This is a genomic window from Achromobacter sp. D7-1, assembly GCF_059760445.1.
The window spans coordinates 1-54,620 of record NZ_JCBAMT010000025.1 but is presented as its reverse complement, the minus strand read 5'-3'; the positions used below and the strand labels follow the sequence as shown (position 1 = coordinate 54,620).

59 protein-coding genes and 1 tRNA gene (1 of these 60 running past the window's edge) are annotated in these 54,620 nt (G+C 66.1%); 36 read left to right on the top strand and 24 right to left on the bottom strand.

The genetic code is table 11. The features are described from left to right. The 3 genes in view from AC6LKD_RS13430 to AC6LKD_RS13420 are tightly spaced (at most 30 nt apart) and all read right to left on the bottom strand, a layout consistent with a single transcriptional unit that may run on beyond the window. A protein-coding gene (locus AC6LKD_RS13430; RefSeq protein ID WP_085947832.1) for a sensor histidine kinase crosses the window boundary here: on the bottom strand, positions 1–508 show its beginning. Its footprint begins 995 nt before the window's first position; 508 of the gene's 1,503 nt are visible here — the first part of the coding sequence; its start codon is at positions 506–508; its stop codon lies off the left edge, out of view. Positions 509–538: 30 nt separating this feature from the next. Then, positions 539–1,225, bottom strand: coding sequence for a response regulator (locus AC6LKD_RS13425; protein ID WP_013391498.1), 687 nt, complete (start codon positions 1,223–1,225; stop codon positions 539–541). Next, positions 1,206–1,778: an RNA pyrophosphohydrolase gene (locus AC6LKD_RS13420; RefSeq protein WP_013391497.1), complete on the bottom strand. Its 573-nt coding sequence runs from the start codon at positions 1,776–1,778 to the stop codon at positions 1,206–1,208. Before AC6LKD_RS13420 ends, AC6LKD_RS13425 begins: the two co-directional genes overlap by 20 nt. Positions 1,779–1,843: 65 nt before the next feature. On the opposite strand from AC6LKD_RS13420, the gene AC6LKD_RS13415 reads away from it, so the two are divergent. From AC6LKD_RS13415 to AC6LKD_RS13370, 10 genes are all read left to right on the top strand, one after another. Then, complete coding sequence (locus AC6LKD_RS13415) at positions 1,844–3,571, top strand: proline--tRNA ligase (protein WP_498116512.1); 1,728 nt, start codon at positions 1,844–1,846, stop codon at positions 3,569–3,571. Between the two features lie 53 nt (positions 3,572–3,624). Beyond that, positions 3,625–4,047 (top strand): tol-pal system-associated acyl-CoA thioesterase, encoded by a 423-nt coding sequence (ybgC, locus tag AC6LKD_RS13410; protein ID WP_013391495.1) that lies wholly within the window; start codon positions 3,625–3,627, stop codon positions 4,045–4,047. Between the two features lie 2 nt (positions 4,048–4,049). Further along, a complete protein-coding gene (gene tolQ, locus AC6LKD_RS13405; protein ID WP_013391494.1) occupies positions 4,050–4,730 on the top strand; it encodes a protein TolQ in 681 nt (226 codons plus the stop codon). Then, complete coding sequence (locus AC6LKD_RS13400) at positions 4,730–5,188, top strand: ExbD/TolR family protein (RefSeq protein ID WP_041652194.1); 459 nt, start codon at positions 4,730–4,732, stop codon at positions 5,186–5,188. Before tolQ ends, AC6LKD_RS13400 begins: the two co-directional genes overlap by 1 nt. Before the next feature lie 39 nt (positions 5,189–5,227). After that, positions 5,228–6,337, top strand: coding sequence for a cell envelope integrity protein TolA (gene tolA / locus AC6LKD_RS13395; RefSeq protein WP_498116511.1), 1,110 nt, complete (start codon positions 5,228–5,230; stop codon positions 6,335–6,337). A 16-nt stretch (positions 6,338–6,353) separates the two neighbouring features. Beyond that, positions 6,354–7,676 carry a Tol-Pal system beta propeller repeat protein TolB gene (gene tolB / locus AC6LKD_RS13390; protein WP_041654868.1) on the top strand — a complete coding sequence of 441 codons (1,323 nt, stop codon included), beginning with the start codon at positions 6,354–6,356 and terminating at the stop codon, positions 7,674–7,676. 31 nt (positions 7,677–7,707) lie between these two features. Further along, positions 7,708–8,208, top strand: coding sequence for a peptidoglycan-associated lipoprotein Pal (pal, locus tag AC6LKD_RS13385; RefSeq protein ID WP_013391490.1), 501 nt, complete (start codon positions 7,708–7,710; stop codon positions 8,206–8,208). Between the two features lie 87 nt (positions 8,209–8,295). After that, complete coding sequence (ybgF, locus tag AC6LKD_RS13380; RefSeq protein ID WP_013391489.1) at positions 8,296–8,985, top strand: tol-pal system protein YbgF; 690 nt, start codon at positions 8,296–8,298, stop codon at positions 8,983–8,985. Then, complete coding sequence (locus AC6LKD_RS13375; RefSeq protein WP_013391488.1) at positions 8,985–10,028, top strand: FecCD family ABC transporter permease; 1,044 nt, start codon at positions 8,985–8,987, stop codon at positions 10,026–10,028. Before ybgF ends, AC6LKD_RS13375 begins: the two co-directional genes overlap by 1 nt. After that, the gene (locus AC6LKD_RS13370; RefSeq protein ID WP_498116510.1) at positions 10,025–10,834 is read left to right on the top strand and encodes an ABC transporter ATP-binding protein; all 810 of its coding nucleotides are present in this window, start codon (positions 10,025–10,027) and stop codon (positions 10,832–10,834) included. Before AC6LKD_RS13375 ends, AC6LKD_RS13370 begins: the two co-directional genes overlap by 4 nt. Before the next feature lie 17 nt (positions 10,835–10,851). Here the strand turns inward: AC6LKD_RS13370 and AC6LKD_RS13365 are convergent, their stop codons facing one another. Further along, entirely contained in the window at positions 10,852–11,349 is a 498-nt protein-coding gene (locus tag AC6LKD_RS13365) for a YbaK/EbsC family protein (RefSeq protein ID WP_013391486.1), read from the bottom strand. A 128-nt stretch (positions 11,350–11,477) separates the two neighbouring features. On the opposite strand from AC6LKD_RS13365, the gene AC6LKD_RS13360 reads away from it, so the two are divergent. Continuing rightward, a complete protein-coding gene (locus tag AC6LKD_RS13360) occupies positions 11,478–12,287 on the top strand; it encodes an alpha/beta fold hydrolase (RefSeq protein WP_013391485.1) in 810 nt (269 codons plus the stop codon). Positions 12,288–12,388: 101 nt separating this feature from the next. Here AC6LKD_RS13360 and AC6LKD_RS13355 read toward each other — a convergent pair whose 3' ends face one another. Then, on the bottom strand, positions 12,389–12,859 hold the full coding sequence (locus tag AC6LKD_RS13355) for an Lrp/AsnC family transcriptional regulator (protein WP_013391484.1): 471 nt from the start codon (positions 12,857–12,859) through the stop codon (positions 12,389–12,391). A 244-nt stretch (positions 12,860–13,103) separates the two neighbouring features. Between AC6LKD_RS13355 and AC6LKD_RS13350 the strand changes: the two genes are divergently transcribed. Continuing rightward, on the top strand, positions 13,104–14,060 hold the full coding sequence (locus tag AC6LKD_RS13350) for a DMT family transporter (protein ID WP_498116509.1): 957 nt from the start codon (positions 13,104–13,106) through the stop codon (positions 14,058–14,060). 18 nt (positions 14,061–14,078) lie between these two features. On the opposite strand, the gene fusA is transcribed toward AC6LKD_RS13350, so the two are convergent. From fusA to AC6LKD_RS13330, 4 genes are all read right to left on the bottom strand, one after another. Beyond that, complete coding sequence (gene fusA / locus AC6LKD_RS13345; RefSeq protein WP_498116508.1) at positions 14,079–16,190, bottom strand: elongation factor G; 2,112 nt, start codon at positions 16,188–16,190, stop codon at positions 14,079–14,081. A 270-nt stretch (positions 16,191–16,460) separates the two neighbouring features. Continuing rightward, on the bottom strand, positions 16,461–16,925 hold the full coding sequence (locus AC6LKD_RS13340; protein ID WP_013391481.1) for a universal stress protein: 465 nt from the start codon (positions 16,923–16,925) through the stop codon (positions 16,461–16,463). A gap of 100 nt (positions 16,926–17,025) precedes the next feature. Continuing rightward, positions 17,026–17,370, bottom strand: coding sequence for a protein tyrosine phosphatase family protein (locus tag AC6LKD_RS13335; protein ID WP_013391480.1), 345 nt, complete (start codon positions 17,368–17,370; stop codon positions 17,026–17,028). 41 nt (positions 17,371–17,411) lie between these two features. Beyond that, complete coding sequence (locus tag AC6LKD_RS13330; protein ID WP_085947831.1) at positions 17,412–18,824, bottom strand: aminotransferase-like domain-containing protein; 1,413 nt, start codon at positions 18,822–18,824, stop codon at positions 17,412–17,414. A gap of 194 nt (positions 18,825–19,018) precedes the next feature. Here AC6LKD_RS13330 and AC6LKD_RS13325 point away from each other — a divergent pair, with 194 nt between their 5' ends. Continuing rightward, on the top strand, positions 19,019–19,942 hold the full coding sequence (locus AC6LKD_RS13325; protein ID WP_498116507.1) for a DMT family transporter: 924 nt from the start codon (positions 19,019–19,021) through the stop codon (positions 19,940–19,942). Continuing rightward, on the top strand, positions 19,939–20,583 hold the full coding sequence (locus AC6LKD_RS13320; RefSeq protein ID WP_498116506.1) for a LysE family translocator: 645 nt from the start codon (positions 19,939–19,941) through the stop codon (positions 20,581–20,583). Before AC6LKD_RS13325 ends, AC6LKD_RS13320 begins: the two co-directional genes overlap by 4 nt. An 8-nt stretch (positions 20,584–20,591) precedes the next feature. Here the strand turns inward: AC6LKD_RS13320 and AC6LKD_RS13315 are convergent, their stop codons facing one another. Together AC6LKD_RS13315 and AC6LKD_RS13310 are read right to left on the bottom strand one after the other, a co-directional pair. Next, a complete protein-coding gene (locus AC6LKD_RS13315) occupies positions 20,592–21,284 on the bottom strand; it encodes an LrgB family protein (RefSeq protein WP_492276966.1) in 693 nt (230 codons plus the stop codon). After that, positions 21,274–21,678: a CidA/LrgA family protein gene (locus AC6LKD_RS13310; protein WP_013391475.1), complete on the bottom strand. Its 405-nt coding sequence runs from the start codon at positions 21,676–21,678 to the stop codon at positions 21,274–21,276. The genes AC6LKD_RS13315 and AC6LKD_RS13310 overlap by 11 nt, the downstream gene beginning before the upstream one ends. A gap of 98 nt (positions 21,679–21,776) precedes the next feature. On the opposite strand from AC6LKD_RS13310, the gene AC6LKD_RS13305 reads away from it, so the two are divergent. The 9 genes from AC6LKD_RS13305 to AC6LKD_RS13265 all read left to right on the top strand — a co-directional run bounded on the left by AC6LKD_RS13305 (position 21,777) and on the right by AC6LKD_RS13265 (position 30,247). Next, complete coding sequence (locus AC6LKD_RS13305) at positions 21,777–22,664, top strand: LysR family transcriptional regulator (protein ID WP_498116505.1); 888 nt, start codon at positions 21,777–21,779, stop codon at positions 22,662–22,664. Between the two features lie 38 nt (positions 22,665–22,702). Then, entirely contained in the window at positions 22,703–23,590 is an 888-nt protein-coding gene (locus tag AC6LKD_RS13300; RefSeq protein ID WP_492276963.1) for an alpha/beta hydrolase, read from the top strand. Between the two features lie 289 nt (positions 23,591–23,879). Continuing rightward, positions 23,880–24,791, top strand: coding sequence for a dihydrodipicolinate synthase family protein (locus AC6LKD_RS13295; RefSeq protein WP_013391472.1), 912 nt, complete (start codon positions 23,880–23,882; stop codon positions 24,789–24,791). A 90-nt stretch (positions 24,792–24,881) separates the two neighbouring features. Next, positions 24,882–25,637, top strand: a complete 756-nt coding sequence (locus tag AC6LKD_RS13290) for an ABC transporter ATP-binding protein (protein ID WP_492276962.1) — start codon at positions 24,882–24,884, stop codon at positions 25,635–25,637. Beyond that, positions 25,630–26,355, top strand: coding sequence for an ABC transporter ATP-binding protein (locus AC6LKD_RS13285; RefSeq protein WP_492276961.1), 726 nt, complete (start codon positions 25,630–25,632; stop codon positions 26,353–26,355). Before AC6LKD_RS13290 ends, AC6LKD_RS13285 begins: the two co-directional genes overlap by 8 nt. A 57-nt stretch (positions 26,356–26,412) precedes the next feature. Next, positions 26,413–27,618, top strand: a complete 1,206-nt coding sequence (locus tag AC6LKD_RS13280) for an ABC transporter substrate-binding protein (RefSeq protein ID WP_013391469.1) — start codon at positions 26,413–26,415, stop codon at positions 27,616–27,618. A gap of 109 nt (positions 27,619–27,727) precedes the next feature. Beyond that, positions 27,728–28,630, top strand: a complete 903-nt coding sequence (locus tag AC6LKD_RS13275) for a branched-chain amino acid ABC transporter permease (protein WP_013391468.1) — start codon at positions 27,728–27,730, stop codon at positions 28,628–28,630. Between the two features lies 1 nt (position 28,631). Continuing rightward, a complete protein-coding gene (locus AC6LKD_RS13270) occupies positions 28,632–29,597 on the top strand; it encodes a branched-chain amino acid ABC transporter permease (RefSeq protein ID WP_013391467.1) in 966 nt (321 codons plus the stop codon). Continuing rightward, complete coding sequence (locus AC6LKD_RS13265) at positions 29,597–30,247, top strand: GntR family transcriptional regulator (RefSeq protein ID WP_498116504.1); 651 nt, start codon at positions 29,597–29,599, stop codon at positions 30,245–30,247. Before AC6LKD_RS13270 ends, AC6LKD_RS13265 begins: the two co-directional genes overlap by 1 nt. Here the strand turns inward: AC6LKD_RS13265 and AC6LKD_RS13260 are convergent. Then, positions 30,222–30,704 carry a multidrug/biocide efflux PACE transporter gene (locus AC6LKD_RS13260; RefSeq protein WP_492276957.1) on the bottom strand — a complete coding sequence of 161 codons (483 nt, stop codon included), beginning with the start codon at positions 30,702–30,704 and terminating at the stop codon, positions 30,222–30,224. The two genes, AC6LKD_RS13265 and AC6LKD_RS13260, sit on opposite strands and share 26 nt — an antisense overlap. Positions 30,705–30,826: 122 nt before the next feature. Here AC6LKD_RS13260 and AC6LKD_RS13255 point away from each other — a divergent pair, with 122 nt between their 5' ends. After that, on the top strand, positions 30,827–31,690 hold the full coding sequence (locus AC6LKD_RS13255; RefSeq protein WP_013391464.1) for a LysR family transcriptional regulator: 864 nt from the start codon (positions 30,827–30,829) through the stop codon (positions 31,688–31,690). 28 nt (positions 31,691–31,718) lie between these two features. On the opposite strand, the gene AC6LKD_RS13250 is transcribed toward AC6LKD_RS13255, so the two are convergent. After that, positions 31,719–32,534 carry a ChbG/HpnK family deacetylase gene (locus tag AC6LKD_RS13250; protein WP_498116503.1) on the bottom strand — a complete coding sequence of 272 codons (816 nt, stop codon included), beginning with the start codon at positions 32,532–32,534 and terminating at the stop codon, positions 31,719–31,721. Between the two features lie 36 nt (positions 32,535–32,570). Here AC6LKD_RS13250 and AC6LKD_RS13245 point away from each other — a divergent pair, with 36 nt between their 5' ends. Further along, complete coding sequence (locus AC6LKD_RS13245) at positions 32,571–32,966, top strand: GtrA family protein (RefSeq protein WP_013391462.1); 396 nt, start codon at positions 32,571–32,573, stop codon at positions 32,964–32,966. On the opposite strand, the gene AC6LKD_RS13240 is transcribed toward AC6LKD_RS13245, so the two are convergent. Together AC6LKD_RS13240 and AC6LKD_RS13235 are read right to left on the bottom strand one after the other, a co-directional pair. Beyond that, a complete protein-coding gene (locus tag AC6LKD_RS13240) occupies positions 32,926–34,503 on the bottom strand; it encodes a glycosyltransferase family 39 protein (RefSeq protein ID WP_498116502.1) in 1,578 nt (525 codons plus the stop codon). The two genes, AC6LKD_RS13245 and AC6LKD_RS13240, sit on opposite strands and share 41 nt — an antisense overlap. Before the next feature lies 1 nt (position 34,504). Further along, positions 34,505–35,557, bottom strand: a complete 1,053-nt coding sequence (locus AC6LKD_RS13235; RefSeq protein WP_498116501.1) for a glycosyltransferase family 2 protein — start codon at positions 35,555–35,557, stop codon at positions 34,505–34,507. Between the two features lie 257 nt (positions 35,558–35,814). On the opposite strand from AC6LKD_RS13235, the gene AC6LKD_RS13230 reads away from it, so the two are divergent. The 5 genes from AC6LKD_RS13230 (at position 35,815) to AC6LKD_RS13210 (ending at position 39,988) form a co-directional block, all read left to right on the top strand. Beyond that, complete coding sequence (locus tag AC6LKD_RS13230) at positions 35,815–36,312, top strand: GNAT family N-acetyltransferase (RefSeq protein ID WP_498116518.1); 498 nt, start codon at positions 35,815–35,817, stop codon at positions 36,310–36,312. Between the two features lie 187 nt (positions 36,313–36,499). After that, positions 36,500–37,708, top strand: a complete 1,209-nt coding sequence (gene gltS, locus AC6LKD_RS13225; RefSeq protein ID WP_013391458.1) for a sodium/glutamate symporter — start codon at positions 36,500–36,502, stop codon at positions 37,706–37,708. Continuing rightward, positions 37,705–39,210 carry a TAXI family TRAP transporter solute-binding subunit gene (locus AC6LKD_RS13220; RefSeq protein WP_498116500.1) on the top strand — a complete coding sequence of 502 codons (1,506 nt, stop codon included), beginning with the start codon at positions 37,705–37,707 and terminating at the stop codon, positions 39,208–39,210. The genes gltS and AC6LKD_RS13220 overlap by 4 nt, the downstream gene beginning before the upstream one ends. 42 nt (positions 39,211–39,252) lie before the next feature. Further along, positions 39,253–39,519: a hypothetical protein gene (locus tag AC6LKD_RS13215; RefSeq protein ID WP_207470912.1), complete on the top strand. Its 267-nt coding sequence runs from the start codon at positions 39,253–39,255 to the stop codon at positions 39,517–39,519. A gap of 4 nt (positions 39,520–39,523) precedes the next feature. Then, positions 39,524–39,988, top strand: a complete 465-nt coding sequence (locus AC6LKD_RS13210; protein ID WP_492276954.1) for a YaiI/YqxD family protein — start codon at positions 39,524–39,526, stop codon at positions 39,986–39,988. 24 nt (positions 39,989–40,012) lie between these two features. On the opposite strand, the gene AC6LKD_RS13205 is transcribed toward AC6LKD_RS13210, so the two are convergent. From AC6LKD_RS13205 to AC6LKD_RS13175, 7 genes are all read right to left on the bottom strand, one after another. Continuing rightward, the gene (locus tag AC6LKD_RS13205) at positions 40,013–40,180 is read right to left on the bottom strand and encodes a hypothetical protein (protein WP_013391454.1); all 168 of its coding nucleotides are present in this window, start codon (positions 40,178–40,180) and stop codon (positions 40,013–40,015) included. Positions 40,181–40,514: 334 nt separating this feature from the next. Then, positions 40,515–40,589 (bottom strand) — tRNA-Val (locus AC6LKD_RS13200). A gap of 59 nt (positions 40,590–40,648) precedes the next feature. Beyond that, entirely contained in the window at positions 40,649–41,371 is a 723-nt protein-coding gene (gene dnaQ, locus AC6LKD_RS13195; RefSeq protein ID WP_498116499.1) for a DNA polymerase III subunit epsilon, read from the bottom strand. A 3-nt stretch (positions 41,372–41,374) separates the two neighbouring features. Then, the gene (locus AC6LKD_RS13190) at positions 41,375–44,491 is read right to left on the bottom strand and encodes an efflux RND transporter permease subunit (protein ID WP_498116498.1); all 3,117 of its coding nucleotides are present in this window, start codon (positions 44,489–44,491) and stop codon (positions 41,375–41,377) included. Between the two features lie 33 nt (positions 44,492–44,524). Continuing rightward, on the bottom strand, positions 44,525–45,613 hold the full coding sequence (locus AC6LKD_RS13185; protein WP_013391451.1) for an efflux RND transporter periplasmic adaptor subunit: 1,089 nt from the start codon (positions 45,611–45,613) through the stop codon (positions 44,525–44,527). A gap of 180 nt (positions 45,614–45,793) precedes the next feature. Continuing rightward, positions 45,794–46,255: a ribonuclease HI gene (gene rnhA, locus AC6LKD_RS13180; protein WP_207470934.1), complete on the bottom strand. Its 462-nt coding sequence runs from the start codon at positions 46,253–46,255 to the stop codon at positions 45,794–45,796. A 58-nt stretch (positions 46,256–46,313) separates the two neighbouring features. Beyond that, positions 46,314–47,087, bottom strand: coding sequence for a class I SAM-dependent methyltransferase (locus AC6LKD_RS13175; RefSeq protein ID WP_492276952.1), 774 nt, complete (start codon positions 47,085–47,087; stop codon positions 46,314–46,316). A gap of 20 nt (positions 47,088–47,107) precedes the next feature. Here AC6LKD_RS13175 and gloB point away from each other — a divergent pair, with 20 nt between their 5' ends. The 4 genes from gloB to AC6LKD_RS13155 all read left to right on the top strand — a co-directional run bounded on the left by gloB (position 47,108) and on the right by AC6LKD_RS13155 (position 50,606). Further along, the gene (gene gloB, locus AC6LKD_RS13170; protein WP_013391448.1) at positions 47,108–47,929 is read left to right on the top strand and encodes a hydroxyacylglutathione hydrolase; all 822 of its coding nucleotides are present in this window, start codon (positions 47,108–47,110) and stop codon (positions 47,927–47,929) included. A 7-nt stretch (positions 47,930–47,936) separates the two neighbouring features. Next, the gene (locus tag AC6LKD_RS13165) at positions 47,937–49,355 is read left to right on the top strand and encodes a transglycosylase SLT domain-containing protein (protein ID WP_207470950.1); all 1,419 of its coding nucleotides are present in this window, start codon (positions 47,937–47,939) and stop codon (positions 49,353–49,355) included. 94 nt (positions 49,356–49,449) lie between these two features. Further along, complete coding sequence (locus AC6LKD_RS13160; RefSeq protein ID WP_492276950.1) at positions 49,450–49,992, top strand: PadR family transcriptional regulator; 543 nt, start codon at positions 49,450–49,452, stop codon at positions 49,990–49,992. Then, positions 49,974–50,606 (top strand): GyrI-like domain-containing protein, encoded by a 633-nt coding sequence (locus AC6LKD_RS13155; RefSeq protein WP_498116497.1) that lies wholly within the window; start codon positions 49,974–49,976, stop codon positions 50,604–50,606. The genes AC6LKD_RS13160 and AC6LKD_RS13155 overlap by 19 nt, the downstream gene beginning before the upstream one ends. A 46-nt stretch (positions 50,607–50,652) precedes the next feature. Here the strand turns inward: AC6LKD_RS13155 and AC6LKD_RS13150 are convergent, their stop codons facing one another. After that, a complete protein-coding gene (locus AC6LKD_RS13150; RefSeq protein ID WP_498116496.1) occupies positions 50,653–51,576 on the bottom strand; it encodes a pyridoxal-phosphate dependent enzyme in 924 nt (307 codons plus the stop codon). Positions 51,577–51,612: 36 nt separating this feature from the next. Then, a complete protein-coding gene (locus tag AC6LKD_RS13145) occupies positions 51,613–52,686 on the bottom strand; it encodes a succinylglutamate desuccinylase/aspartoacylase family protein (RefSeq protein ID WP_498116495.1) in 1,074 nt (357 codons plus the stop codon). Between the two features lie 106 nt (positions 52,687–52,792). On the opposite strand from AC6LKD_RS13145, the gene AC6LKD_RS13140 reads away from it, so the two are divergent. Both AC6LKD_RS13140 and fabI read left to right on the top strand, forming a co-directional pair. Then, entirely contained in the window at positions 52,793–53,689 is an 897-nt protein-coding gene (locus AC6LKD_RS13140) for a LysR family transcriptional regulator (protein ID WP_498116494.1), read from the top strand. A 104-nt stretch (positions 53,690–53,793) separates the two neighbouring features. Then, entirely contained in the window at positions 53,794–54,579 is a 786-nt protein-coding gene (gene fabI, locus AC6LKD_RS13135) for an enoyl-ACP reductase FabI (protein WP_013391441.1), read from the top strand. Positions 54,580–54,620: the final 41 nt, after the last annotated feature.

The window sequence follows — 54,620 nt, the reverse complement described above, 5'->3', positions numbered from 1 at the left end:
CGGCTTCGATGCGCTTGCCGGTGCTTTCGGCCACGACCACCAGTACCTGCCGGTGCTGCCCCTGGTAATACAGATCCCGCACCACCGCGACGACCCGCACGGGATCGTTGCGATAGACGCTGTCGTAGAAAATAGGCTGGCTGTTGGATCGCGGCCAGCTGGGCGGACGCGGCATTTCCGGCATGCCCAGCAGGGTCTTGCCCGGGGCCGTGGGTACCGCCGCGCCGTCGGGCAGGGGCGGGTCGATCTCTTCGATGCGGAAGTACTTGCGCAGGCCCGCGCGGGACTCGAGCATCACCTGCGCGTACAGCGGCGTGGCGACCTGCAGATTGCCGTCAGGCGTGAATTCCAGGCTGCTTTCCAGCACCCGGGCCGGCTCCACCAGGGCGCTGTCGTAGGCTTCGTTGGTGATCTCGGCCAGGGTGCGGTAGTCGTTCACGCTGTCTACCACCAGGAGCATGATCACGCCCGGCAGCAGCAGAATGATCAGCAGCGCGCGGATGCCCACGCGCGGCAGCTCGGATAGCCGCAGCCTCACTCAGGATTCCGCGGACTCGCTGGCGACGCTTTCCAGCATGTAGCCCAGCCCGCGCACGGTGACGATACGCACGTCGCTGCCGGTCAGCTTCTTGCGCAGCCGGTGCAGCACGACCTCGATGGCATCTGGATTGGCTTCGCTGTCATGGGTGAAGACCTTGCCGAACAACTGGGACTTGTCCACCGGATAGCCGCTGCGGGTCAGCAAGGCGGCCAGGGCGGCATGTTCGCGCGGAGTCAGGAACAGCAGCGAGCCGTCCAGGGTGAAGGCGCGGCTTTCGCTGTCGTAGGACAGCGAACCGCATTGCAGCCGCGGATGCTGGCGGCCGCGGCTGCGACGCACCAGCGCCGTGAGGCGCGCTTCCAGTTCCTCGAGCGCGAAGGGTTTGGTCAGGAAGTCGTCCGCGCCCAGGTTCAGGCCGCGCACGCGATCCTGCAGGGCGCCCTGGGCGGTGAGCAGCAGCACGGGGGTGCGGTCGTCGCGGTTGCGCATTTCGCGCAGCACCACCAGCCCATGCTTGTCGGGCAGGCGCAGGTCCATGACGATGGCGTCGTACTCGGTGCCCGCCATGAAGGCTTCGGCGGTACGGGCGTCGGCCGCGTGGTCCGGCACGAATCCGCTCTGGGCGAGTGCGCGCATCAACCAGGACGCCATGTCCCGTTCGTCTTCAACCAACAATATGCGCATGACCGTCCGTTCCTTCGGGCAGATTGTCTGCCGCCCGTTGCCCGTGCACCCGTTGGCGCAGGTAGCGGGTTTCGTGATGGCGCCGGAAGAGGATAGCCGACAACTCGTTCAGCGCCTGGGTGTAGACATCGCGCTTGAACTCGATCACGGCATCCAGGGGCACCCAATACTGGCTCCAGCGCCAGGCATCGAATTCCGGATGCTGCGTCGCGCGCAAGCACACATCGCTGTCACGTCCTACCAGGCGCAACAAGAACCAAATCTGCTTTTGTCCTTTATAGTGGCCGCGCCACTCACGCCGGACGAAGTGATCGGGCACGTTATAACGTAACCAATCGCGTGTACGCCCCAAAATACGGACATGCTCGGGCTTCAAGCCCACCTCTTCATGGAGTTCGCGATACATGGCTTGCACCGGGCTTTCGCCGTACTTGATGCCGCCTTGGGGGAACTGCCAGGCATGTTCCCTGATACGCTTGCCCCAAAAGACCTCGTTTCTACCGTTGACGAGAATGATGCCGACATTGGGGCGGTAGCCTTCGCGGTCAAGCATGGGCCACCCCCACCGAATTCAATACAATTACGGTCGATTATACGTATCTGCTGCCACCTTTAAACATGCGCGCATCCAACTACCACATCAACACCCTCAAAGAAGCCCCTTCCGAAGCCGAAGTCGCCAGCCACCAGCTGATGACCCGGGCCGGGATGATCCGCAAGCTCGCGGGCGGCATCTACACCTACATGCCCCTGGGGCTGAAAGTCATCCGCAAGGTCGAGGCCATCGTCCGCGAAGAAATGAACGCCGCGGGTGCGATCGAGCTGCTGATGCCGGTGGTCCAGCCGGCCGAGCTCTGGCAGGAGTCGGGCCGCTGGGAGCAGTACGGCGCCGAGCTGCTGCGCATCAAGGATCGGCACCAGCGCGATTTCGTGCTGCAGCCCACGTCCGAGGAAGTCATCACCGACATCGCGCGCAACGAAATCCACAGCTATCGCCAGCTGCCGGTGAACTTCTATCACATCCAGACCAAGTTCCGGGACGAGCGCCGTCCGCGCTTCGGCCTGATGCGTGGCCGCGAGTTCACCATGAAGGACGCCTACTCCTTCGACCGTGACGAAGCTGGCGCGCAGGCCAGCTACGACACCATGTACAACGCCTACATGCGCATTTTCGGCCGTCTGGGCCTGGGATTCCGCGCCGTGGCCGCTGACACGGGCTCGATCGGCGGCACCCGCAGCCACGAATTCCAGGTGATCGCCGACACCGGCGAAGACCTGCTGGTCTACAACGCCGACTCCGACTACGCCGCCAACATCGAGTTGGCCGAGGCCGTGGCCCTGTACCCCACCCGCGCCGAACCCGCCCAGGCCATGGCCGACGTGGCCACGCCGGGCGCCGCCAAGTGCGAGGACGTGGCCAAGCTGCTGGGCCTGCCGCTGGAACGCACGATCAAGTCCATCGTGCTGGCCACCGACGGCGAGAAAGGCGCCGACATCTGGCTGCTGCTGCTGCGCGGCGACCATGAACTCAATGAAATCAAGGCCGGCAAGCTGCCCGGCCTGGCCGGCTTCCGCTTCGCCACGGAAACCGAGATCGTCGAGGCCTTCGGCTGCAAGCCCGGCTACCTGGGCCCGGTCAAGACCGTCCGTCCGGTGCACGTCATCGCCGACCGCACCGTGGCCAACATGGCCGATTTCGTCTGCGGCGCGAACAAGGAAGACTTCCACATCCAGGGCGTGAACTGGGGCCGCGACCTGCCCGAGCCCGAACTGGTGGCCGACCTGCGCAACGTGGTCGCGGGCGACCCCTCGCCGGACGGCAAGGGCACCCTGTCGATCCAGCGCGGCATCGAAGTGGGCCACGTCTTCTACCTGGGCAAAAAGTACTCGGAGGCCCTCAAGGCCACCTTCCTGGACGAGACCGGCAAACCCGCCGTCCTGGAAATGGGCTGCTACGGCATCGGCGTGACCCGCATCGTGGGCGCGGCCATCGAGCAGAACCACGATGCCCGCGGCATCATCTGGCCGCGCGCGATCGCCCCCTTCGAAGTGGTAATCTGCCCGGTCGGCTGGGGCAAAAGTGAAACGGTGCGTGACACCGCGCAGAAACTTTATGAATCCCTCCTGGCGCGCGGCGTGGACGTCATCCTGGATGACCGCGATGCCCGCCCGGGCGTGATGTTTGCTGAATGGGAGCTGATCGGCGCGCCGCTGCGTGTAACAGTTGGAGAACGCGGCCTGAACGATGGTGTGGTGGAATTGCAGGCCCGTCGGGAAACCGAAGCGGCCAAGATTCCGGTAGAGTCCGCGCTTGAAGCCGTGCTGACGAAGCTCGACACGCTGTAAACCTTATAGTAACTACGGACTTTTCGCGTCCCGACCGCCCTTTGCCATCCATCGTGACCGATCCGAAGTCCGCCGAATCCGTCCTGCAAGTCCGTGTCTACTACGAAGACACGGATGCAGGCGGAGTGGTTTTCTACGCCAACTACTTGAAATTCCTGGAACGCGCACGCACCGAGTGGCTGCGCAACCTGGGGGTCAACCAGTCCAACCTGGCGGTCAGCGAGCAACGACTGTTCGTTGTCCGCTCCCTGGACATGTCCTACCGCAAGCCGGCCAGGCTGGACGATTTACTTACCATACGCAGCCGAGTCACACGACTGGGCCGCGCTTCGATACACTTCGCGCAACGCGCGGAACGCGACGGGGAACTGCTTGCCGAAGGCAACATCCAAGTCTGCTGCGTCGATGCCATTCACATGCGGCCGGCGGAGTTGCCGGCTGACGTTCGCGCCAAACTGGAATTCATTCAGGAATAACCATGCAAGTCACCAACGACATGTCGTTGCTTTCGCTGATTTCGCACGCCAGCGTGCCGGTCCAGCTGATCATGCTGATGCTGTTGGGCATTTCGATCATGTCCTGGACCTACATCTTCGCCAAGCGGCTGGCGATCAAGCGGGCCCACGCCCAGACCCGCCGTTTCGAAGACGATTTCTGGTCGGGCGGCGACCTCTCCATGCTGCAGCAGGCCGTGGCCTCGCGCCGCGATGAGCAAGGCGCCCTGGCCCGCATCTTCGACGCCGGCATGACCGAATTCCTGAAAGCCCGCCGCGGCAATGCCGCGGGTGACGCCACCGCCGTGCTGGACGGCCCGCGCCGCGCCATGCGCGCCGCCTACCAGCGCGAGATGGATTCGCTGGAGTCGCACCTGAACTTCCTGGCTTCGGCCGGCTCCGTGTCCCCTTATATCGGCCTGCTGGGCACGGTCTGGGGGATCATGCACGCCTTCATCGGCCTGTCGAACATGCAGCAGGCCACGCTGGCCTCGGTGGCCCCCGGCATCGCGGAAGCGCTGATCGCCACCGCCATCGGCCTGTTCGCGGCAATTCCCGCAGTGGTCGCCTACAACCGCTTCACGAACGACATCGATCGCATCTCGATCCGTTTCGACAGCTTCGTCGATGAATTCCTGAACATTCTGCAACGGCAGGTGCGCTAATGCCCTCGGTAAGCTCACGCGGCAGGTCCGGCCGCCGCATGAAGGCCGACATCAACGTGGTGCCGTACATCGACGTGATGCTGGTGCTGCTGGTCATCTTCATGGTGACCGCGCCCCTCATCACGCCCGGCCTGATCCAGCTGCCCTCGGTCGGCGCGGCTTCGGACGTGCCGGTCAAGCCGCTGGAAGTCCAGATTTCGGAAGATGGCAAGATCGCCCTGCGCATGCGCGAACCCGGCGCCACCATGCAGGACATCGCGCGCCCCGAACTGGTGGCGCAAGTGCGTTCGCGCATTACCGCGGAAACCCCGGTGGTCATCGCCGCCGACGGCAAGGTGCCCTATGAGACGGTCGTGAAGGTCATGGATGAACTTCGCACCAACGGCATCACCCGCCTGGGCCTGCTGGTGGACCAGTCCGCCGGCGGCTCCCAGCCCGCACCCGCGAAAAAACGCTAACGCGACGCCTTCCGCCGGCGCCGCCGGCATGCAACGCTCATGACGCCACCCATAATCCGACACCGCAGCGGCCCCCCGGCCACCCCGCCCAACCACGACAACCGGAAGGCATTGATTCTGGCCGTGGCGGTGCACGTGCTGCTGCTGATCGTCTTGATCTTTGGCGTGAACTGGCGCTCCGAGAGCCCCGGCCCCGTACAGGTCCAGCTCTGGGCTGACGGCAACTCGCCCGACTCTCCGCCGCCCACGCCGCAACCCGAACCGCCGAAGCCGCAGCCCAAACCGGAACCCAAGCCGGAGCCTGAAAAGGCGCCCGAGCCGCCTCCTCCGCCGCCGCCTCCTCCCAAGCCCGAGCCCGAAGCTCAGCCCAAGACCGAGGAAGTCGACCCCGAAATCGCGCTGCAGGAAGCCAAGAAGAAGCGCGAGCAGGAAGAAAAGGCACGCCAGGCGGCCGAAGCCGCCAAGGAAAAGGCGCGCCTCGAGGAAGAGCGCAAGCAGGCCGAACTGAAGGAAAAGAGGCGTCTGGAGCAGGAACGCCAGGCCGCCGACAAGGCTGCTGCCGAGAAGGCCGCGGCTGAAAAGGCTGCCGCCGACAAGGCGGCCGCGGAAAAGAAGGCCAAGGACGACGCCGCCAAGAAGGCGGCGGCGGAGAAGGCCGCTGCCGAAAAGGCCGCCGAGGAAAAGGCTGAAAAGGCCGCCGCCGAGAAAGCCGCCGCCGAGAAAAAGGCTGCGGCCGAGAAGAAGGCCAAGGAAGAAGCCGCCAAGAAGGCCGCTGCCGACAAGGCGCTGAAGGATGCCTTCCGCAACGACGCCCTGGGCGCCGCCGGCATCCCCGGCGGCACGGCCGACCGCAACCAGGCGGGCGGCGGACGCGACAGCGGCTATGGCGCCAAGGTCCGCGCCTGCGTGCAACCCGGGGTGGCATATCCGCCCCCGGCCCGCAGCGGATCGGAAAATCCCACGGCACAATACCGGGTACAGTTAGGTTCCGACGGGAAGGTCAATGGCGTCACTTTGACCAGTTCTTCGGGCAATGCCGGCTTCGACCGCGCGGTCGAGACAGGCATCCGCCGTTGCAACCCGTTCCCGAAGCCCTCGACGGGCCGCTACGAACCCATTATTGACGTTGTGTACAGAATGTATGATTGACAGGAGATTGATGAATATGACTCCCGCTTATAGCCGACGAGTACCCCCCCTCGCTCTCTGGCGATCGTATGGACTCGGTCTGCTGATGCTGACCCTGGCCTGCCTGATGGCCATCAAGCCCGCCCATGCGCAGCTGCGCGTCGACATTTCCGGCACCGGCGCCACCCAGTACCCCGTGGCCATCGCCGATTTCGCGGTTGACGACACCCATGGCCGCGCCTTGGCCGAAGTGATCCGCGCCGACCTGACCCGCACGGGCCAGTTCCGCCTGATCAACGCCGCAGGTTCCGGCCTGAATGTGGACTCCCCCATCGCCCACGACGACTGGCGCGGCAAGGGCGCGGATTTCATCGCTTACGGCAGCATCACGCGCGGCGGCGACGGCCGCTACGACGTCCGCTACCGCCTGGCCGACACGGTCAAGAAGAGCCAGCTGGATGGCGTGGCGTTCTCGGGCACCGAGCAGGAACTGCGCCGCGTCGCACACCAGATCGCCGACCGCATTTACGAGAAGATCACCGGCGTTAAGGGCGTCTTCTCGACGCGTATCGCGTACGTGCTGAAGAAGGGCGCCACCTACGAATTGCAGGTGGCCGACGCCGACGGCCAGAATCCCCAGGTGGCGCTGCGTTCGCGCGAGCCCATCATTTCGCCGTCCTGGTCGCCCGATGGCTCCAAGCTCGCCTATGTGAGCTTCGAATCCGGCAAACCTGTCGTCTACGTGCACAATCTGGCAACCAGCGCCCGCTCGCCTGTCGCCAACTTCAAGGGCAACAACAGCGCACCCGGCTGGTCGCCCGACGGCAGCAAGCTGGCCGTGGCCCTGACCCGCGATGGTTTGTCGCAAATTTACATCGTTGGCGCAACGGACGGCTCCAATCCGACGCGAGTTACGCGTTCTCCCGGGATTGACACCGAACCGAGCTTTACGCCAGACGGTGCTTCCATTATCTTTACGAGTGACCGCAGCGGCGGGCCGCAAATCTATCAGACCGGCTCGAGTGGCGGCGAAGCTCGCCGCCTCACGTTTAATGGTGGTTACAACATATCACCCCGAATTTCCCCCGATGGATCGACGCTACTGTACGTTGCAAGACGCGACGGCGCGTTTCGTATCGCATCGCTGAACCTGTCCTCAGGCTCCGAGACCTTGCTGACTGATGGTCGTGACGATCAGTCCCCGAGTTTTGCGCCAAATGGAATGCAAGTCCTCTACGCCGCCATCCAAAATGGACGTAGCGTGCTTGCGGGTGTGTCGAGCGATGGCCGCGTACGGCAGACGCTTTCGGTACTGAATGGGGAAATACGTGAACCGACTTGGGGCCCATTTACCCGATAACACGTGTGACTCTCTTTGCAAAGGAACTATCATGAAGTCGCGCATTGCCAAAAGCCTAACCATCGCCGCTCTGGCTGCCGCCCTGGCAGCTTGCAGCTCCGTCCCTCTCGACGATAAAGCGGGTCAGGGCGGAGGCGCTGGCCAAGGATCCTCGGCCTCTGGCCAGATCCTTGATCCCTTCAACCCCCAAAGCATCCTGGCGCAACAGCGCTCGGTGTACTTTGACTTCGACAGCTACACGGTGTCGGACCAGTACCGCAGCTTGGTCGAAACCCACGCCAAGTACCTGGCCTCGCATCAGCAGCAGACCATCAAGATCGAAGGCAACACCGACGAACGCGGCGGCGCTGAATACAACCTGGCCCTGGGCCAGCGCCGTGCCGACGCCGTGCGCCGCATGATGACCCTGCTGGGCGTCAGCGACAACCAGATCGAAACCATCAGCTTCGGTAAAGAAAAGCCGAAGTCGACTGGCACGTCGGAAGCCGACTTTGCGGAAAACCGCCGCGCCGATATCGTTTATCGCCGCTAAGCTTTTTCGTATAGTCTAGAGCCCTACCACGCGTCGGGACGGTCAACCGGCCGTCCCGACGTTTGTTTTTATACCCCGGGAATTTTCATGCGCGATAACGTTCTGTCCCTGCGTCCTCTGATTGCGGCCACCGGCTTGGTGCTGGCGGCCCTGGCGGCGCCCGCCCACGCTTTTTCCGACGATGAAGCCCGCCGGGCCATCCTGGATTTGCGCCAACAGGTGCAGCAGCAGAACGAACAAAGCCAGCGCGCCAAGCTGCAACTGGCCGACCAGATTCAGGCTCTGCAGCAGGAAGTCGCCCAACTGCGCGACCAGTTGGAGCTGGTGTCGCGCCAGCAGCCTTCGGCCAAGCCGGGCGGTGCTGCTGGCAGCGCCAATCCTCCGGGAGCCTCCGCCGGCGATCCCCAGGAGCAAGCGGCCTATGATGGCGCGATCGACCTGTTCCGCAAGGGCCAATACAAGGAAGCGTCCGAATCGCTGGCCGCCTTCACCGCCCTGTACCCTGCCAGCCAGCTTGCGCCCAGCGCCCAGTTTTACCTGGGCAGCAGCCGCTACGCGCTGAAGGACTTCAAGGGCGCCATCGAACAGTTGAACGCCATGGTGCAGAAGGCCCCGGACAACGCGCGCGCGCCGGACGCCCTGCTGGTCATCGCCGGCAGCCAGATCGAAATGAACAACCGCGCCGGCGCCAAGACCACGTTGCAACGCATCGTCCGCGACTATCCGACCACGCCGGCCGCGAGCACGGCCAAGAGCCGTCTGCAGCTGCTGCAGTAATGCCGCCAACCGCGAACGCGGTTGCCGCCTACCGGCACATTCTGCGCCGCCGGGCAGGGCTTATCGCCCTGCTGTTGGCGGCGCTTTTCATTGCGCTGCTGGCCGACTTCACGGTGGGTCCGTCAGGCCTGCCCTGGGGCGAGCTCTGGCAGACGCTCACCCGCCCCGCCGCCGCCGACCCGACCACCCGCGTGATCGTGTGGGACATCCGTCTGCCGTCCGCGCTGATGGCCGCGCTGGTCGGCATGGCGCTGGGGATGGCGGGCGCCGAAATGCAGACCATCCTGAACAATCCGCTGGCCAGCCCGTTCACCCTTGGCGTGTCTTCAGCCGCCGCTTTCGGGGCCTCGCTGGCCATCGTGCTGCAGCTCGGCGTGCCCGGCATCCCCGCCGGTTGGCTGGTGGCGGGCAATGCCTTCCTGTTCGCCTTGCTGGCGGCCTTGATGCTGGATGCGGTAACCCGCTGGGGCGGCATGAACACGTCGGGCGTGGTGCTGTTCGGCATCGCCATGCTGTTCACCTTCAATGCCCTGGTATCGCTGGTGCAGTTCATGGCCAGCGCCGAAGCGCTGCAGAACCTGGTGTTCTGGACCATGGGCAGCCTGTCGCGCTCCAGCTGGATCACCGTGGCCGTGCTGGCGGCGGCCTTCGCCCTGGCGCTGCCGCTGGCCATGCGCCAATCCTGGAAACTGACGGCGCTGCGCCTGGGCGAGGACCGCGCCGCGAGTTTCGGCGTGGACGTGCGCCGGGTGCGCGTTGCGGCGCTGGCCCGGGTCAGCCTGCTGTCGGCGCTGGCGGTGGCTTTTGTCGGCACCATCGGCTTCATCGGGCTGGTCGCGCCGCACATTGCACGACGGCTGTTCGGCGAGGACCACCGGTTCTTCCTGCCGGGTAGCGCATTGGTGGGCGCCGTGATCCTGTCGCTGGCGTCGATCGCTTCCAAGAATCTCATGCCCGGCGTGATCGTGCCGATCGGCATCGTGACCTCCCTGGTCGGCATACCCTTCTTCGCGTCTGTCGTGCTGCGCCGGCGCATGCCATGACTGCGCTCCAGACTGCCCCCTCGTCTGCCCTGGCCGTGCGCGGCCTGACGGCCGGCTACGGCCGCGCGGACGTACTGCATGAGTTGTCACTGCCCGAACTGGCAGCCGGCCAGGTGACCGCCTTGCTGGGCCCCAACGGCAGCGGCAAATCGACGCTGCTCAAGGCCCTGGCCGGCCTGATACGCGTGCGCGCTGGCGACGTGGCGCTGGATGGACGGGACCTGGTCCGCCAGAGCTTCGGCGAGCGCGCGCGTCATGTGGTCTACCTGCCCCAGGGCCTGCCCGCCGCCGTGCACCTGCGGGTATTCGAGTCCGTGCTGGTGGCGGCCAAGGCCGGCGACGGCCTGGCCACGCCGGTGGACATGCAGGCCATAGACCGCCTGCTGGAACGGCTGGGCATTGCCCATCTGGCCTTGCAGTACCTGGATTCGCTATCCGGCGGACAGAAGCAACTGGTGGGACTGGCGCAGGCGCTGATCCGGCATCCGCGCGTGCTGCTGCTGGACGAACCGCTGTCGGCGCTGGACCTGAACTATCAGTTCCACGTCATGCGGCTGCTGCGGCAGGAGACCCGGGAGCATGGCTTGATCAGCGTCATCGTGCTGCATGACCTGAACGTGGCGCTGCAGCACGCCGACCGCGCGGTCATGATCCATAAAGGCGGGCTGCATGCCGCAGGCTTGCCGGCGGACGTGATCACGCCGGCCTCGCTGGCGGCCGTGTACGGCGTCGAAGGGCGGGTGGAGACCTGCTCGCGCGGCTTGCGGCAAGTGCTGATCGACGGCCTGGACACGCACCCGCACTGATTGTGGCGGGCGCGGACTCAGCCGCGCAGGGCCACATCCACGACCGGTGCGCCAGTCATATCCGCCAGTTGCCGCGGCGTCAGGTTGAACACCGCATGCGGATGTCCCGCCGCGGCCCACAGGCTGTCGTAGTTGAACAGGTCCGCGTCCAGCAGCATCACCGGCTTGACCGCATGGCCGATGGGACATACGCCGCCGATCGCATAGCCGGTCATGTCACGCACGAATTTCGCGTCCGCCTTGGCCAGCGCGCCCACCTGCGCGGCCACCTTGGCCTCGTCCACGCGGTTGGCGCCGCTGGCGATGACCAGCACCGGAGCGTCGTCCGTGGCGCGCCGGAAGATGATGGACTTGGCGATCTGCGCAACCTCGCAGCCTAGCCCCGCCGCCGCTTCCGCCGAGGTCTTGCCGGTTTGCGGCAGGACCACCACGGGTTTGTCATGGCCCAGCTCCAGCAGCAGGCGCGCGACGCGCTGGGCGGATTCGGGCAAGGCGGCAAGCGACTCAGGGGACATCGGGGCGGCTCCGTAGTGGTGCGAAGCCGGCGCGGACAGCGCGCCGGCAGGTCGGAAACGAGTTTATCAGCGCCGCCGGCAGACGCCAGCGGGCTAGAATGCGGACCTGGCTTTCCCATACGACACCCATGCGTTCCGAACCCGTCCTGCCCCTGCAAACCGCGCTGATCGGCGGCTACGCCATGTCCTACACCGAGTACGGCAGCGGCGCGCCCATGGTGCTGGTGCATGGCTCCCTGTCCGACTGCCGCTACTGGAAGTCGCAGATGGCGCCGCTGGGCAAGTCGTTCCGCGTGCTGGCGGTGTGCCTGCGCCGCTACTGGCCCGAAACCTGGGACGGCGAGGGCGAAGGCTTTTCGATCGAGCAACATGCCAATGACGTGCTGGAGTTCATCGATACCGTGGCCGGCGGACCGGCCCATCTGGTGGGCCATTCCCGCGGCGGCCGCGTGGCGCTGGAAGCGGCGCTGCAACAGCCCGGCGCGCTACGCAGCCTGACCCTGGCCGACCCCGGCCTGCCCCTGCCGGGCGACGACGACCAGCGCGGCGGCTTTCGCCAGCGCGCGCTGGCCCTCATCCGCGACGGCGAGATCGAAACTGGCCTGGCGCTGTTCGTCGATACCGTGACCGGACCCGACACCTGGCAGCGCATGGTGCCGTGGTTCAAGGAGATGGTGCGCGATAACGTCGGCACGCTGTTCGGGCAGGCCGAGGAAAAGCCCGAAGCGCTGACGCCGGCGCAGATCGGCACGCTGAAGCTGCCGACTCTGCTGATCGGCGGCGCCCTGAGCCCGGCGCCCTACCCGGCCGTGCTGGACGCCCTGTCGCAGTGGCTGCCGCAGGCGCAGCGCGTGACCATCACGGGATCGTCGCACGGCATGAACCTGGGCAATCCCCGCGCCTTTAACGGCGCCATCGAGACGTTCATCGGCGGCTGAACCGGTGCCCGGCCGAGAGTGCGCCTGGCTGGGCGCGTCCGACAGTGCGCTTTTGGGCGTCGCGTTAGGGCTCGAGCGAGGGTGCACGCTTGGGGGTTGAGCTAGGGCTCGACCGAAGGCGTGTGCTTCAAGCGCCGCAACACAAACGTGGAGCGGCTGTGCCGCACGCCACGCAGCTTGTACAGCCGCTTGCGCAGGAATTCCTCGTAGCCTTCGGTACCCGCCACCGCCACCTTGATCAGATAGTCGTACTCGCCCGTCACGAGAAAGGCCTCGACCACTTCCGGCAGCCGCGTGATTTCTTCGCCGAAACGCGCCAGGGTGTCGTCGTCGTGATGCTCCAGCGTCACCTCGATCATGACGGTGTCCGGCAAACCCAGCGCCTTCTGGTTCAGCAGAGCCGCGTAGCCCTCGATCACGCCCGCCTCTTCCAGCGCCTTGACCCGGTTCCAGCACGGCGTGGGCGACAGCCCCACCTGTTCGGCCAGCTTCAGATTGGTGAGGCGTCCGTCCGCACGCAAGGCGCGCAGGATCTTGCGGTCGGTTTCGTCGATCTTGGGGGGTGTGGGCATGGCGGGCTTGATCTGAAGATAATATCTCTTAAAAAAACAATTCTACAAGACAGATATTTTCCACATTCCGCCAATAAGGCGTGAATCAGGAAACCTATTTTGCTTTCCTGCCCGTAGACTCTCCTGCAAGGCAGCCACCTATCCCGGCCGTCCGATTTCGGCGTCCACGCTGCGGCATAACCCGGCGCAGGCGCCGACAGATTCAACGCAGCACGCCGCGCGCCGATCCGCGCGGCAGGAAACCATGTCTCTCGCAGCAGCAGCACCCGCAAGAAACGGCCTGGGCCTCTCCGGCACCGCCATGCTTTTCGCCGCTCCGGCACTATTCGCCTCCAACATGGTGGCGGCCCGCTGGGCCCACGACGCCAACCTCCCTCCCGTCTTCCTGGCCTTCGGCCGCTGGCTGATCGCCCTGCTGATCCTGTTGCCGCTCGCCGCGCCCGCCCTGCGCGCGCACCGCAAGACGCTGTGGCGCGCTTTGCCATCGCTGGCGCCCCTGGCGGTGCTGGGCATGGGCGTGGCGGTGGCTCCGCAATACATCGGCGCGCAGAGCACCAGCGCGACCAACATCGCCCTGATCTTTTCTTGCAGCCCCATCCTGGTGGCGCTGCTGGAGGCCGTCATCTGGCGCAAGCCGCTGTCCGCCCTGCGCGGCGCGGGACTGGCGCTGGCCCTGGGCGGCGTGCTGGTGGTGCTGGCGCGCGGCGACGCGCAGACATTAGCGCGGCTGGCTTTCGGCCAGGGCGACCTCTGGGTGTTGTTGGCCGCCACCGGCTGGGCCCTCTATACCGTGCTGCAAAAGCGCCTGCGCCTGCCTGCGGTGCCCGACAGCGCGCGGCTCGCGACCTTGATGCTGGGCGGCGTGCTGGCGCTGGCGCCCTTCGCCGCCATCGAGGCCGCGGCTGGCGCCACGCCGCCCTGGGGCGATCCGCGCCTGGCGGCAGTGCTGCTGTTCCTGGCGGTGGGTCCCAGCCTGGGCGCGTACTACGTGTATGGCCGCCTGATCAGCCAGGCCGGCCCGGCCACCGCGGGACTATCGATGTTCCTGGTGCCGGTCTATGCCGCGCTGCTGGCCTGGCCGCTGCTGGGCGAAGCCCCGCAGCTGTTCCATGCCTACGGTTTTGTGATGATCCTGCTGGGCGTGAAACTGGCTTCGTCGCGCATGCGCGCGGCGGCGCCCACGGCCGCCGCCCCCGCCTGACACGCACGACTCTCAGACTCAGCGGCCGGCGCCCTGGGCCGCCATCACTTCCTGCGCCACCTGGCGCGGCGCCTCGGCATAGTGCTTGAACTCCATGCTGTAGGTCGCGCGCCCCTGGGTCAGCGAACGCAGCGACGTCGAATAGCCGAACATCTCGGCCAGCGGCACTTCGGCCCGCACCAGCTTGCCGCTGCCGCCGGCGATGTCCTCCATGCCCTGCACCATGCCGCGCCGCGACGACAGGTCGCCCATGACGTTGCCGGTAAAGTCCTCGGGCGTTTCCACTTCGACGTGCATCATGGGCTCCAGCAGCACCGGATCCGCGCGGCGCATGCCTTCCTTGAAGGCCATCGAGCCCGCCATCTTGAAGGCGTTCTCGTTCGAGTCCACATCGTGATAGGACCCGAAGAACAGCGTCGCCTTCACGTCCACCACCGGGTAACCCGCCAGCACGCCCGCATTCAGCGCTTCGCGTATGCCCTTGTCGACCGCCGGGATGAATTCGCGCGGCACCACGCCGCCCTTGATGGCGTCGACGAATTCGTAGCCCTTGCCGGGTTCCTGCGGCTCCAGCTTGAGCACCACGTGGCCGTATTGGCCGCGCCCGCCCGATTGCTTGACGAACTTGCCTTCGACCTCGTTGCAGGCCTTGCGTATGGTTTCGCGGTACGCGACCTGGGGCTTGCCCACGGTGGCCTCGACGCCGAACTCGCGCTTCATGCGGTCGACCAGGATTTCCAGGTGCAGCTCGCCCATGCCGGAGATGATGGTCTGCCCGGATTCCTCGTCGGTGCGCACGCGGAAGGACGGGTCCTCTTGCGCCAGGCGGCCCAGCGCGATGCCCATTTTTTCCTGGTCGGCCTTGGTCTTGGGCTCCACGGCCTGGGAAATCACGGGCTCCGGAAACACCATGCGTTCCAGGATGATGATGTGGGCCGGATCGGTCAGCGTGTCGCCGGTGGTGACGTCCTTGATGCCCACGGCCGCGGCGATGTCGCCCGCGTAGACTTCGGTGATCTCGCGCCGCTCGTTGGCGTGCATCTGCAGGATGCGGCCTAGCCTCTCCTTCTTTTCCTTGATGGGATTGAAGACGGAGTCACCCGACTTCACCACGCCCGAATAGACACGGAAGAACACCAGCTGGCCGACGAAGGGGTCCGTCATGATCTTGAAGGCCAGGGCCGAGAACGGTTCGTTGTCGGTGGGATGGCGTTCGATTTCGTGGTCGCGCACATCGTGGCCTTTGATCGCGGGCACATCAACGGGCGAAGGCATGTAGTCGATGACCGCGTCCAGCATGGCCTGCACGCCCTTGTTCTTGAACGCGCTGCCACAGAGCATGGGCACGATTTCGTTGGCGACCGTGCGCATGCGCAGGCCCTGCTTGATCTCGTCCTCGGTCAGCGCTTCGCCCGACAGGTATTTTTCCAACAGGGTTTCGTTGGCTTCCGCCGCCTTTTCCACCATCTTGTCGTGCCATTCCTGGGCTTGCGCCTGCATCTCGGCGGGAATGTCGCGATACTCGAAACGCACGCCCTGGCTGTCCTCGTCCCAGATGATGGCCTTCATTTTGACCAGGTCGATCACGCCTTCGAAATGGTCCTCGGCGCCCACCGGCAGTTGGATGGGCACGGCGTCGCCGTTCAGGCGTTCGGCGATCTGGCGCTGCACGCGCAGGAAATCCGCGCCGACCCGGTCCATCTTGTTGACGAAAGCCAGGCGCGGCACCTTGTACTTGTTGGCCTGACGCCAGACGGTTTCGGATTGCGGCTGCACGCCGCCCACGGCGTCATAGACCATGACCGCGCCGTCCAGCACGCGCATGGAACGCTCGACCTCGATGGTGAAGTCGACGTGGCCCGGCGTGTCGATGATGTTGATGCGGTGTTCGGGATAATTGCCCGCCATGCCCTTCCAGAAGGCGGTGGTGGCGGCCGACGTGATGGTGATGCCGCGTTCCTGCTCCTGCTCCATCCAGTCCATCACGGCGGCGCCGTCGTGCACTTCGCCGATTTTATGGGTGATGCCGGTGTAGAAGAGGATGCGCTCGGTGGTGGTCGTTTTGCCCGCGTCGATATGGGCGCTGATGCCGATATTGCGGTATAGCTCGATACGCGTCTTGCGAGTCATGGCCTCTTCCCTTGCAGTGAACTACCGGGCGAAGACGGCAAGCCCGACCGGGCCTTGCCGCGGCGGGCGCCATGCCGCGTAGGGTGCTTGAGAATGGCGAAATCGCGCCCGCACTGATGCGTAAATATTACGCGCGGCGTGCCAAGAAACAAGCCTAGTCCCTGCAAGGGCCAAGGATAAAAAAAGCCCCTCCATCAGGAGGGGCTCGTTCGCCATGCGCCAGCCTGGGGCAACTCCGTAGAGCGTTCCGCGGCGGCTGATGCGGGCCGGCTACTTCTTTTCTTCCTTGACGCGGTACACCAGCACTGCCGTGCTGGCCAGCGACAGGACCTTGGCGGTGACGCTGCCCAGCAGCAGGCGCGACAGGCCGCTGCGGCCGTGGCTGCCGATGAAGATCAGGTCGCAGCCGGCGTCGGCGGCGGCTTGCACGATGCCGTCGGCCACGTTGAAGTTGGACACGGCGCGCGATTCGGACTTCACGCCGGCGGTGTCGGCGCGATCGGTGATCTGCTTGAGGTACTTGTCGGCTTGCTCGGCGGAGGCCTTTTCGTAGTCTTCGTCGGTGATGGCGTAAGCGGCGGCCATGCCGTCGAAACCGATCGTGGCAGCGAAAGGCTGGGTCACGTAGAGGGCGACGACTTCAGCGCCCACGGAGCGCGCGAAGCAAATACCGGCGTTGGCGGCCTGGGCCGAGAGCGGAGAACCGTCGGTGGGAATCAGGATCTTCTTGAACATCTTGCCTGCTCCTGTCTGTGAGGTACCTCCATGCTACCGGAAACGCGCCAGGTTCACATCAACGGAACCCGGCGCGCCTTGACGCGCGTCAAGCGCGCGTTCAGCCCAGTTGCTGAGCAGCGGCGAACAGATTGGTGCAGCGCGTGCCGGTGCGGCAATACGCCAGGACCGGGCCCGGCAGGGTGCGCAGCAGTTCGGCGAAGCGCACCACGTCGGCGGAGGTCATGGCGCTGCCCACCACGGGCTGGTACTCGATCTGCAGGCCGGCGGCCAGCGCGGCCTTGGACACGTCCGCAGCGGTGGGCTGGTCCGGGCCGCCTTCGAAATCGGGACGGTTGATGATGACGCTCTTGTAGCCGGCGGCGGCGACGTCCGCCATGTCGTCCGGGCCGAGCTGCGGCGCGACGGCGAAATTCTGGGTCAGGGGCTTGATGGGTGCGGACATGGCGTTTCCTTCAATGGCGTCAACGAGATAGCTCTCTATTATTAATTGCTGGAGGCGTTTTGCGCGAAGATTTTTTCCAGATCGGTCCAGACGCCGCGATGATCGACGATGGTGACCGAAAAGCGCAGCATGGTCGAAGGCGCCTGTGACGGGGAAAATAGCGTGCCCGGCGCCAGCAACATGCCGTGATCCGCCGCCACGCGCGCCAGCGCCTCGGTATCGCGGCCATAGTCAGCCCAGACGAACATTCCCGCATGCGGCTCGTGCGGCACGGTCAGCCCCAGCTTCAGCAGCCCTTTCAGGCAACGTTGGCGGGCGTCGTCGACCCGCAGGCGCACGCGCTCGATGTGGCGGCGGTATTGCCCTTCCATCAGCACGCGGTGGATGACCCGCTCGCCCAGTTCGGGCGAGGTCAGGCCGGCCAGCATCTTCAGGTCCGCCAGCTTCTGCAGCATCTCGGGATTCGCGGCCAGGTAGCCCACGCGCAGGCTGGCGGCCAGCATCTTGGAATAGCCGCCTACCAGGATCACCCGTTTCAGGCCGTCCAGCGCGGCCAGTTTCATGGCGCCGCCAGGGTGCAGTTCGCCGTAGGTGTCGTCTTCGACCACCAGGAAATCGTGGCGTTCGGCGATGCGCAGGATGTCGTAGGCGACGCCGGCCGACAACCGGTGGCCGGTGGGATTGTGCACCGAGCTGTTGATGATGAAGAGCTTGGGCTTGTGCTGGGCCGCCAACTGTTCGAGCAGCGCCGTGTCGGGGCCGTCGGGGCCGCGCGGCACGCCGATCAGGCGCGCGCCGAAGGCAGCCAGGCGGCCGAAAATGACGAACCAGGCGGGATCTTCGACCAGCACGGTGTCGCCCGGCTTGACCAGGTGCCGCGCGATCAGGTCCAGCCCGTGCGTGACGCCGTTGGTGGTGAGCAGATTGAGTTCCGGGTGCGCCGGCACGCCGTCGTTCTGCAGGAAGGCGGCGATCTGCTGGCGCAGCGGCGCAAAGCCCTGCGGATGTCCATAGCTGACCAGGTGTCCGCGCACCGAACGCCCCACCGCGCGCACCGCCCCCGCCACCATCTCCGGATCCAGCCAGTCCGCCGGCAGCAGCCCCGCGCCGCCCGGCATGCCTGAGGGATTGGTGTCGCGGAACATGCTGCGCAGCAGCCAGGCGACGTCGATGCGGGCAGGCGGCGTCAGCGCCACGGGCGCCGCGCTGGCGACCGCCGCCAACTGGCCGCTGCGCGCCCGCACGAAGAACCCTGCGCCGCGGCGCGATTGCACCAGGCCACTGGCCACCAGACGGTCGTAGGCCTCGACCACGGTGAAGCGGCTGACGCCCGACTGTTCCGCCATCTTGCGGATCGACGGCAGCCGGGTGCCGGGCCGCAGCCCCTGTTCGTCGATGCGGCGCGCCAGCCCGTCGGCCAGTTGCGCCACCAGGGTGGCGTCGGCCTGGCGCACGGGCTGCCAGGGCATGGAGGGGGTCGCGGCGGAAGCAACTGTCATGGGAATTTCACCAGGCCAGTGATTAAAGTGATATGCAAAAGTGTACCGGTACTGTACCGATAACTATGCGTAGAGTGACAGCAATGCCGGAAACCCGCAAGAGCGGACGGGCGCGATGCCCGCGGCGTTCCCATTCCCTGGTGGCTGTGATGACCCGTCCCGCTTTCTATCCGACCTCCCAAGGCGCGCCCGCCGCGCCCGCCACGCTCTGGGAGGGCTACGGCTATGGTTTTCTGGGGGTGCTGGTCTTTTCCCTGACGCTGCCCATGACCCGCCTGGCGGTCGCCGAATTGGCGCCGCTGCTGGTAGGGCTGGGCCGCGCCCTGCTGGCAGCCGTGCCAGCCGTCGTCGTGCTCTGGCTGACCCGCGCACGCAGGCCGAACCGCCAGGAGTGGCCCGGCGTGATCCTGGCCGCGCTCGGGATCGTGGTGGGCTGGCCGCTGGCGTCCTCGCTCGCCATGCAGACCGTACCCGCTGCGCAGGGCGCGGTGTTCAATGGCTTGCTGCCGCTGTCGACCGCGGCGTTTGCCGCGTTGCGCAGCGGCGAACGCCCTTCTCCGGGCTTCTGGGCCTGGGCTGTACTGGGCGCCGCCCTGGTCACGGCCTACGCCTTGCGCCAAGGCAACGGCACGCTAGAGACGGGTTACCTCTGGCTGCTGCTGGCCGTGGTGCTGGGCGGCATGGGCTACGCCGAAGGCGCGCGCGCTTCCCGCACGCTGGGCGGCGGGCGCACCATCTGCTGGGCGCTGGTGATCAGCGCACCGGTGGTAGCGGCGCCTGTCGGCTGGATGGCGGCGCAGCAGGCCAGCTGGCCTACCGCCTCTGTAATCTATGCCTGCGCCTATCTGGCGCTGGGTTCGATGTTCCTGGGCTTTTTTGCCTGGTATCGCGGCCTGGCCGTGGGCGGCATCGCCCGGGTCGGCCAGGTGCAGTTGCTGCAGCCGTTCCTGACGGTGGTGGCGGCCGCAATGTTGTTTGGCGAATCCGTGGAGCCGGCGACGTATGTCTTCGCCGCTGCCGTGATCGCCGTTATCGCCGGCGGACGCCGCGCCATCGTCAGAACCAAGAAATGAATCTGCTCCCCTCCAACTGGGCCGACGTGCCCTTGATGTCCCTGTCCTTGCTGGGCCCGCTGGCCATGTTCGCGCTGGTCAGTTCGATTACGCCCGGCCCCAACAACGTGATGCTGGCCTCCTCCGGCCTGAACTTCGGTTTCCGCCGCAGCGTGCCGCACCTGCTGGGCGTGAACCTGGGCTTTACCTTCATGATCTTCCTGGTGGGCATCGGGCTGGGCTCGGTGTTCCAGCAGGTGCCGCAGCTGTACGCCGTGCTGAAGTACGCGGGCGCGGCCTATCTGTTGTACCTGGCCTGGAAGATCGCGAATTCCGGCGAAATGGACGACGGCGAGGCGCGCGGCAAGCCCTTCACTTTTCTGCAGGCCGCTGCCTTCCAGTGGGTCAACCCCAAGGCCTGGGTCATGGCCGTGGGCGTGATCGCGACCTACACGCCGCAGAACGGCTTCTTCGCCAACCTAGTCATCGCCACCGTCGTCTGCGGCGTCGTCAACCTGCCCAGCATCGGCATTTGGGTGACCTTCGGCACGGCGCTGCGCCGCGTGCTGCACAAGCCCTGGGCGATCCGCGCCTTCAATGTGGGCATGGCGCTGCTGCTGGTGGCCTCGCTGTATCCGGTGGCGCTGGAAATGCTGCACTGACGCGGCCGTCAGGCCAGCAGTCCCACCACCACGGCGGGCGTGACCAGCACGTTGAACAAGCCCGCCATCACCATCACCAGGCCCGCGACGGCGCCTTCATCGGCCGCCAGTTCGCGGGCCTTGGCCGTTCCGGCGCCGTGCGCGCCCATGCCGAACAGCGCGCCGCGCGCCAAGGCCGAACGCAGCGGCAGCCAGCGCCGCATCAGCTGGCCGATGGCCGCGCCGAATACGCCCGTGACGATCACGAAGACGGCCGTCAGATCCGGTACCCCGCCCACGTGCGACGACACCGCCACCGCGAACGGCGTGGCCACCGAGCGCGGCAGCAGGCTCAGGCGCAGGTCCGGCGACAAGCCCAGCAGGCTGCCCAGCATCCAGGCGCTGACGCCCGCGATCAAGCTGCCGACCGCCACGCCGGCCACCAGCACCGGCCAGTAGCGGCGGATCAAGGCGCGCTGCTCGTACAAGGGCAGCGCAAACGCGACGATCACCGGCCCCAGCATCGCCATCAGCCAGTGGGACCCCGCCATGTACTCCCGATAGCCGGTGTGCAACACAATCGCCAATGCCAGCAGCAGCGCGGGCGCCACCACCAGTGTCGACGTCCACCAGCAGGCAAAGCGCCGGTAGAACAGACGCGCGCAGACGTAGGCCAGCACGGTCGCGGCGGGCCAGAACCACAGGTTGAAATCAGCCGGCATGGCGGTTCATCCATCGGTAGCAGAGATCGATGGTCAGCGCCGTGCCGGTCATCACCAAGGCCGTGCCCAGGAGGATGACGGCCAGCAACTTCAGCCCCAGCAGGCCGAGGAATTCGCGGTGATCCAGCAGCGACATGACGGCGGGCACGAAGAACAACAGCATCTCGCCCAGCAGCCAGCTGGCGCCGCGGTGCACATTGCGCACCCGCAGGCGGCGCGTGGCCAGCAGTAGCAGCACCAGCGCCATGCCGATGACGCCGCCCGGCACGGGCAGGCCCAGCAGTTGGGCCAGCGCCTGGCCCAGCAGGGAAAAGAGGATCAGCAGGCAGATCTGCAGCACGCGGCTGCGGCGCAGCCGGCTGCGTAGAAGAATGATGAGGCGTGGGCGAGACATTGAATGGAAGTTCCAGCGGCAAGTAGATGTTTTACGCCCGGGCCGCCCATAGATAAAATGAATTCATCGAATCCATCCCATTCCAAACAGGCATAACCATGGAACTGCGTCCCCTGCGCGCCCTGGTCGAGGTCGTGCGCCAAGGCGGCTTTTCCCAGGCGGCCAAGACCGTCTTCGCCACCCAGCCCACCGTGAGCAAGGCGGTGCGCCAGCTGGAAGACGAGCTGGGCATGCCCTTGCTGGACCGCCACGCCCAGCCCCCGCGACTGACCTCCGCCGGCGAAATCGTCTACCGCCGCGCCGTGGCCATGCTGGCGCAGCGCGACGACCTGTATGCAGAACTCGACGAATTGAAGGGGCTCAAGCGCGGCGTGCTGCGGCTGGGCCTGCCGCCGCTGGGCAGCAGCACCCTGTTCGCGCCCATGTTCGCGCGCTTTCGCAGCCGCTACCCGCAGATCGAGATCAGCCTGGTGGAACACGGCAGCCGCCGCCTGGAGGAAATGGTGATGGCCGGCGAGATCGAACTGGCGGGTTCGCTCAAGCCAGTGCCCGACATTTTCGAGTGGCAACCGGTGGCGCGCGAACCGCTGGTGGCGCTGATGCCCGCCGACCATCCCAAGGCGCGCGCCGAAACCGTGGGACTGGGCGAACTGCGCGACTCGCCGTTCATCCTGTTCGAGACTGGCTTCGCCCTGAACCGCATCCTCCACGACGCCTGCCAGCGCGCCGGCTTCGCGCCCACCATTGCCGCGCGCAGCGGCCAGATCGATTTCATCGTGGCGCTGGTGGCGGCCGGCCTCGGCGTGGCCTTCCTGCCGCGCCTGAAGGCCCGGGAAGAACTGCACGCGGGCGTGGCGCGCGTGCCGCTGCGCGATGCCGGCACGGACTGGGAAATGGTGCTGGTCTGGCGCCGCGGCGGCTACCTGTCGCATGCCGCCCAGGCCTGGCTGGCCTTGACGCGAGAAGTCCATCCCGAAGTATGCTGATGCCGGAACCCAGCCGCCTCGCCCGGGTCAGACACTCCATGCCCGCCCTACCCCGCCTCTCTCCCCGCCGCCTGTTCGCCGTTGCCCTGCTTGCCGGCGCCAGCGTGGTTGGCTGCAGCCAACTCGATTCCTGGCAGCGGCAGACGATTTTCTCTCCCCAGTCCGAACCGCAGACCTGGTGGCGCGAACCCGCCGCCGGCACCCAGGTCTACGACCTGACGCTGGCCGGCGGCGACAAGGTGCGCGCCTGGTATTGGCAAAGCCCGCAAGCCGGCGCGCCCACCGTGCTGTACCTGCATGGCGCGCGCTGGAACCTGAACGGCAGCGCCTTTCGCATCGACGGCTGGACCCGCATGGGCTATTCCGTGCTGGCCATCGACTACCGCGGCTTCGGCGCGTCGACGCCGCGCCTGCCGTCCGAGGACAGCGCGCTGGAAGATGCCGTGGCCGGGCTGAAGGAACTGGCCCGGATCCAGCCCGATCCGTCGCGCCGCTTCATCTACGGCCACAGCCTGGGCGGCGCAATCGCGATCGACCTGGCCGCGCGCCCGGAGCAGCCGGCGTTCGCCGGCCTGATCGTGGAGTCCAGCTTCACCAGCATCGGCGCGATGCTGGGCACGCTGCGTTGGGGCAAAGTGCCGGGCGCCAGTCTGCTGGTCACACAGCCGTTCGCCTCGGTGGAAAAGCTGGCGCGCATGCGCACCCCCATGCTGTTCATGCACGGCACCGCCGACCGCGTGGTGCCCCACACCATGAGCGATGAGCTCTACGCCGCCGCCAGCAATGTCGCGCCCGAGCTCAAGCGCCTGGTCAAGATCGAAGGCGCCACGCACTCGGGAGCCTTTCGCAGCGGCGCGCAGTATGAGACCGCGGTGAAAACCTTCATGCAGGACGCGAGCCGCGCGTATCCGCGCAAGGCGGGCTGACGGCCCGAACCGGCGCGGCGGGCTCTTAGCCGGCCCTGCCCGCACGCGCCAATAGCGCGTTTCCCGTACACCTGCCCGTCCCGCGAAAATGCGCGCGCTGGGCAGGCTCCGCCCCGAACATACGCCCCTTGCGAAATCCCACCCCGGCCGGCCTCCCCCCCCCTCCGGGATGACCCGCCCCGGGAAATCCCCAAATCAAAATATCTTCTAAATATATTTACTAGATATTAGACTTTGCTCCTGCTCGCCGCTCCGCCATTGAAGCGACGGCATCTTGAGGAGAAGCCAGTTGAGTAACGTGCTTTGGCAGGGGGTCTTTCCTGCCGTAACGAGTAAGTTCCATGCCGACGAGACCCTCGACTTCGAGGCGATGCGCAAGCACTTCGGCTTCCTGATCGATAACGGCGTACACGGCCTGGTCACCTGCGGCTCGCTGGGCGAAGCCAGCACCCTGACCCTGGAAGAAAAGCTGGAAGTGACGCGCTGCGCGGTTGAAGTCAGCGCGGGCCGCATTCCTGTCCTGGCCAACGTATCGGAAACCAGCACCCGCGAGGCGCTGCGCTTCATCAAGGCCGCCGTGGAACTCGGCGTCGACGGCTTCATGCTGATGCCTTCGCTGATCTACGTGGCGGACGCGCGCGAAGCGATGCAGAGCATCCGCACCATGGCCGAAGCAGCGCAGAAGCCCTGCATGATCTACAACAACCCCGTCGCTTACCGCGTGGACCTGAAGACCGAGCACATGGTCGAACTGGCCGACTGCAAGTGGCTGGTCGCCATCAAGGAAAGCAGCGACGACGTGCGCCGCCTGACCGACCTGCGCAACGCGCTGGGCACCCGCTACCAACTGTTCATCGGCGTGGACGACCTGTCGTTCGAGGCGCTGGCGCTGGGCGCCGACGGCCTGCTGGCGGGATTGGTGACCGCCTTTCCGCGCGAGACCGTAGCCCTGTACGACCTGATGAAGGCCGGCAAGTGGCAGGAAGCGCTGGCGCTGTACCAGTGGTTCACGCCGCTGTTGCACCTGGATGTGTCGACCAAGCTGGTGCAGAACATCAAGCTGGCCGAGACGCTGGCCGGGGTGGGCAACGAGCACGTGCGCCGTCCGCGCCTGCCGCTGGTCGGGGCGGAGCGCGAACGCTGCGCCGCCATCATCCAGGCCTCGCTGGCCAAGCGCCCCGCGCAGTACCAGTCGAAGTAAGGCCGGGCTCCGGAAGAAGCACGAACCTCCTGGCGCGTGGCGGAGCCGCGACGCGCCAGGGCCTGTCCTCCCGCAAGCCTAACGGACATCATGCAAAGCGACATCATTCTTCAGACCCGGGGCCTGAGCAAGGAATTCCGCGGCTTCGTTGCGGTCAACAACGTCGACATGAGCGTGCGCCGTGGCGCCATCCACGCGCTCATCGGCCCCAACGGCGCGGGCAAGACCACCTTCTTCAATCTGCTGACCAAGTTCCACATCCCGACGCGCGGCGAGATCCTGTACGACGGCGTGGACATCACGCAGGAACGCCCGGCGCAGACCGCCCGCCGCGGCATCGTGCGCTCGTTCCAGATTTCCGCCGTGTTCCCGCAGTTGTCGGTGCGCGAAAACGTGCGCGTGGCCTTGCAGCGCAGGCTGGGCGTGGACTATTGCTTCTGGCGTTCGGAACGCACGCTGGAAAGCCTGCACCATCGTGTCGAGGAACTGTTGGACCAGGTTGGCCTGCGCACGCATCTGGACGTGGCCGCGGGCGACCTGCCCTATGGCCGCAAGCGCACGCTGGAAATCGCCACCACGCTGGCGCTGGAACCCGAGCTGCTGCTGCTCGACGAACCCACCCAGGGCATGGGCCACGAAGATGTAGACCGGGTCAAGCACCTGATCAAGCAGGTCTCCGCCGGCCGCACCATCCTCATGGTCGAACACAACATGAAAGTGGTGGCCGACATCTCCGACACCATCACCGTCTTGCAACGGGGCGAGATCCTGGCCGAAGGCCCCTACGCAACCGTGTCGGAAAACCCGGCGGTGCGCGAAGCCTACATGGGAGCCGAAGATGAATGAAGCCGCCCCGGCCTCGACCTCCAGCATGCTGGAGATCCGCAATCTGCACGCCTGGTACGGCGAATCGCACATCCTGCACGGCATAGACCTGGACGTGAAGCCGGGCGAATGCGTGACCCTGCTGGGCAGGAACGGCGCGGGCCGCAGCTCCACGCTGAAGTCCATCCTGGGACTGGTGGGCCGGCGCAGCGGCTCCATCAAGATCCGGGGCCAGGAGACCGTCGGCCTGCCGCCCCACAAGATCGCGCGCCGCGGCATCGGCTATTGCCCCGAGGAACGCGGCATCTATGCGTCCTTGAGCGCCGAGGAAAACCTCATGCTGCTGCCCTCCGTGGGGCCGGACGGCATGTCGGTGGCGGAGATCTACGACATGTTCCCCAACCTGAAAGAACGCGCCCACAGCCCTGGCACGCGGCTGTCGGGCGGCGAACAGCAGATGCTGGCGATGGCGCGCATCCTGCGCACCGGCGCCCGCCTGCTATTGCTGGACGAAATCACCGAAGGCCTGGCCCCGGTCATCGTGCAGTCCCTGGGCCGCGTGATCCGGCAATTGAAAGAGCGCGGCTACACCACCGTGCTGGTCGAGCAGAACTTCCGCTTCGCCCAGCACCTGGCCGACCGCCATTACGTCATCGAACACGGCCAGGTGGTGGCGGTGATCGACCGCGCCGAGGTCCGGCAATCGCAGGACAGGCTGAACGCCCTGCTCGGCATTTGAGTTTTCCAGCCGCATTCCTTCCGACCGCAGTCCCCTTCCTACACGGAGCGTAGTCAGATGAAATTGAATCGAATCGCAGCAGCGCTGTTCGCCGTCGGCATGATCGGCGCCGCCCAGGCCCAGACCAAGGTCAGCGACGACGTGGTCAAGATCGGCGTCCTCACCGACCTGTCCGGCGTCTATTCCGACCTGGCTGGCAACGGCTCTGTGATCGCGGCCCGCATGGCCGCCGAGGAAATGGGCAACAAGGTGCTGGGCAAACCGGTGGAAGTGGTTTCGGCCGACCACCAGAACAAGCCCGACGTCGCCGCCAACCTGGCGCGCGAATGGTTCGACCAAGGCAAGGTCGACATGATCACCGACTTCCCCACGGCGTCCACCGCGCTGGCGGTGATGGAGATCGCCAAGCAGAAGAACCGCGTGACCATGCCGTCGGCCGGCCTGTCCACCGCCATCCTGGGCGAGAAATGCTCGCCGCTGAACGCGCAGTGGACCACCAACACCTATGCCCTGGCCGCCGGCACCGCGCGCGCGCTGGTCAAGGAGGGCAAAAAGAGCTGGTACTTCATCACCGCCGACTACACCTTCGGCCACTCGCTGGAAAAGGACGGCACCGAAGTCATCCAGGAAAACGGCGGCAATGTGGTGGGCGTGTCGCGCCACCCCTTCCCCGGCAATGATTTTTCCTCGTTCCTGTTGAAGGCGCAGGCCTCGAAGGCGGATGTCATCGCGCTGGCCAACGCCGGCAACGACACGGTCAACGCGGTCAAGCAGGCCAACGAGTTCGGCATCAACAAGAAGCAGATCGTGGCGCCGCTACTGACCTACATCTCGGACGTGCACAGCATGGGCCTGGCCAAGGCGCAGGGCATGTACCTGACCGAAGCCTTCTACTGGGACTATGACGACGCCTCGCGCGCCTGGGCCAAGAAGTTCTTCGAGAAGGCCAAGAAGATGCCGACGGCCTCGCAGGCGGGCGTGTATTCGGCCACGCTGTCGTACCTGAAGGCGATCGAAGCCGCTGGCACCGACGATGCGCCGGCGGTCATGGCCAAGCTGCGCGAAATGACCATCAACGACGCCGTGATCCGCAACGGCAAGCTGCGCGCCGACGGCGCACTGGTACACGACATGCTCCTGCTGCAGGTAAAGACGCCCAAGGAATCCAAGGCGCCCTGGGACTACTACAACGTGAAGTCGGTGCTCAAGGGCGAGGACGTGTTTCCCAAGCCCCAGGCCGCGTGCTCGTTGAACAAGACGTAAAGCCGCCACGCGCCGCACGCCTGGCGTGCGGCGCCGGCTGCCCTGGCCGCGGCGCACCGCCGCGCGCTTCCCGGAAATCGACGCGACACCTGTCCGCCCGCCGCCTACTATGTTCGACATCTCGCTTCCCGCCTTGCTCGCCCAACTGCTGGTGGGGCTGATCAACGGCTGCTTCTACGCCATCCTGAGCATGGGGCTGGCCATCATCTTCGGCCTGCTCAACATCGTCAATTTCACCCACGGCGCCCAATTCATGATGGCGGCGTTCCTGGCCTGGATCGGCTTCACGCAGCTGCCGCAGCTGCTGGGTCCGGGCGTGCAGATCAACTTCTGGGCCGCGCTGATCGTGGCGCCGCTGCTGGTGGGGCTGGTGGGCGTCGTGATCGAGAAGACGCTGCTCAAGCGGCTCTACCACCTGGACCACTTGTATGGCCTGTTGCTGACCTTCGGCATCGCGCTGATGATGGAAGGCGGCTTCCGCTACTTCTACGGCATCTCGGGCGTGGGCTATGAACCGCCCGAGATCCTGCAGGGCGGCTTCGACCTGGGCTTCATGTTCCTGCCGGCATACCGCGCTTTCGTGGTGGTGGCGTCGCTGGTGCTATGCCTGGCCACCTGGTATCTGTTCGAGCGGACCCGGCTGGGCGCCATGCTGCGCGCCGGCACTGAAAATCCCAGGCTGCTGCAGGCCTTCGGCGTCAACGTACCGGTGATGATCACCCTGACCTACGGCTTCGGCGTGGCGCTGGCCGGCGTAGCCGGGGTGCTGGCCGCGCCCGTCATGCAGATCAACCCCCTGATGGGGTCGAACCTGCTGAACATCGTGTTCGCCGTGGTCGTGATCGGGGGGCTGGGTTCCATCATGGGCGCCATCGTCACCGGACTGGCCCTGGGCTTGCTGGAAGGGCTGACCAAAGTGTTCTATCCCGAAGCCTCGACGGTGGTCGTCTTCATCGTGATGGCGATCGTTCTGCTGACGCGCCCGGCCGGCCTGTTCGGCAAGGAGAAATAAGGTGCAGCGCATACCCTCCTCGATCCGCATCCTGGCGCTGCTGCTGGTGCCGGCCCTGCTGGTGCCGTTCTTCCCGCAGATCGTCTACCCCGTGTTTGTGATGAAGGTATTGTGCTTTGCGCTGTTCGCGCTGGCCTTCAACCTGCTGACCGGCTTTACCGGGCTGGTGTCCTTCGGCCACGCCGCGTTCTTCGGCTGGGCCGGCTACGCGGCCGGCGAAATGATGATCCTGTTTGGCGCCCGCGGCCTGCCGCCAGAGATCGCCATGGCCTGCGGCGTGGCCATGGCCGCCGCCATCGGCTACGCGATCGGCTGGCTGGCGATCCGGCGCACCGGCATCTACTTCGCGATGATCACGCTGGCGCTGTCGCAGGTGGCGTATTTCATGGCCGTGCAGGTGGGCTGGACGCGCGGCGAAGACGGCATGCAGGGCATTCCGCGCGGCAAGTTCCTGGGCCTGGTGGATTTGAGCGTCGACGCCAACATGTATTACTTCGCGCTGGGGGTGTTTGTACTGGGCTTCCTGTTCGTCTACCGGGTGATCCATTCGCCCTTCGGCCAGGTGCTCAAGACCATCCGCGACAACGCGCCACGCGCCATATCGCTAGGTTACGATACAGACCGGTGCAAGCTGCTGGCCTTCGTGCTGTCGGCCGCGGTCGCCGGCCTGGCCGGTTCGCTGAAGGCGCTGGTGCTCCAGCTGGTTGCATTGAACGACGTGTCGCTCGCTACCTCCACGGAAGTGCTGCTGATGACGCTCTTGGGCGGCATCGGCACGGTATGGGGGCCAGTGGTCGGCGCGACGCTGGTCGTCAGCTTGCAGAATTACCTTGCCACCCTGGGCGACGTCGTCACCATCGTCATCGGACTGATTTTCGTGTTGTGCGTGTCGTTCTTCCGGCGCGGATTCGTCGGCGAATGGCTGGCCTACGCGCAGTGGCGCAAAACGAAGGAAAACAATAGTTGATGGCAGCAGCAGAATCCAAACGGCGCGCCGCCGATGTCGCCTACGATCAGATCGAAAGCATGATCGCCACGCTGCAATTGCAACCGGGCAGCGCGGTCGTCGAGGCGGATCTGGTCGAAAAGACCGGCCTGGGGCGCACGCCGCTGCGCGAGGCGCTGCTGCGCATGGTCGCCGCCGGGCTGATACGCCAGGAGCCGCGGCGCGGCCTGCGCGTGTCCATGATCCAGCTGGCCGACCACATGGACCTGATCCAGACCCGCCGGGCGCTGGAGCAGCTGATCGCCGCCAATGCCGCGCGCCGCGCCACGCCGGCTCAGCGCAGCCAGATCGTGGATTGCGCGGCGCAGATGATACGCGCGGCGGAAGGCGGCAATCTCGACGACTACATGCATGCCGACCAGCTGCTGGACCACGTCTGCCACCAGGCCTGCCGCAACGCCTCGGCCGTAAACGCGGTGGCGCCGCTGATCATCCAGTGCCGGCGCTTCTGGTACGCCTACCAGCACGAGGGCGACATTGCCGAAGGCGCGCGCCGCCACATGCTGATGGCCGAAGGCATCGCCACCGGCAACGAGTCCGCGGCCATCAAGGGCGCGGACTCGCTGATGGACTACCTGGAGATGTTCACGCGCAAGGTGATTGACGCGTGACGGCCGGCGCGGCCTGCCCATTGCGGCGGGCCAGCCACTGCAAGACCCGCGGCCGCGAACGGTCATACGCCAGGTTGTAGAGGAAGGCGTAGGGCAGATAGAACAGCACCAGCGCGATATCCAGCACGAAGGCCTGCCACAGGCTGATATTGAGCCACCAGGCCGCCAGCGGAATCACGATCAGGATCAGGCCCAATTCGAAACCGAAGGCGTGCACCACGCGCAACCGCAGCGTGCGGGTCCAGCCCATGCGGTTCTCGATGCGGTCGAAGCCCGCGTTGTAGATCATGTTCCAGACCAGCGCGATCCAGGCGATCACCGCGGTCAACACGCCCATTTCAAACAGAGACTTGCCCATGGCCCAGGCGGCCGCCGGGGCGCACAGGCCGATGGCGATGATTTCGAACAGAAAGGCGTGGAGGAAACGTTCTTTGAGGGATTTCTTGGCTTGGGTCATGACCCACCTGCGGTCGGTTGATACTCAGTGGCAGGAATTTTCGACGATATTTCCGTTACCATAAAGATGGTTTTCATCGGAAAAACCGATAATCCATAAGCCCTACCCCGGAGCCTGCCCGCATGCGCCACTCCCTGGAATCCCTGGCAGCGTTCGCCCAGGTTGCCTCCGAAGGCACGTTTTCCGCCGCCGCCCGCAAGCTTGGCAAAAGCCAGTCCACCGTCAGCGAGACCGTCGCCAACCTGGAGGTGGACCTGAACGTCACGCTGTTCGACCGCAGCCAGCGGCAGCCGACGCTGACCGAGGCTGGCCAGGTGCTGCTGGGGCAGGCCCTGCAGGTGCTGGCGGCGAACGACAGGCTGAACCGCAGCGCCAGCCAACTGGCTGAGGGGCTGGAGCCCCGGCTGACGGTGGTACTGTCCGACACCTTCCAATCCGAGACCTTCGATACCATGCTCAGCCAGATCGATCAGCGCTATCCGGCGCTGCGTTTCGAATGCCTGATCGCGGAATACGAGGACGTGGTGGCGCTGGTGCAGCAGGGACGCGCTCACCTGGGACTGATGGCCGCGCAGGACAGCTATCCGCCCGACGTGGCGCACGCCACGCTGGCGGAGCTGTCGGAGATCGTTCTGTGCGTGGGCCGCGGCCACGCACTGGCCAAGCTGCCCCGAGTCACCGAAGACCAGCTGAAATCCGAGCGCGCGCTGCGCCTGAGCACGTATGAACTGGGCGACAAGGAAGCCGAGCCAGCCTATGCCACCTGGTCGGCGCCCGGCTATCTGATGCTGCTGGAAATGGCCAGCCGCGGATTCGGCTGGACCGAGCTGCCGCGCTGGATGATCCAGCGCTTCGGCCAGGACCAGCTGGTGGAGTTGAAAGCGCCGGGCTGGCCGCGCCACATCCGCGTCGATGCGGTCTGGTCGCGCCGCCGCGCGCTGGGGCCGGCGGGCGCCTGGCTGCTGCAAAGCCTGACGGGCGGCTAACGCCGCACGCAACAGGATCTGGAGCCGGTCAGCGCGCCGTGGCGGGCAAGCGCGAGATGTGCACGCCGTTGGCGTTGAGCCAATCGCCCAGCTTGGGGCTGGCCAGCACGTCGAATTCCGCGCGGCGCTGGCGCGACATGGCGCAGCCGTCCTGGCTGCCCATCGCCGGATGGCACATGAGCAGGTCGCAGTCGCGCGCGTTGAACAGCCAGTTCTGCAGCAGATCCGCGTAGCGGCGCTTGCCGCCTTCGAAACCGTAAACGCCCAGCAGCCGGCGGTTGGTGCGCATGCCGTCCTGACGCGCCTGGCGCGCCAGCGCCGCGGAGCCCAGTGCGCCGATGACGCGCGCCTTGATGGCTTCCTTCAAGGGTATGCCGAACTGCATACCTGGCGCCGTCTGGCGCAGCCACGGCATGTGCGCTCCGTAACGCCGCTTGAGCAGCTGCAGCAGGCGTTCGCGGATGCCGGGCAGCTGATGCACGTGCTGGTGGCCATCGACGTAATCCGGCGCGCGGCCGAACGCGGCCTCGAAGGCATCGAACTGGCGTTCCAGCAGCGCCTCGACCCAGGCGTCGTCCAGCCTGCCCGTGTAGGCATTGAGGATCAGCCGGCTCAGCGTGGGCATGGGTTCAGCGCCGGGTTCAAGCGCTTCGGTGAAGTTCACGTGCAGGCCGATATCCACATTCATCTGCGCCAGCCGCCCTGCGTTCGCCGCGAACGAAGGGCCCAGCGCGAGGCAGCTGACCGCGCTCAGGCGGCCCATGCCGGCCAGCGCAATCATGCCTTCATCGATGTCGGCATTCATGCCAAAATCGTCACCGCAGACCACGATACGTTTGCTCATCGCTATACCTTTGACTTCTCTTTCATCACAGCCTTCATGCGCGCCCTGCTGCAACAAGTAAGCACCTTCATTGCTGTCGGATGCGCCGCCGCAGCCACCCATTGGGCTGTCGCCGTGGGTTGCGTCGAACTCTTGCGCATGCCGCCCCTGGCCGCCAACCTGGTGGGCTGGCTGATCGCCTTCGCGGTTTCCTTCACCGGCCACTACCGGCTGACGTTCCGACATTCCAAAACTCCCTGGACGGTAGCAGCGCGCCGTTTCTTCTTTGTGTCAGCCATAGGCTTCCTCATCAACGAAGCCGCTTACGCCTGGCTGCTGCACAACACCGCCATCCGCTACGACATCCTGCTCGCGCTGATCCTGCTCGGGCTCGCCGTGGCGACCTTCATCGTCAGCCGGTTCTGGGCATTCCGCCACAAACCCGCTGCCTGAAGGCCGCGTCCACGTCGACGCGCCACATCACGTACTTCACGCTGCTGGCCACGGGCGCCAGCCCCTGCAGCGGCGGATAGACCGGGTTGTCCGCCGCGGTACCCCATACCCAGAAACGCGCGCCTTCCGCCGCCTGGCACAGACGCGCAGTGAACTCGGTGGGGCTTAGCAGCACCTCCGCGCCCGTCTCGGGATCGAACTGGGCGGCGTCGTACAGTTCCTTGCGCCAGTTGTCCCGCACCGGCACCTCGGGGTTGCGCCAGTCGTCCACCACCCACGCGGGCCGCGCGGCTCTGGCGTACAGCGCCAGATCGAAAGGATAGGTGTGCAGCGACACGAAGGTGTCTTCCGGCTGCGCCTGTTGGCGCACCACCTTGGCCAGGGGAGCGGCGCTGCCGCGCGCATTGTTGGCCGCAATGCCCACCGCGATGACGCAGATGCCAGCCGCCACGGCCGCGCTCAGACGCACCAGGCGCGTGGTGCCTTCAGCATCGGCGCGCCTGGCGCCCTGAATCACTTCCGCCAGCAGAAAGGCCAGCGGCGCCAGCGCCGGCAGGACATAGCCCACAAGCTTGGAGTTCGGCAGTGAAAAAAACACCACCACAACGGCAAACCACGCCAAGGCCAGGCGCCGCAGGCTGCGCGAGGGGCCTTCCCAGAACGCCTTGCGCAGAATGCCGCCCCCCCAAAGCGACCAGGGCAGGCTGAGCCCGACGATCACCGGCAGGTAAAACCAGAACGGCTGCGCATTGTTGAAGCCGTTGGCCGCGAAGCGCTGGAAATGCTGATAGACGAAAAAATAGTCGTAAAAACCGGGATAGCGCAGCTGCATCAGCACGAACCACGGCGCCGCCACGGCGATGAAGGCCAACAGCGCGGGCGGCCAGAACAGCGCGGCCAGGCCGCGCCAGCGCTGCTCCCACAGCAGCCAGATCAGCAGGATGGCGCCCGGCAACGCCAAGCCGATCAGGCCCTTGGCCAGTACCGCCAACGCCGCCAGCACCGCGGCCGCCACCGACATCGCGCGCCACGCTTGGCCTTGCTCGACGCGCAGCACCGCGTCCGCCGCGGCCAGCACGCATAGCGTGATCAGGCCGGCCACCAGCATGTCCAGATTCGCGAACTGCGCGCCCCCATAGAAAAACGGCATGGTGGCGAGGACCAGCACGGTCAGCGCGGCCGCCGCGCTATCGCGGTAGCGCCGCACGAAGCAGTACAGAGCCGCCAGGGCGCCCCACGCGGCCAGCCAGGAAGGAACTCGCGCCGCCCAGGGATGCACGCCGAAGATCGAGAAGGACAGCTCGGTCAGCCAGTAATAGAGCGGCGGCTTGTGGAAGTACGGCATGCCGTCCAGCAAGGGCACCGCATGCGAGCCGCTGCGCAGCATGTCCCAGGCCACGCCGGCATAGCGCCCTTCGTCCGGCAGGGTCAGCGGCCTGAGCCAGGCCAGGAAGGCAAGCCACGCGCCTATCGCGAGCAGGAAGCGTCCCGCCGGCGGGGTCCAATCGGAACGCCGCCAGAAAGTGGTGGCGGGCATGTCAGCTCAAACCCTGGCCCGGCCGGGAAGTCCGGCCCTGGCGGCGGCGCACGACAAACAGAGGCCGGCCCTTCACTTCGTCGAAGATCCGGGACACGTATTCGCCTACCACGCCCAGCGAAATCAGATTCACGCCGGCAAAGAACAGCACCGCCGTCACGATCGTCGTCCAGCCCGAGACCTCGTTGCCGAAGAACAGGTATTCGCCAACCAAGTAAGCCGCATAGGCCAGCGCCAGCATGGCGAAAGCCACGCCGACCAGACTGACCAGGCGCAACGGCCAGGTGGTGAAGGCGGTCAGGCCGTCCAGCGCCAGCCGGAAGAGGCGCATGCTGCCAAAACGGCTGTCGCCATGCATGCGCTCGTCGGGGGTATAGGTCAGGGCCTCGCCCTTGAAGCCGACCCAGGCGTACAGGCCCTTCATGAAACGGGTGCGTTCGGGCAAGGCAATCAAGGCGTTCACCACGCTGCGGTCCATCAGGCGGAAATCGCCGGCGTGCGCCGGCACGTCCACGCCGCGCGCGCCACTGAGCAATTTGTAGAACCAGCGCGCGCCAGCGCGCTTGGCCCAGGATTCATCGGCGCGGGTCTCGCGCACGGCGTAGACCATCTCGGCGCCAGCCGCCCAGCGCGCCAGCATCTGCTCGATCAGCGCGGGGGGGTGCTGCAGATCGGCGTCCAGGCAGATCACTGCATTGCCGGTGGCCGCTTCCAGGCCGGCGCTGATCGCGGCTTCCTTGCCGAAGTTGCGCGACAGCTGCACGTAGCGGAATCCATCGTGCTCGGTCCATTCGGCCATCAGCGCTTCCGTGCCGTCGGTACTGCCGTCGTCGGCCACGATGATTTCCCAGCTTGTGCACAGCGCCTCCAGACGGTTGCGCAGCAACGGCAGCAGCACCCGCAGGTTCTCGCATTCATTCAGGCAGGGAATGACGCAGGTCACGCAGGTGTCGTACGGTACGCTGGCCTCGGCCGCCAGCCACACCGATTCCAGGGGAAACGATTTGGTCAAGACTTGCGGGACGATGGGTTCGGACCGGAACTGGATGTGCATGGCTCTAGACTCGGATTGCAGGACTATGGCGAGCAGTATGCGCAGCGGGTCGTTGAATTTTCATAAAATGCGCCGCAGCCCGATCAGCCGGTAATCCAGGGCAAATTCTAGGAGCCCGATCCCTGAAAACAATAAAGTCCGGTGAACCTGTGTCCCCAATTTGTGAAGGCCTGTAAAGCCGGGGACCGCGCGCGCATCGGTAAAATGCGCCCGAGTTCTTGTTTTCGCAGGTTGTCATGCAATATCGAGTCCGGCCCATGCGGGCCAGCGACGTGGACGCCATCCTGGCCCTCCAGACCCTGGCCTACCCCGGTTTCCTGCTGGAAAGCGCCGGTTTCTTCCAGAACCGCCTGACGCTCGCCCCCACGCACTGCTGGGTCGCGCAAGCTTCCGCCAATCTGGACGGGTTGCTGGGCTATCTGATCTCCTATCCCTGGGACGCGGGACTGCCCCCTGCCCTGGACGTCACGCTGGCTGCGTTGCCGGCCGGTGCCGACCATTGGTTCCTGCACGACTGCGCCGTGGCGCCTTCGGCGCAAGGACTGGGCGTCGGCCAGGCGCTGCTGCGCGCCGCCGCGGCCAGCGCACACGAAGGCGGTTTGCGCTGGGCAAGCCTGGTGTCCCTGGAATCCGCCGTGGGCTATTGGCAGCGCCACGGCTATCAGCCGGTCAGCGCAGACAGCGCCGACCTGGCCGAAAAACTGGCCGGCTATGGGCCGCGCGCGCAGTACATGTCGCGCGCGTTTCCGCTCTAGCCGCCCCGGCCGCGGCGGCCTCCCGCCACGGCCTCTCCGCCCGCCCGGCTCCGCGCCGCGCGCCGCTCCCCTGCCCCCATGTACACCGCCATCGCGGCGGACGTAACATAAGCCTCAGTCCGTGTGAGGCGGCAGGGTTCAAACAGCCAGAAAGTTCACCGTGCCCTGACAGGGCGCAAAGGTACCTATGATCTCGCTTACGCCCGTTCAATCGCTGCTGGCATGCTGCCTCGTCCTGGTCATCGGACGCGTGCTCACCACCCGGATCGGCGTCCTCGCCCGCTACAGCATTCCCGACCCCATCGTGGGCGGCCTGCTGTTCGCCGTGCTGGCCTACCTGCTGTCCACCTGGGGCGGCGTTTCCGTATCGCTGGAAACCAGCATCAAGCCGACCTTGCTGCTGCTGTTCTTCGGCAGCATCGGCCTGACCGCCAACCTCAAGCTGCTGGCCAAGGGCGGCCCCAGGCTGATCGCCTTCCTGCTGGCCCTGATCCCCTTCCTGGTGCTGCAGAACGCGGTGGGGCTGGGCATGGCCTGGCTGCTGGACATGCATCCGCTGATGGGCCTGCTGGGCGGCACCATCACGCTGGTGGGCGGACACGGCACGGGCGCGGCCTATGCCACGCGCTTCGCCGACTTCAACAACATCCAGGACGTCATGGCGCTGGCGATGACCTCCGCCACCCTGGGGCTGGTGCTGGGCGGCGTGGTGGGCGGACCGGTGGCCGAATGGCTGATGCGGCGCCACAAGCTGGCCGGCAGCCTCGACCATGCGCCGGGCGACGGCCACGAGGCCCCGGACCTCATGGAAAACGCGCCTACCTCCACAGCGGGCTCCTACATCGTGTCCCTGACCGCCGCGCTGGTCTGCCTGGTGGTGGGCGGCTACCTGGCCGCGCTGGTCGAGGACGCCCCAGTCAGCCTGCCGAACTTCCTTTGGTGCCTGGCCACGGGCGTGCTGATCCGCAACGGCGGCGAACGGCTGGGCCTGAAGCTGGACGACCGCGCCACCGAGATCATCGGCACCATCTCCCTGTCGCTGTTCCTGGGCATGACCATGATGACGCTGGACCTGTCCAGCGTGGCGCGCCTGGCCGGCCCCCTGGCGATGATGCTGGTGGTGCAGACCCTGGTCTGCGCGCTGTACGCCGCCTGGGTGGTGTTCCGCATGCTCAAGCGCGACTACGAGGCCGCCATCATGTCGGCTGCGTTCTGCGGCTTCGCGCTGGGCGCCACGGCCACTGCCATCGCCAACATGCAGGCACTGACGCGGCGCCATGGCCCGGCGCCGGAAGCGTTCATCGTCGTACCGGTCACCGGCGCCTTCCTGGTCGACATCCTCAACGTGATCGTGCTGACCTCGCTGATCTCCTTGCCGTTCGTGGGGGGTATGTGACCATGTTCAAACGCCTCATCATCCTGAGCCTCTGCCTGCTGCTGGCGGCCTGCGGCCGCGCGCCGGATACCGACGCCTTGCGCGCCGACGTCGAGCACAGCCTGGCCACCGCCTATGGCGCCGGCCTGTTCCGCATCGCCGAACTCAAGCGCATGGGATCGGCCTCGGACAACAGCGCCCCCGCGGGTGAAACCCGCCGCGTGGTCTATTACGACGTCGAACTGGACCTGGGACGCAACGTCACTCTGGGCGCCTGGGACCAGCCCGGCGCCGCCGCGCTGGTCACGCTGCTGGGGGCCGGCCCGCGCAGCATCAGCGGCGTGAAATCCGGCGGCAACCAGGCCGGCGACCGCATCGTTGCGCACGCCAGCGCGATCTACCGCAAGGACGGCGACACCTGGAAACTGGTGACCCCGGCCGGCTTCAAGGCAGCCGAGGCGCCCAACCTGGACACCGGCGCGCCGCCGCCCGTCACGCGCCAGTTGCTGGACACGCTGGACCAGATCACCCATTCGGTTTCCTATAGCGCCTCCAGCACCGCGCAGCACGTGGTGCAGCAGGAGCTGGAGCGTTCGGTGGCGCGCATCAACGGCCGGCTGGCCCGCATGCAACAGGGCTACCCGCTGGCCGGCGGCCCGGACCGCGGCGAGTATGTGGCCTTCGCGCGCGCCCTGAGCGACGTGGCGCGTAAGCAGCAGATCCGCGTCTCGCCCCTGATCACTGGCGGTGGCGCCGAGAACATCGCGCTGCTGCGCAGCGGCGACGCCGTGGTCGGGCTGGCCCAGGCCGACACGGCGCGTCTCGCCTATGACGGCAAGGGGCCGTTCGCGGGCCAGGGTCCGTTCACCGGGCTGCGCGCCTTGGGCAGCCTGTATCCGGAGCTGGTCCATATCGTGGTGCGCGACGATGCCGCCCTGCGCGGCGTGCGCGACCTCAAGGGCAAGACCATCGCCCTCGGGCCGGAAGGCTCGGCGGTGCGCGCCACGCTGGAAACAGTGCTGGCCGCCCACGGCCTGCAGGCCGGCCGCGACTACAAGGTGGCCGACACACCCTTCACCGAGTCCCTGCCGGCCTTGAACTCCGGCACGGTCGACGCCGCCGCCCAGGTCATTGGCGTGCCCGCAACGCCCCTGCGCGACGCGTTGACCCAGGCGCGCCTGAAACTGCTGCCACTGGACCCCGCCGCCATCAAGACGCTGACCGCGGCCGAGGACAACGCGCTGATGCCGCTGGATATCGCCGCCGGCACCTACCCCAACCAGACCGAAGCAATCCCCACCGTGGGCATGGCGGCGCTGCTGCTCACCACCGCCGACCTGACCCGCGATGAAGCCCTGGTCATCGTGCGCGCGGTTTACGTGACCGGACAGGATCTGCTGGCCGCAGGATCGGCCCAGGGCGCCCAGGTCGGCATAGCGACCGCCCGGCGCGGGCTGACCGTGCCGCTGCACGACGGCGCCCAGGAAGGGCTGGCCAAGCTGGAACAGGCCAAACCGCAATGAAGCCGGTTGCGCTTATGATTGCGCTCCCTACCAGGAATTCCCATGAATAAATTCGATCTGCAGAAAAACCAGGCCCTGAAGCTGGCCGGCCAACTCAAGCAAGCCGCCACGCCGGACCGCTTCGGCACCGCCTCGCAAGCGCCCGACCGCCGCGAGCAGCGCAAGCTGGACCAGGCCGCCGGCCTGGTGCCCTTCCCGCTGAAGCTGTCGCAGGCGCACGCCGACAAGCTGCGCGCCCTGGCGGCCGAACGCGGCGTGTCCACCAACGACATCGTCGCCGAAGTGCTGCAGAACGCGCTGGACAAGTAAGCGCATGCACATCTGGGTCGATGCGGACGCCTGCCCCGCGGTCATCAAGGACATCCTGTTCCGCGCCGCCCAGCGCTGGCAGGTGCCGCTGACTCTGGTGGCCAACCAGATGCTTTACACCCCGCCCTCGCCGCTGATCCGCGCAGTGCAGGTGCCGCGCGGCTTCGACGTCGCCGACGCCCACATCGCCGAACGCGCGGAGCCGGGCGACCTGGTCATCACCGGCGACATCCCGCTGGCCGCGGAGGTCCTGGAAAAAGGCGCGCTGGCGCTGAACCCGCGCGGCGAGCGCTATTCGCCGGAAACCATTCGGGAACGGCTGGCGCTGCGGGACATGATGGAAGAATTGCGGGCCAGCGGCGTAGACACCGGCGGCCCGGCATCGTTCAGCCAGGCCGACCGCAAGGCCTTCGCCAACCAGCTGGACAGCCTGCTGGCGCGCACCGCGCGCAACGCGCAAAAGGGCTGAGTCCCCGGCGGCCGCGACAGGCGGTCAATAGAAGGTGATGTAGGCCTTGTAGATGATCGTGCCCAGGGCCGTGATCAGGCCTACGCCCATCAGCCCCATGCCGAGATTGCGGTCGCGCAGCCCGAAGCCGATCAGCATGAGCGCCACGCCAGCGCCGATGATGATCAACATGGTAGTGGTGTGCTCGGACATGACCTTCTCCTGTTCGCCTACGCCTGGCCCCACGGGCCAAAGCCTTTGTTATCAATGATAGTCAGGCTCGCATGCGATGCGGCTCAATCGATAAGAGTCCGCTTGCGTCAAATCAATCTAAGCGTAATGAAAGGGACGGTTCCGCGCAATGGCTGGCGTCCCATATGCAAAGCACCCCGGGCCAAAGCACTTGGGCTTGAAGGCGGGCTCGATATGTTCGACGCGCACAAAACAAAAAAGCCAACCTCGCGGCTGGCTTTTTGCTTTGCGTCTTTTTAACCTTGGGACGCCGACAACGTTGGACCTGGGGCCTGCGTTGTCTTCCAAGGGTCTTTGGTGGGTAGTACTGGGTTCGAACCAGTGACCCCTGCCGTGTGAAGGCAGTGCTCTACCACTGAGCTAACCACCCCGAAAGAGGCAAAATATTAGCACGTTTTTTTGAACGTGTGCAAGTCGCCTCGAAAAACTTTAGACGGCCGCCACCGGCGCCTCGATCTTGCGCCAGGTGCACTCCCCGCCCACGGACTTGTCCAGTGCCGCGAGGTAGGTTTCATGCTCGGCCAGTTCCGCTTCGCTGGCCTTGAGCACGGGCAGACCCGACGCGTCGAACCGGGCCAGCACGACGCCGTTGCCGCCAGCGCTGGCGCCATCGTCCACATCGATCAGCAGCGCGTCCTGGCCGCGGGTCATGGCCAGCCAGACTTCCGCCAACAGCTGCGAGTCCAGCAATGCGCCGTGCAGCGTGCGGTGGGCGTTGGAGATGCCGAAACGGTCGCACAGCGCGTCCAGCGAATTGCGCTTGCCCGGGAACAGCGAACGCGCGTGCAACAGCGAATCGGTGACCGTCTCGCAGTAGTCGGTGACCGGGCCGCGCCCGGTCTTGGCGAGTTCGGCGTTGAAGAACTTGACGTCGAATGCCGCGTTGTGCGCGATCAGCTCGGCGCCCTGGATGAACTTGACGAACTCGTCCGCGACATCGGCGAAGCGCGGCTTGTCGGACAGGAACTCCGTGGTCAGGCCGTGCACCGCCAGCGCCTCGGGGTCGCTGTCGCGGTCCGGGTTCAGGTAGATGTGCAGGTTGTTGCCGGTGCTCATCCGATTAACCATTTCCACGCAGCCGATCTCGACGATGCGATGGCCCTGGGCAGGGTCCAGTCCGGTGGTTTCAGTGTCAAAGATGATCTGGCGCATAACTTATTCCGACGCTTGGGCAGGCGCGGCGGGCTGCGCGTGCGGCGCCGGAGCGGGGTCCGGATGATGCGCTGCGCTGCCGGCCTGGCCGGGTTTCTTGCGTGCGGTGGCGATCAAGGTATAGGCCACCGGCACGACGAACAAGGTCAGTAGTGTACCCAGCATCAGCCCGCCCACCAGAACCCAGCCGATCTGCTGGCGCGATTCCGCCCCCGCGCCCGTGGACAGCGCCAGCGGCACGGTGCCCAGCACCATGGCGCCGGTCGTCATCAGGATGGGGCGCAGGCGCAGCACGCTGGCCTCGACCACGGCCTCGAACAATTCCTTGCCCTCGTCGCGCAGCTGGTTGGTGAATTCGACGATCAGGATGCCGTGCTTGGTGATCAGCCCCACCAGCGTGATCAGGCCGATCTGGCTGTAGATGGACAAGGTGCCGCCGGTCAGCCACAGCGCCAACAGCGCGCCGGTCATGGACAGCGGCACCGACAGCATGATGATGAAGGGATTGCGCCAGCTTTCGAACTGCGCGGCCAGCACCAGGTAGATGAAGGCCAGCGCCATGGCGAAGACCAGATAGATGCTGCCGGAGGAATCGCGGAACTCGCGCGACTGGCCGTCCAGGTCGGTCACGATGGTGTTGGGCAACACGTCGCGCGCCACCTGGTGCATGTGCGCCAGGACTTCGCCCAGGGCGTAGCCCGGCGCCACCGCGCCGTCGATCTTCACGGCGCGCAAGCGGTTGAAGTGGTTCAGCGACTGAGGCGACACGCCTTCATGCACGCCCAGCAGGTTGTCCAGCTGCACCATGCTGCCGTCGCGCGCCCGGACATAGATGCCGGAGATGTCGGTGGGATTGGCGCGGTCGCGCGGCGTCACCTGCACGATCACGTCGTACTGTTCGCCTTCGTCCTTGTAGCGGGTGACCTGGCGGCCGCCCAGCATCGATTCCAGGGTGCGGCCCACGGTGTCCACGTTGGCGCCCACGTCGGCCATCTTGTCGCGGTCCACCCGCACCCGCAACTCGGGCGTGTTCAAGCGCAGGTCCGTGTCCAGATTGATCAGGCCGGGATACTTGCGCAGTTCGGCCAGGAAGACTTCGGTCAGGCGCGACAGCTCGGCGTACGACGCCTGGCTCATGATGATGAACTCAACCGGCTTGGAGCGCGCCGACTGGCCCAGCGACGGCGGATTGGTCGGAAACGCCCGCACCCCGGGCAGCGAGGCGAACTGCGGCTGCAACTGCTGCGTGATGGCCTGCTGCTTGCGGCTGCGTTCTTCCCAGGGCTTCAGGCGCAGGATGGCGGTGCCGTCCGTCACCGTGGGGAAGCCTACGGTCACCTGGCTGCCGCTGGCCTCCGGAATCTCGGAATAGAACTTCTCGATGCCCAGCATGCTTTCCAGCGTGTAGGTCAGCGTGGCGCCTTCCGGCGAGCTGACGATGCCGAACACCACGCCGCGGTCCTCGATGGGCGCCAACTCGCTCTTGACCACCTTGAACAGCACGCCGCTCGCGGCCGCCACCGCCACGCCTATCACCACCACCAGCCAGCGATGGCGCAGGGAGGCCCCAAGCGCGCGCCGGTAGCCGTTGCTCATGGCATTGAGCCAGCCTTCGATCAGGTTGTACCAGCGGCTGTGGCTGCTCTGGTGGCGCAGCAGCACCGAGCACATCATGGGCGTAAGCGTCAGCGCCACGAAGCCCGACACCAGCACCGCGCCGGCCAGCGCCAGCGCGAATTCGATGAACAGCCGTCCGGTGCGGCCGGTGGCGAAGGCCAGCGGCGCGTACACGGTGACCAGGGTCATGGTCATCGCGACCACCGCGAAGCCGATCTCGCGCGAACCGCGCAGCGCGGCCTCCTTGCGCGGCATGCCCTCTTCGATGTGGCGGAAGATATTTTCCAGCACCACGATCGCGTCGTCCACCACCAGGCCGATGGCCAGCACCATGGCCAGCAGGGTCAGCGTGTTGATGGAAAAACCGAACAGGTACATCAGCGCACAGGCGCCCACCAGCGATACCGGGATGGTGACGATGGGGATGATGCTGGCGCGCAGGTTGCGCAGGAAGAAGAAGATCACCAGCACCACCAGGACGATGGCTTCGCCGATGGTGTGGAACACGGAATCGATGGAGCGCTCGATGAACACCGACGAGTCGTACGCGATGTTCAGCTTCATGCCGGCCGGCAGGTTCTCGTTGAGGCGCGCCACTTCCTCGCGCGCGGCCTTGGACAGTTCCAGCGGGTTGGCGGTGGACTGGCGCGTCACGCCGATGTTGATGGCGGGCTTGCCGTTGAATCGCGACAGCACGCGGTCGCTGGCGGCGGCAATCTCCACATTGGCCACGTCGCGCATGCGCACCGGGTAGCCTTTGACGTTGGCGACGATCACGTTCTCGAACTGCGCCGGCGTCTGCAGGTCGGTGGACGACACCACCGAGAACTCGCGGGCGCGCGATTCGATGCGGCCGGCTGGAATCTCCACGTTCTGGCTGCGCAGCGCGGCCTCCACGTCCTGCACGGTCAGGCCGTAGGCGGCGAGCTTGTCGCGGTCCACGTAGATGCGCATGGACGGCAGGCGTTCGCCGAAGACGCGCACCTCGGCCGCGCCGGGCAGCACCGACAGGCGGGTCTTGATGTAGCGGTTGATGTAGTCCGAGGTCTGGATCGCGGAATACGTACCGGACTCGACCGCGATGTAGATGATGGGCTGGGAGTCCGCCTCGACCTTGCCGATGATGGGCTCGTCGATTTCATCAGGCAGGAAGCGGCGCGCGCGCGAGACCTTGTCGCGGACTTCCGCGGCTGCGGCGTCCGGATTGCGCGACAGATTGAACTTGATGTTGATGAGGCTGCGTTCCGAGCGGCTGCGCGAGGTCATCACGTCCACGCCCTCGATGCCGGCCAGCTGGTCTTCCAGCGGCTTGGTCACCTGCGACTCGATCACCTCGGGCGAGGCGCCCTTGTAGGTGGTGTCCACCGAAACGATGGGCTCATCGATCTTTGGGTATTCGCGCACGGTCAGCCGCGAATACGAAATCAGGCCGATCAGCACGATGATCAGCGACAGGACCGATGCGAACACCGGCCGCTTGATGCAGGTTTCCGAGATACGCATTGCGCTACCGCCAGATAGGGAAAAAAGCCGGCGTCACGCGCCGTTGGCCAGAACGGTCACCGCGGCGCCGTCCGTCACCCGTTGCAGGCCCGACACCACCAGCTGATCGCCCGCCGCCACCCCGGTCAGGATCTCGACGCGGCCCTCGCGGCGCTCGCCGATGGTGACCTCGCGCCGCTCGGCCGCGCCGTTCTTGACCCGGTAGACATACTGCGTCGCGCCCGAGGGCGACAACGCGGCTTCCGGCGCGACCAGCGCCTTGTCCTGATTGAACTGCAACTGCACGCGGGCGAACATGCCCGGGCGCAGCACCGCATCCTTGTTGGCGACCGTGGCGCGCAGCAGGATGGAACGTCCACCCGCATCGACCAGCGGGCTGACCGCGTAAACCGTACCCGGCCGCTCCTGGCCGGGCAGCGCATCCATGCGCAGCGTCAACTGCTGGCCCACGCCCACCTTGCTCAAATACATTTCGGGAACGCGGAAGTCCACCTTGAGCGGATCGATCGCCTCCAGCGGCGCCAAGTCCTGGCCCTGATTGACGTAGTCGCCCACCGACACGCTGCGCAAGCCCACAATGCCGCCGAACGGCGCCGAGATCGTCATCTTGTCCAGCCGCGCCTGGGCCAGCGCCACGGCGGCTTCCTGCACCTTCAGCGTGCTGGCGGACTCGTCGCGCGCCTGCTGGCTGACGAAGCCCTTGCCCTGCAACTCCACGGAGCGCCGGTAGTGGCTTTGCGCCAGCGTCAGATTGGCGCGCGCCTGGGCCAATTCCGCGCGCGGCACGGAATCGTCCAGGCGGATCAGCACGTCACCGCGCTTGACCGGCTGGCCTTCCTTGAAATCGATGGACTGGATGCGGCCGGCCACTTCCGGGCGCAGCACCACGGATTCGTCGGAGCGCAGGCTGCCCACGGCCGAGATGCCGCGCGCGAAAGGAATCTCTTCGACGGCGGCCACTTCGACCCGGACGGGCGCGGCGCGCGTGACCAGGGGCGCTTCGACGGCGCCGGGTGGTGGACTGACGGTTCCGAAGGCGAGCCAGCGCGGCACAAAAACGCCGAGCGCGGCCCCCGCGGCCACCCCTGCCGCTACGGCGGCGAGCAGTACTGCTTTTTTCATGCGCAAATGTGGCGGTATTGCGGCGCGGGCCAGGCATGCCCCCACGCGGACTGCGCCGCAGGAACTGGAATGAGGGTTGGCACTTTAGCACCCGGATTTACATACTGGAACAATCCTGAAGCCGGATGAAAGAACTAAATCCGCCCCTGAGGGCGGATTTGAGGGTATATCCCGATGCCCTCAGCCCCGCTTGGCCGATTCCACGCCCATATTGGCCAATTGGTCGGCCCGTTCGTTGCCCGGATCGCCGGCGTGTCCGCGGACCCAGCGCCAGGACACCGTATGGCGTTGCACCTGTTCGTCCAGCAATTGCCACAGTTCGACGTTCTTGACCGGCTTCTTGTCGGCCGTCATCCAGCCGCGCCGCTTCCAGTTGGCCAGCCACTCGGTCATGCCCTTCATCACATATTGGGAGTCCGTGTGGATGATGACCGTGCACGGGCGCTTGAGCGCGCGCAGGCCCTGGATGACCGCCAGCAGTTCCATCCGGTTATTGGTGGTCTGAAGTTCGCCGCCATGCAGCGTCTTTTCGTGGCCCCCGGCGCGCATCAGCACGCCCCAGCCGCCCGGACCGGGATTGCCCTTGCAGGCGCCGTCGGTCCACATTTCCACTTTCTGCTCGTTCGCTTTGTCGTCCTGCATGGTGCTGCCTGGTATTCCTTGCTAAAAAAATCGGCTCCGCGGCGCGGAGCCATGTCCTTCAGGAGCCGTCGTCCGCCTGGCGGTTGACCACCACCGACGCAGCGCGGGCACGCTTGGGCTTGGCCTTCTTCCAGGCTGGGCCAATGATACGCATGCCGGCCACCCGCTTGACCGCCGACACCACGTAGACCGCACCGCCCAGGCTCCACCAGCGGGCGCCCGCCGACTCCAGGAAGGACCAGCGCTGCAGCCATTTTTCGCTGCGGCAGGCCGGCGCGTAGCAGCCGAAGTGGCTGGCGTCGACCTCCAGCGACAGCAGCTTGAACCAGTCCTTCAGACGCGGCAAGGACACCTGGGACGACGGCGGCTGAGGCAGCCAGGGCTCCATGCCGGGCATGCGCGTGCGCGCGCCCCACATGCTCCAGGGGTTGAAGCCCGAGATCACGACCCGCCCTTCCGGCACCAGCACGCGTTCGACCTCGCGCAGCACGTTGTGGGGTTCTTCGGCGCATTCGAAGGCGTGCGGCAGGATCAGCAGGTCCACGCTCTGGGATTCGAACGGCAGGGCCTCGGGCTCGGCCAGCACCACCCGCGACTGCCAGCTGGCCGCGCTTTCCGCGGACGGAGTCTCGGTACCCACGTAACCTTTGAAGGGCATACGGTTGGCGCGCAGCAGATTCATGTCCGCCAGGCCGACCTGCCAGGCGTAATATCCGAACACGTCCGCGACAGCCGCGTCGAACTGCGCCCGCTCCCAGGCCAGGGCGTACTGTCCCGGCGGCGTCTGGAACCATTCGGCCAGTTCTACAATCGGCGGAGTATCTTCTGCCACGTTTTATTCCTTCGAATCCCATGCAAGCCATGACCGCCCCCACAGGCGGCCGCGATCGCAACGCCGCGGTCTTGCCTCTACCCGCCTTCAACGACAACTACATCTGGGCCATCGTCCACGGCGGCGAAGCCGCTGTGGTGGATCCCGGCGATGCCGGCCCGGTGCTGCAATGGCTGGACCGGACGGGCTTGAGACTGCGCGCCATTCTACTCACGCACCATCACGGCGACCACGTGGGCGGTGTTCCGGAATTGTCCCGCATCGAGGGCATCACCGTATACGGGCCCGCGCATGAACAGCTGCCGCGCTGCGATGTGCGCCTGGCGGAAGGCGACCGCGTGGCGATCCCGGAACTGGACCTGGATCTGACCGTGCTGGACGTGCCCGGGCACACCGCCGGCCACATCGCGTACTACGGCCGGGCAGCCGGCCAGCAGCCGGTTCTGTTCTGTGGCGACACCCTGTTTGCGGGGGGCTGCGGCCGTCTTTTCGAAGGCACTCCGGCGCAAATGCATGATTCTTTAGGGAAATTTGCTGTTTTACCGCCAGATACACAGGTTTTTTGCGCACACGAGTACACTCTAGCGAACTTGCGCTGGGCCTTGGCAGTCGATCCGGCCAACCGCAGCCTGCAACAGTGGCACCAGCAGGCCCAGCAATTACGAGCAGAAGGTCTTCCCACGCTTCCGTCCACGATCGGACAGGAACGCGCGGCCAATCCGTTTTTGCGCACGCAAGAAGTTGAGGTCGTCCACGCCGCAGAGCGCTGGGCCGGCCACAGCCACGCTACGCCGGTAGAGGTTTTTGCCTCCCTTCGTAAATGGAAGAACGATTTCAAGTGACAGCCTGATGAATCTATCCCGACTCCTTCTGCCGCTCATGCTGGCAGTCCTCGCCGGTTGCGCAGGAACCAAAGCCCCCGATAGCAAGAACCTCACCACCAATTCCCAAGGGCGATACATCGCCCGCGACACGTCCCGGACGGTGGATCTGACCAACCCGCCCGCCGACGCCTGGGACCGCATCCGCCGCGGTTTCGCCATCCCCAACCTGAACACCGACCTCTCGCAGCAGTGGACCGACTATTACGCGTCCCACCCCGAGTCGGTGCAGCGCATGGCGGAACGCGCCGGCAAGTACCTGTATTTCATCGTCGACGAGATCAACCGCCGCGGCCTGCCGACCGAGCTGGCGCTGCTGCCCTTCGTCGAAAGCGCCTACAACCCGACCGCGCTGTCGCGCGCCCAGGCCTCGGGCCTGTGGCAGTTCGTGCCGGCCACGGGCCAGCATTTCAACCTGAAGCAGGACTGGTGGCGCGACGAGCGCCGCGATCCCATTGCCTCGACCAACGCGGCTCTGGACTACCTGGAAAAGCTGTTTGAAATGCAGGGCGACTGGTACCTGGCGCTGGCCTCGTACAACTGGGGCGAAGGCTCGGTGCAGCGCGCCATGGCCAAGAACGAAGCCGCCGGCCAGGGCACGGACTACCTGTCCCTGAACATGCCCGACGAAACCCGCAACTACGTGCCCAAGCTGCAGGCCATCAAGAACATCATCGCCGATCCGCAGCGCTATGCGGTGGCCCTGCCCCCGGTGGGCAACACGCCCTACTTCGTGACGGTCCAGAAGAACAGCGACATCGACCTGGAAATCGCCGCCAAGCTGGCCGAAATGCCGCTGGACGAATTCAAGGCGCTGAATCCCTCGTTCAACCGCCCCGTCATCCGCGGCGACCACGGCCCGACCCTGCTGCTGCCGGCCGACCGCGTCGAGATCTTCAACGCCAACCTGACCAACTACAAGGGCGACCTCAGCGCCTGGAAGATCTACCACTCGCGCCGTGGCGAATCCTACGCCTCGATCGCCAAGCGTTTCGGCGTGAGCGAAGCCACGCTGCGCCAGACCAACGACATCGGCTCGCGCCAGAAGTCGGCTTCCGGCCAATCCCTGCTGGTGCCGGGCGAACCCGGCACGGGCGGCGTGCAACTGGCCTCGTTGGCGCCGCCGGTGGGCGCCCTGGACTCGGCGCCGTCGGACAACAAGGCCGCCGCCCCGCGCGGCCGCGCGGCGCAAGCGCCGGCCGCCCGCGTCGCCAGCGCCCGTCCCAATGTCCGCACCCACAAGGTGCGCCAGGGCGACACGCTGTTCTCGCTGGCCAAGCAGTACGGCACCTCGGTCGACGCGCTGCGCGCGCTCAACAACATCAAGGGCAGCGCCCTGAAGGTGGGCTCGCAGCTACGCGTGCCGGGCACCAACGCCCGCGGCTGAACGCCGCCGGAACAACAAAAGGCGCGTCCTTGCGGGGCGCGCCTTTTTTATTTCAGCTTGCCTGTCTTTTTATTCTAGTACTAGAATAAAAACAATGAACCTGACCGACTCCGAGCTCTTGCTACTAGGCCTCGTCGCAGAAATGCCGCGGCACGGCTATGAACTTGAACAAGTCATCGAAACCCGGGGCATGCGTGAATGGACCCAGATCGGTTTTTCCTCGATCTATTTCGTGCTTGGAAAGTTGGAGAAAGCGGGACTGGTTTTGGCGGAAGCCCCGGCTGGAACCAAGGCGCGCAAGACGTTTTCGGCGACTGCCGCGGGCCACCAGGCGCTGCTGGAACAAACGATCTCTGCCCTTGGAGCCTATCGCCCCACGCATTCATCCCTTTTGCTGGGAATGATTCATTGGCCCGCGCTGTCGCGCGAGTCAGCGCTGGCTGCGTTGGATAACCGCCTGTCTTCGGTCATGGCAGAAGCAGAACGGCTCGAACTCATGCGCCGGCAGCGGCAGCCGATGCCTGATCACATTGAAGTCCTTTTTGACTTTTCCGCGAGCCAACTGGCTGCAGAGCGCGGGTGGATCACCACCACCCTGGATTACATGAGGAGCAAGCCATGGCCGACGAAGGAATGATCGATTTGATCCGCGACAGAGCGATGCTCAGGGCGCTCTACGCCCCCCCGGCGGGGGCTTTCAGCATGATCGATGTGCCCAAGCTGCCATTCGCAGTCTGGGATGGCGCAGGATCTCCCGAACCGTCGTCCGTCACGGCAGCGATCAAAGGCCTTTACACCGCCATTTATCCCATACGGCGCGAAGCTCGTGAACGCTTGGGAAAGGCCTTTGTCGAGCCTCCGGTGGAATTGCTCTATTGGGCAGACGATATGCGCGACTTCGCAGCAGGCCATCGCGAGAATTGGCGTTGGCGCGCGCAGATAACCTTGCCTGTGTGGGCGAATGCGGCGTGCCTTGAGGAATCCGCCGCGCAAATGCGCCACGAACTGAACGGTGCGCCAACGCCGCGCTGGGAGGCGCTGGCCGAAGGAAAGTGCGTACAGATTCTTCATGTGGGCCCAACCAATGATCTGCCCGCCATGCTTGAAAAGCTCTACGGGGAGCATCTGCCGCAAGAAGGTTTGGCGCCGTCAGGGCCGTATCACGAGATCTATCTTGATGATTGGACTCGCACCGCCCCCACGAAACGCAAGGTCATTCTCCGGCAACCCGTGAGCCTTCTGCCCAAGTAAGGCCGGACGGCGCGACCAGTCACCCTCGCCCGGCCCGCTAGCAGGGCTACGCCGCGAACTGCGCGCTCCATTGCGCCAGCTGGCCCGCCGTGACACCCACGCCGCCGCACAATATGACCGCCACCGAACGGGCGCTCTTCAGGAACTCCGAGTCGCTGTCCAGCGCCGCCACCGATGCGCCGCAGGCGGGCTCGACCAGGATGCGGTGCTCGAGCAGCACGTCTTCGCAGGCCGCCACCGCGGCGGCGTCCGATACGACGACGCTCTCGATGGGGTGCTCTTTCGCCAGTTCCAGCGCGCGGTCGCAGACCTGGCGCGCGCCCAATGAAGTCGCAATCGACCTGATCTCGGGCAACAGCACGGGCGCCCCCGCGCTCAGGGCCTGGGCGTAGGAATCCGCGCCGGTGGTCTCGGCCGCGATCACCGGCACCTCGGCCCAGCCGTTGCGCCGCAGGCCTTCGACCACGCCGCACAGCAGCCCGCCGCCACCCACCGAGCAGATGACCACGTCCGGCCGCCCGCCCTGCCGGGCCAGCTCGTCGATCATGGTCGCGTGCCCCTCCCATAGCAAGGGATCATCGAAGGGATGCAGGAACGCGTCGGCCGGCGTCATGAGTTCGAGTGCGTGGGCGTTGGCCTCCATCCAGGAGGCGCCATGCACGATGACTTCGGCGCCCTCGGAGCGGATCAGGCTCTTGGCGCGTTCCGAGGTTGTGGCAGGCACCACCACGGTCACGGGCGTGGCCAACATGCGGCCGGCGTAGGCCACCGCATAGCCGGCATTGCCGCCGGACGAAGAAATGAAGCGCCGGGCGCCGCGGGATTTGTAGATCTGGCAGGCATGGCCTATGCCGCGCGCCTTGAACGAGCCGCTGGGCTGCAGCGCCTCCATCTTCAGGCGCACGTCCTTGCCGCTGCGCAGGGAGAACGCGCGGGATGCGAGCGCCGGGGTTTCGATATGGATTGCCATGTTCTGATTTCTGAAAAAGTGAATCGGGCTGCGGCCTCACGCCGCGCTGGCCACCACGCAGCAGACGTTGCCGGGTACGACGATGCCAGGATGCCGCTTGGCGAAGACGACCCCGCTGGTCCCGTAAAGCAGTTCGACCGGCGCGCGCCGCGGATCGAAGGTCTGGTGGATGCGGCCCGCGGGCTGGCCGGCTTCGACGACCTCGCCATGCCGATGGTAAGCCTCGAACACGCCCCGCTCCGAGGCGATGACGTAGGACGTCGCGCCACTGACCTTGTACAGGGGCGCAGGCTGCGCCGCCAGCGGCTGGGCACAGGCCTGGTCCAGCACGCCCCAATGCGCCAGCACGCGCAAGGCGCCGGCGCGGCATAGCGCGAGCGCGCTGTCCGTCACGGTGCCGCGTCCGGCCATCTCGGTGCTGACGCAGGTGAGTCCCGCGGCCACCGCCGTGGCGACGCTGGTGCGCGTGTCGCCCAGCGTATCCAGCAGCACGTTGAACGGCGCGCCGAAGGCCATCACGGCGTCGATATTGCGCTGGGTCTGCTCCGCATCCTTCGACGGCTGCACCAGGGCGCTGGGAATGATGTCCAGGGACGAACCGCCGGAGTGCAGGCTCAGGAACGCGTCGCCGCGCGAGAACAGCTGGTCGCTGACGTAGGCGGCGATCTGTTCCGTGATGCTGCCGGCATGGTCGCCGGGAAACGTGCGGTTCAGGTTCTTGCCGTCCAGCGGCGACGTGCGCAGTCCGGCTTCGGCCGCCGGCGCATTGAGCGAGGGCATGACGATCAACCTGCCCTGGATACGGTCCAGCGACAGGTCGCGGATCAGTTCGCCCAGCACGATCTGCCCTTCGTACTCGTCGCCATGGTTGCCGCCTTCCAGGATGACCGTGGGCCCGTCGCCATTCGCCAGTACCGCCATGGGAATGCGCACCGTGCCCCAGGCGTCGTCGTGAGGCGACTGCGGAATATGCAGAAAGCCCGCCTGCCGGCCCGGCGCGTCGAGATCGATGTCGGTGAAGGCCGTCGCGCACTGCGGGTTGCGCGCGGGCAGGTGCGCGACCCGCCGGTCACGCAACGACGGCGAATCGCGGAAGGTGGCTTTTGTCATAGACCTTTTGGGTATACGTTATGGGATTCAATCGGAAAATATAGGTATTTTTAGCCGTCGCAACAAATACTTTTGTTGAGCATTACGTATGCCTGGGAGGCATGGCATGGAGTTGAGGCAGTTGCGTTATTTCGCGGCCGTATGCGCGGCCGGCAGTGTCGCCGGCGCGGCCAAGGCTTTGCATATCGCCCAGCCCGCGCTATCCCGCCAGATGATGGCCCTGGAAGAGGAACTCGGCGCGCAACTGCTGGTGCGGCTGCCGCGCGGCGTGGCATTGACGCGGGCCGGCGAGGCCCTGCAGGCCCAGGCGAAGCTGATGCTGGCGGGCAGCGAAGCCTTGCGGGCGCAGGTCGCGCTGGCGGCCAACGGCAAGGCCGGCTCGCTGAAGATCGGCGTCATGCCCGGCTATAGCTGGCTGCCCGGCCTGGGACGGGCGATCGCCGCCTTGTCGCGCGCCTCGCCCGATACCGACGTGATGGTGGAACCCGGCCTGTCGGCCTGGCAGCTGGATGCGATCAAGCGCCATGAATTGGACGCCGGTATCGTCGCTTGGCGCTCTCCGCTCGACAGCGAAGTAGAGGGGCTGAAAATCTATGAAGACCGCATGATCCTGGCCATGCCCGCGGCGGTGGCGCGCGGCGCGGGAAGCGTCCGCACGCTCAAGGATCTGGCCGGCCAGAAATTCATTCTGTTCCCCCGCGCCGGGTCGCCCTCGCACTATGACGCGCTGGTGCGCATCCTCAGGGCCGCTGGCATTCCGATGACCCGGCCGGCAGCCGTGGCGACTGATCTTCCCACCATTCTTGGGCTGGTGTCGGCCGGGCTGGGCTGCGCCGTCATTCCCGCCTCGTTCAGGCAGCACGGCCCCGCTGGCGTGGTCTTCAAGGAGGTCGGCGGCATAGACCTGACGTTCGATCTGGAGCTAGTCTGGCGCGCCGACCAGCGCGATCCCCTGCTCGCCAGCTTCGTGCGCCTGTTTCCGCCGCCCGGGCAACCGTCCTGAAGCGCAATCCGGGCAGATCCGACCCCGGGTTTTTCATATCGCGAAACCGCGCAAACTCCTTAAAATAGGCGGTCTCCAGAGGGAAAAAATCAAAGGATAGATATATGGGCTTTCTCGCCGGCAAGCGCATCCTGGTCACCGGGGTGCTTTCCAACCGATCCATCGCCTACGGCATCGCGCGCGCCTGTCACCAGCAAGGCGCCGAACTGGCGTTCACCTACGTGGGCGACCGCTTCAAGGACCGCGTGGGCGAATTCGCCGCCGAATTCGGCAGCAAGATCGTGCTGCCCTGCGATGTGGCCGAAGACAGCCAGATCGAAGGCGCCTTCGCCGAACTCGGCCAGCACTGGGACGGCCTGGACGGCCTGGTGCACTCCATCGGCTTCGCGCCGCGCGAAGCCATCGCCGGCAACTTCCTCGACGGCCTGTCGCGCGAAGGCTTCCGCATCGCCCACGACATCTCGGCCTACAGCTTCGCCGCCATGGCCAAGGCGGCCCTGCCGCTGATGGAAGGCCGCAACGGCTCCGTGCTGACGCTGACCTACCTGGGCGCCGAGCGCGTGGTCCCGAACTACAACACCATGGGCCTGGCCAAGGCTTCGCTGGAAGCCAGCGTGCGCTACCTGGCCACGGCGCTGGGTCCGCGCGGCATCCGCGCCAACGGCATTTCCGCCGGCCCCATCAAGACGCTGGCCGCCAGCGGCATCAAGGACTTCTCGGCCATCCTGAAGTTCGTGGAAGCCCAGGCTCCCCTGCGCCGCAACGTCACCATCGAAGACGTGGGCAACGTCGCCGCCTTCATGCTGTCGGACCTGGCCGCTGGCGTGACGGGCGAGATCACCCACGTGGACGCGGGCTTCTCGACCATCGTCCCGGGCATGGAAGACTAAGTCCCTGCGCGGCGGGGCCGACGGCCCCAGCCGCGGCAGCC

Coding starts and splice junctions, on each gene's coding strand:
- AC6LKD_RS13425 (WP_013391498.1), bottom strand. CDS start 1,225: ATGCGCATATTGTTGGTTGAAGACGAACGGGACATGGCGTCCTGGTTG.
- AC6LKD_RS13420 (WP_013391497.1), bottom strand. CDS start 1,778: ATGCTTGACCGCGAAGGCTACCGCCCCAATGTCGGCATCATTCTCGTC.
- AC6LKD_RS13415 (WP_498116512.1), top strand. CDS start 1,844: ATGCGCGCATCCAACTACCACATCAACACCCTCAAAGAAGCCCCTTCC.
- tolQ (WP_013391494.1), top strand. CDS start 4,050: ATGCAAGTCACCAACGACATGTCGTTGCTTTCGCTGATTTCGCACGCC.
- AC6LKD_RS13400 (WP_041652194.1), top strand. CDS start 4,730: ATGCCCTCGGTAAGCTCACGCGGCAGGTCCGGCCGCCGCATGAAGGCC.
- tolA (WP_498116511.1), top strand. CDS start 5,228: ATGACGCCACCCATAATCCGACACCGCAGCGGCCCCCCGGCCACCCCG.
- tolB (WP_041654868.1), top strand. CDS start 6,354: ATGACTCCCGCTTATAGCCGACGAGTACCCCCCCTCGCTCTCTGGCGA.
- pal (WP_013391490.1), top strand. CDS start 7,708: ATGAAGTCGCGCATTGCCAAAAGCCTAACCATCGCCGCTCTGGCTGCC.
- ybgF (WP_013391489.1), top strand. CDS start 8,296: ATGCGCGATAACGTTCTGTCCCTGCGTCCTCTGATTGCGGCCACCGGC.
- AC6LKD_RS13375 (WP_013391488.1), top strand. CDS start 8,985: ATGCCGCCAACCGCGAACGCGGTTGCCGCCTACCGGCACATTCTGCGC.
- AC6LKD_RS13370 (WP_498116510.1), top strand. CDS start 10,025: ATGACTGCGCTCCAGACTGCCCCCTCGTCTGCCCTGGCCGTGCGCGGC.
- AC6LKD_RS13365 (WP_013391486.1), bottom strand. CDS start 11,349: ATGTCCCCTGAGTCGCTTGCCGCCTTGCCCGAATCCGCCCAGCGCGTC.
- AC6LKD_RS13360 (WP_013391485.1), top strand. CDS start 11,478: ATGCGTTCCGAACCCGTCCTGCCCCTGCAAACCGCGCTGATCGGCGGC.
- AC6LKD_RS13355 (WP_013391484.1), bottom strand. CDS start 12,859: ATGCCCACACCCCCCAAGATCGACGAAACCGACCGCAAGATCCTGCGC.
- AC6LKD_RS13350 (WP_498116509.1), top strand. CDS start 13,104: ATGTCTCTCGCAGCAGCAGCACCCGCAAGAAACGGCCTGGGCCTCTCC.
- fusA (WP_498116508.1), bottom strand. CDS start 16,190: ATGACTCGCAAGACGCGTATCGAGCTATACCGCAATATCGGCATCAGC.
- AC6LKD_RS13340 (WP_013391481.1), bottom strand. CDS start 16,925: ATGTTCAAGAAGATCCTGATTCCCACCGACGGTTCTCCGCTCTCGGCC.
- AC6LKD_RS13335 (WP_013391480.1), bottom strand. CDS start 17,370: ATGTCCGCACCCATCAAGCCCCTGACCCAGAATTTCGCCGTCGCGCCG.
- AC6LKD_RS13325 (WP_498116507.1), top strand. CDS start 19,019: ATGACCCGTCCCGCTTTCTATCCGACCTCCCAAGGCGCGCCCGCCGCG.
- AC6LKD_RS13320 (WP_498116506.1), top strand. CDS start 19,939: ATGAATCTGCTCCCCTCCAACTGGGCCGACGTGCCCTTGATGTCCCTG.
- AC6LKD_RS13315 (WP_492276966.1), bottom strand. CDS start 21,284: ATGCCGGCTGATTTCAACCTGTGGTTCTGGCCCGCCGCGACCGTGCTG.
- AC6LKD_RS13310 (WP_013391475.1), bottom strand. CDS start 21,678: ATGTCTCGCCCACGCCTCATCATTCTTCTACGCAGCCGGCTGCGCCGC.
- AC6LKD_RS13305 (WP_498116505.1), top strand. CDS start 21,777: ATGGAACTGCGTCCCCTGCGCGCCCTGGTCGAGGTCGTGCGCCAAGGC.
- AC6LKD_RS13300 (WP_492276963.1), top strand. CDS start 22,703: ATGCCCGCCCTACCCCGCCTCTCTCCCCGCCGCCTGTTCGCCGTTGCC.
- AC6LKD_RS13290 (WP_492276962.1), top strand. CDS start 24,882: ATGCAAAGCGACATCATTCTTCAGACCCGGGGCCTGAGCAAGGAATTC.
- AC6LKD_RS13285 (WP_492276961.1), top strand. CDS start 25,630: ATGAATGAAGCCGCCCCGGCCTCGACCTCCAGCATGCTGGAGATCCGC.
- AC6LKD_RS13280 (WP_013391469.1), top strand. CDS start 26,413: ATGAAATTGAATCGAATCGCAGCAGCGCTGTTCGCCGTCGGCATGATC.
- AC6LKD_RS13275 (WP_013391468.1), top strand. CDS start 27,728: ATGTTCGACATCTCGCTTCCCGCCTTGCTCGCCCAACTGCTGGTGGGG.
- AC6LKD_RS13265 (WP_498116504.1), top strand. CDS start 29,597: ATGGCAGCAGCAGAATCCAAACGGCGCGCCGCCGATGTCGCCTACGAT.
- AC6LKD_RS13260 (WP_492276957.1), bottom strand. CDS start 30,704: ATGACCCAAGCCAAGAAATCCCTCAAAGAACGTTTCCTCCACGCCTTT.
- AC6LKD_RS13255 (WP_013391464.1), top strand. CDS start 30,827: ATGCGCCACTCCCTGGAATCCCTGGCAGCGTTCGCCCAGGTTGCCTCC.
- AC6LKD_RS13250 (WP_498116503.1), bottom strand. CDS start 32,534: ATGAGCAAACGTATCGTGGTCTGCGGTGACGATTTTGGCATGAATGCC.
- AC6LKD_RS13245 (WP_013391462.1), top strand. CDS start 32,571: ATGCGCGCCCTGCTGCAACAAGTAAGCACCTTCATTGCTGTCGGATGC.
- AC6LKD_RS13240 (WP_498116502.1), bottom strand. CDS start 34,503: ATGCCCGCCACCACTTTCTGGCGGCGTTCCGATTGGACCCCGCCGGCG.
- AC6LKD_RS13235 (WP_498116501.1), bottom strand. CDS start 35,557: ATGCACATCCAGTTCCGGTCCGAACCCATCGTCCCGCAAGTCTTGACC.
- AC6LKD_RS13230 (WP_498116518.1), top strand. CDS start 35,815: ATGCGGGCCAGCGACGTGGACGCCATCCTGGCCCTCCAGACCCTGGCC.
- gltS (WP_013391458.1), top strand. CDS start 36,500: ATGATCTCGCTTACGCCCGTTCAATCGCTGCTGGCATGCTGCCTCGTC.
- AC6LKD_RS13215 (WP_207470912.1), top strand. CDS start 39,253: ATGAATAAATTCGATCTGCAGAAAAACCAGGCCCTGAAGCTGGCCGGC.
- AC6LKD_RS13210 (WP_492276954.1), top strand. CDS start 39,524: ATGCACATCTGGGTCGATGCGGACGCCTGCCCCGCGGTCATCAAGGAC.
- AC6LKD_RS13205 (WP_013391454.1), bottom strand. CDS start 40,180: ATGTCCGAGCACACCACTACCATGTTGATCATCATCGGCGCTGGCGTG.
- dnaQ (WP_498116499.1), bottom strand. CDS start 41,371: ATGCGCCAGATCATCTTTGACACTGAAACCACCGGACTGGACCCTGCC.
- AC6LKD_RS13190 (WP_498116498.1), bottom strand. CDS start 44,491: ATGCGTATCTCGGAAACCTGCATCAAGCGGCCGGTGTTCGCATCGGTC.
- AC6LKD_RS13185 (WP_013391451.1), bottom strand. CDS start 45,613: ATGAAAAAAGCAGTACTGCTCGCCGCCGTAGCGGCAGGGGTGGCCGCG.
- rnhA (WP_207470934.1), bottom strand. CDS start 46,255: ATGCAGGACGACAAAGCGAACGAGCAGAAAGTGGAAATGTGGACCGAC.
- gloB (WP_013391448.1), top strand. CDS start 47,108: ATGCAAGCCATGACCGCCCCCACAGGCGGCCGCGATCGCAACGCCGCG.
- AC6LKD_RS13165 (WP_207470950.1), top strand. CDS start 47,937: ATGAATCTATCCCGACTCCTTCTGCCGCTCATGCTGGCAGTCCTCGCC.
- AC6LKD_RS13160 (WP_492276950.1), top strand. CDS start 49,450: ATGAACCTGACCGACTCCGAGCTCTTGCTACTAGGCCTCGTCGCAGAA.
- AC6LKD_RS13155 (WP_498116497.1), top strand. CDS start 49,974: ATGGCCGACGAAGGAATGATCGATTTGATCCGCGACAGAGCGATGCTC.
- AC6LKD_RS13150 (WP_498116496.1), bottom strand. CDS start 51,576: ATGGCAATCCATATCGAAACCCCGGCGCTCGCATCCCGCGCGTTCTCC.
- AC6LKD_RS13145 (WP_498116495.1), bottom strand. CDS start 52,686: ATGACAAAAGCCACCTTCCGCGATTCGCCGTCGTTGCGTGACCGGCGG.
- AC6LKD_RS13140 (WP_498116494.1), top strand. CDS start 52,793: ATGGAGTTGAGGCAGTTGCGTTATTTCGCGGCCGTATGCGCGGCCGGC.
- fabI (WP_013391441.1), top strand. CDS start 53,794: ATGGGCTTTCTCGCCGGCAAGCGCATCCTGGTCACCGGGGTGCTTTCC.